General features: G+C 62.6%; 47 protein-coding genes and 1 tRNA gene (1 of these 48 running past the window's edge). 27 read left to right on the top strand and 21 right to left on the bottom strand.

Annotated features, from left to right (window positions below; genetic code table 11):
- Both AC2TC0_RS05325 and AC2TC0_RS05330 read right to left on the bottom strand, forming a co-directional pair.
- Window positions 1–4,875: MBG domain-containing protein (locus AC2TC0_RS05325; RefSeq protein ID WP_484716484.1), on the bottom strand; the 4,875-nt coding region annotated here is incomplete at its 3' end.
- A 57-nt stretch (window positions 4,876–4,932) separates the two neighbouring features.
- The gene (locus AC2TC0_RS05330) at window positions 4,933–6,633 is read right to left on the bottom strand and encodes a ShlB/FhaC/HecB family hemolysin secretion/activation protein (RefSeq protein WP_484716485.1); all 1,701 of its coding nucleotides are present in this window, start codon (window positions 6,631–6,633) and stop codon (window positions 4,933–4,935) included.
- A gap of 1,121 nt (window positions 6,634–7,754) precedes the next feature.
- Between AC2TC0_RS05330 and AC2TC0_RS05335 the strand changes: the two genes are divergently transcribed.
- Window positions 7,755–14,840 (top strand): autotransporter-associated beta strand repeat-containing protein, encoded by a 7,086-nt coding sequence (locus AC2TC0_RS05335; protein WP_484716486.1) that lies wholly within the window; start codon window positions 7,755–7,757, stop codon window positions 14,838–14,840.
- 227 nt (window positions 14,841–15,067) lie between these two features.
- Here AC2TC0_RS05335 and AC2TC0_RS05340 read toward each other — a convergent pair whose 3' ends face one another.
- Window positions 15,068–15,970, bottom strand: a complete 903-nt coding sequence (locus AC2TC0_RS05340; RefSeq protein ID WP_484716487.1) for a LysR substrate-binding domain-containing protein — start codon at window positions 15,968–15,970, stop codon at window positions 15,068–15,070.
- Between the two features lie 952 nt (window positions 15,971–16,922).
- On the opposite strand from AC2TC0_RS05340, the gene AC2TC0_RS05345 reads away from it, so the two are divergent.
- Window positions 16,923–17,762 carry a hypothetical protein gene (locus AC2TC0_RS05345; protein ID WP_484716488.1) on the top strand — a complete coding sequence of 280 codons (840 nt, stop codon included), beginning with the start codon at window positions 16,923–16,925 and terminating at the stop codon, window positions 17,760–17,762.
- A gap of 34 nt (window positions 17,763–17,796) precedes the next feature.
- Here the strand turns inward: AC2TC0_RS05345 and AC2TC0_RS05350 are convergent.
- The 4 genes from AC2TC0_RS05350 to AC2TC0_RS05365 form a co-directional block, all read right to left on the bottom strand.
- Window positions 17,797–17,872: transfer RNA gene (locus AC2TC0_RS05350), tRNA-Val, on the bottom strand.
- Window positions 17,873–17,927: 55 nt separating this feature from the next.
- The gene (acnA, locus tag AC2TC0_RS05355; RefSeq protein WP_484716489.1) at window positions 17,928–20,603 is read right to left on the bottom strand and encodes an aconitate hydratase AcnA; all 2,676 of its coding nucleotides are present in this window, start codon (window positions 20,601–20,603) and stop codon (window positions 17,928–17,930) included.
- 232 nt (window positions 20,604–20,835) lie between these two features.
- The gene (locus AC2TC0_RS05360; RefSeq protein WP_484716490.1) at window positions 20,836–23,301 is read right to left on the bottom strand and encodes an ATP-binding protein; all 2,466 of its coding nucleotides are present in this window, start codon (window positions 23,299–23,301) and stop codon (window positions 20,836–20,838) included.
- Window positions 23,298–23,549, bottom strand: a complete 252-nt coding sequence (locus AC2TC0_RS05365) for a hypothetical protein (RefSeq protein ID WP_484716491.1) — start codon at window positions 23,547–23,549, stop codon at window positions 23,298–23,300. The genes AC2TC0_RS05360 and AC2TC0_RS05365 overlap by 4 nt, the downstream gene beginning before the upstream one ends.
- A gap of 648 nt (window positions 23,550–24,197) precedes the next feature.
- Here AC2TC0_RS05365 and AC2TC0_RS05370 point away from each other — a divergent pair.
- Both AC2TC0_RS05370 and AC2TC0_RS05375 read left to right on the top strand, forming a co-directional pair.
- Complete coding sequence (locus AC2TC0_RS05370) at window positions 24,198–24,977, top strand: hypothetical protein (RefSeq protein WP_484716492.1); 780 nt, start codon at window positions 24,198–24,200, stop codon at window positions 24,975–24,977.
- 81 nt (window positions 24,978–25,058) lie between these two features.
- Complete coding sequence (locus AC2TC0_RS05375) at window positions 25,059–25,511, top strand: CHRD domain-containing protein (protein WP_484716493.1); 453 nt, start codon at window positions 25,059–25,061, stop codon at window positions 25,509–25,511.
- A gap of 176 nt (window positions 25,512–25,687) precedes the next feature.
- Here AC2TC0_RS05375 and AC2TC0_RS05380 read toward each other — a convergent pair whose 3' ends face one another.
- The gene (locus tag AC2TC0_RS05380) at window positions 25,688–27,055 is read right to left on the bottom strand and encodes an MATE family efflux transporter (RefSeq protein ID WP_484716494.1); all 1,368 of its coding nucleotides are present in this window, start codon (window positions 27,053–27,055) and stop codon (window positions 25,688–25,690) included.
- A complete protein-coding gene (locus AC2TC0_RS05385) occupies window positions 27,052–28,014 on the bottom strand; it encodes a TauD/TfdA family dioxygenase (RefSeq protein ID WP_484716495.1) in 963 nt (320 codons plus the stop codon). Before AC2TC0_RS05385 ends, AC2TC0_RS05380 begins: the two co-directional genes overlap by 4 nt.
- Before the next feature lie 43 nt (window positions 28,015–28,057).
- Between AC2TC0_RS05385 and AC2TC0_RS05390 the strand changes: the two genes are divergently transcribed.
- Entirely contained in the window at window positions 28,058–29,098 is a 1,041-nt protein-coding gene (locus AC2TC0_RS05390) for a hypothetical protein (RefSeq protein WP_484716496.1), read from the top strand.
- 59 nt (window positions 29,099–29,157) lie between these two features.
- Here the strand turns inward: AC2TC0_RS05390 and AC2TC0_RS05395 are convergent, their stop codons facing one another.
- Window positions 29,158–30,483 carry an alginate export family protein gene (locus AC2TC0_RS05395; RefSeq protein ID WP_484716497.1) on the bottom strand — a complete coding sequence of 442 codons (1,326 nt, stop codon included), beginning with the start codon at window positions 30,481–30,483 and terminating at the stop codon, window positions 29,158–29,160.
- A 211-nt stretch (window positions 30,484–30,694) separates the two neighbouring features.
- On the opposite strand from AC2TC0_RS05395, the gene AC2TC0_RS05400 reads away from it, so the two are divergent.
- The 9 genes from AC2TC0_RS05400 to gp17 all read left to right on the top strand — a co-directional run bounded on the left by AC2TC0_RS05400 (window position 30,695) and on the right by gp17 (window position 37,851).
- The gene (locus AC2TC0_RS05400) at window positions 30,695–31,189 is read left to right on the top strand and encodes a TspO/MBR family protein (protein ID WP_484716498.1); all 495 of its coding nucleotides are present in this window, start codon (window positions 30,695–30,697) and stop codon (window positions 31,187–31,189) included.
- Window positions 31,190–31,380: 191 nt separating this feature from the next.
- Complete coding sequence (locus AC2TC0_RS05405; protein WP_484716499.1) at window positions 31,381–31,761, top strand: glycine zipper 2TM domain-containing protein; 381 nt, start codon at window positions 31,381–31,383, stop codon at window positions 31,759–31,761.
- 254 nt (window positions 31,762–32,015) lie between these two features.
- Complete coding sequence (locus AC2TC0_RS05410) at window positions 32,016–33,350, top strand: DNA-packaging protein (RefSeq protein ID WP_484716500.1); 1,335 nt, start codon at window positions 32,016–32,018, stop codon at window positions 33,348–33,350.
- A gap of 107 nt (window positions 33,351–33,457) precedes the next feature.
- The gene (locus tag AC2TC0_RS05415; protein WP_484716501.1) at window positions 33,458–34,558 is read left to right on the top strand and encodes a phage portal protein; all 1,101 of its coding nucleotides are present in this window, start codon (window positions 33,458–33,460) and stop codon (window positions 34,556–34,558) included.
- A gap of 161 nt (window positions 34,559–34,719) precedes the next feature.
- Entirely contained in the window at window positions 34,720–35,022 is a 303-nt protein-coding gene (locus AC2TC0_RS05420) for a DUF6127 family protein (RefSeq protein ID WP_484716502.1), read from the top strand.
- The gene (locus tag AC2TC0_RS05425; RefSeq protein ID WP_484717456.1) at window positions 35,022–35,480 is read left to right on the top strand and encodes an HK97 family phage prohead protease; all 459 of its coding nucleotides are present in this window, start codon (window positions 35,022–35,024) and stop codon (window positions 35,478–35,480) included. Before AC2TC0_RS05420 ends, AC2TC0_RS05425 begins: the two co-directional genes overlap by 1 nt.
- A gap of 4 nt (window positions 35,481–35,484) precedes the next feature.
- Complete coding sequence (locus AC2TC0_RS05430; protein WP_484716503.1) at window positions 35,485–36,636, top strand: phage major capsid protein; 1,152 nt, start codon at window positions 35,485–35,487, stop codon at window positions 36,634–36,636.
- Between the two features lie 289 nt (window positions 36,637–36,925).
- Window positions 36,926–37,465, top strand: coding sequence for a head-tail connector protein (locus AC2TC0_RS05435; protein ID WP_484716504.1), 540 nt, complete (start codon window positions 36,926–36,928; stop codon window positions 37,463–37,465).
- Window positions 37,444–37,851 carry a tail completion protein gp17 gene (gene gp17, locus AC2TC0_RS05440; protein ID WP_484716505.1) on the top strand — a complete coding sequence of 136 codons (408 nt, stop codon included), beginning with the start codon at window positions 37,444–37,446 and terminating at the stop codon, window positions 37,849–37,851. Before AC2TC0_RS05435 ends, gp17 begins: the two co-directional genes overlap by 22 nt.
- A gap of 112 nt (window positions 37,852–37,963) precedes the next feature.
- Here gp17 and AC2TC0_RS05445 read toward each other — a convergent pair whose 3' ends face one another.
- Complete coding sequence (locus tag AC2TC0_RS05445) at window positions 37,964–38,305, bottom strand: hypothetical protein (RefSeq protein WP_484716506.1); 342 nt, start codon at window positions 38,303–38,305, stop codon at window positions 37,964–37,966.
- A 74-nt stretch (window positions 38,306–38,379) separates the two neighbouring features.
- Here AC2TC0_RS05445 and AC2TC0_RS05450 point away from each other — a divergent pair, with 74 nt between their 5' ends.
- From AC2TC0_RS05450 to AC2TC0_RS05500, 11 genes are all read left to right on the top strand, one after another.
- Window positions 38,380–38,787: a phage major tail protein, TP901-1 family gene (locus AC2TC0_RS05450; RefSeq protein WP_484716507.1), complete on the top strand. Its 408-nt coding sequence runs from the start codon at window positions 38,380–38,382 to the stop codon at window positions 38,785–38,787.
- The gene (locus AC2TC0_RS05455) at window positions 38,784–39,098 is read left to right on the top strand and encodes a GTA-gp10 family protein (protein WP_484716508.1); all 315 of its coding nucleotides are present in this window, start codon (window positions 38,784–38,786) and stop codon (window positions 39,096–39,098) included. Before AC2TC0_RS05450 ends, AC2TC0_RS05455 begins: the two co-directional genes overlap by 4 nt.
- A gap of 198 nt (window positions 39,099–39,296) precedes the next feature.
- The gene (locus tag AC2TC0_RS05460; RefSeq protein ID WP_484716509.1) at window positions 39,297–39,461 is read left to right on the top strand and encodes a phage tail assembly chaperone; all 165 of its coding nucleotides are present in this window, start codon (window positions 39,297–39,299) and stop codon (window positions 39,459–39,461) included.
- A complete protein-coding gene (locus tag AC2TC0_RS05465) occupies window positions 39,454–40,020 on the top strand; it encodes a tail tape measure protein (RefSeq protein WP_484716510.1) in 567 nt (188 codons plus the stop codon). The genes AC2TC0_RS05460 and AC2TC0_RS05465 overlap by 8 nt, the downstream gene beginning before the upstream one ends.
- Window positions 40,021–40,162: 142 nt before the next feature.
- Window positions 40,163–42,496: a DUF2460 domain-containing protein gene (locus AC2TC0_RS05470; RefSeq protein ID WP_484717457.1), complete on the top strand. Its 2,334-nt coding sequence runs from the start codon at window positions 40,163–40,165 to the stop codon at window positions 42,494–42,496.
- Window positions 42,493–43,308 carry a DUF2163 domain-containing protein gene (locus tag AC2TC0_RS05475; RefSeq protein ID WP_484716511.1) on the top strand — a complete coding sequence of 272 codons (816 nt, stop codon included), beginning with the start codon at window positions 42,493–42,495 and terminating at the stop codon, window positions 43,306–43,308. Before AC2TC0_RS05470 ends, AC2TC0_RS05475 begins: the two co-directional genes overlap by 4 nt.
- Entirely contained in the window at window positions 43,305–43,703 is a 399-nt protein-coding gene (locus AC2TC0_RS05480; protein WP_484716512.1) for a peptidoglycan endopeptidase, read from the top strand. Before AC2TC0_RS05475 ends, AC2TC0_RS05480 begins: the two co-directional genes overlap by 4 nt.
- Window positions 43,704–43,706: 3 nt before the next feature.
- Window positions 43,707–45,890: a GTA baseplate fiber-binding domain-containing protein gene (locus AC2TC0_RS05485; RefSeq protein ID WP_484716513.1), complete on the top strand. Its 2,184-nt coding sequence runs from the start codon at window positions 43,707–43,709 to the stop codon at window positions 45,888–45,890.
- Between the two features lie 21 nt (window positions 45,891–45,911).
- Window positions 45,912–46,361: a DUF2793 domain-containing protein gene (locus AC2TC0_RS05490; RefSeq protein WP_484716514.1), complete on the top strand. Its 450-nt coding sequence runs from the start codon at window positions 45,912–45,914 to the stop codon at window positions 46,359–46,361.
- Window positions 46,362–46,491: 130 nt separating this feature from the next.
- Window positions 46,492–47,607, top strand: coding sequence for an OmpA family protein (locus tag AC2TC0_RS05495; protein ID WP_484716515.1), 1,116 nt, complete (start codon window positions 46,492–46,494; stop codon window positions 47,605–47,607).
- A 275-nt stretch (window positions 47,608–47,882) separates the two neighbouring features.
- The gene (locus AC2TC0_RS05500) at window positions 47,883–48,305 is read left to right on the top strand and encodes an ExbD/TolR family protein (protein WP_484716516.1); all 423 of its coding nucleotides are present in this window, start codon (window positions 47,883–47,885) and stop codon (window positions 48,303–48,305) included.
- 1 nt (window position 48,306) lies between these two features.
- Here the strand turns inward: AC2TC0_RS05500 and AC2TC0_RS05505 are convergent, their stop codons facing one another.
- The 4 genes from AC2TC0_RS05505 to AC2TC0_RS05520 all read right to left on the bottom strand — a co-directional run bounded on the left by AC2TC0_RS05505 (window position 48,307) and on the right by AC2TC0_RS05520 (window position 51,488).
- A complete protein-coding gene (locus tag AC2TC0_RS05505; protein WP_484716517.1) occupies window positions 48,307–48,834 on the bottom strand; it encodes a DUF1993 family protein in 528 nt (175 codons plus the stop codon).
- Window positions 48,835–48,858: 24 nt separating this feature from the next.
- Window positions 48,859–50,649 (bottom strand): ABC transporter transmembrane domain-containing protein, encoded by a 1,791-nt coding sequence (locus AC2TC0_RS05510; protein WP_484716518.1) that lies wholly within the window; start codon window positions 50,647–50,649, stop codon window positions 48,859–48,861.
- 69 nt (window positions 50,650–50,718) lie between these two features.
- On the bottom strand, window positions 50,719–51,210 hold the full coding sequence (locus tag AC2TC0_RS05515) for a GNAT family N-acetyltransferase (protein WP_484716519.1): 492 nt from the start codon (window positions 51,208–51,210) through the stop codon (window positions 50,719–50,721).
- A gap of 20 nt (window positions 51,211–51,230) precedes the next feature.
- Complete coding sequence (locus tag AC2TC0_RS05520; RefSeq protein WP_484716520.1) at window positions 51,231–51,488, bottom strand: YjhX family toxin; 258 nt, start codon at window positions 51,486–51,488, stop codon at window positions 51,231–51,233.
- 279 nt (window positions 51,489–51,767) lie between these two features.
- Between AC2TC0_RS05520 and AC2TC0_RS05525 the strand changes: the two genes are divergently transcribed.
- On the top strand, window positions 51,768–52,985 hold the full coding sequence (locus AC2TC0_RS05525) for a polyhydroxyalkanoate depolymerase (protein WP_484716521.1): 1,218 nt from the start codon (window positions 51,768–51,770) through the stop codon (window positions 52,983–52,985).
- A gap of 5 nt (window positions 52,986–52,990) precedes the next feature.
- Here AC2TC0_RS05525 and AC2TC0_RS05530 read toward each other — a convergent pair whose 3' ends face one another.
- Genes AC2TC0_RS05530 through AC2TC0_RS05540 form a run of 3 tightly spaced genes read right to left on the bottom strand, consistent with a single transcriptional unit; the run spans window position 52,991 to window position 54,213 of the window.
- On the bottom strand, window positions 52,991–53,386 hold the full coding sequence (locus tag AC2TC0_RS05530) for a YkvA family protein (protein ID WP_484716522.1): 396 nt from the start codon (window positions 53,384–53,386) through the stop codon (window positions 52,991–52,993).
- 4 nt (window positions 53,387–53,390) lie between these two features.
- A complete protein-coding gene (locus AC2TC0_RS05535) occupies window positions 53,391–53,774 on the bottom strand; it encodes a nuclear transport factor 2 family protein (RefSeq protein WP_484716523.1) in 384 nt (127 codons plus the stop codon).
- A gap of 58 nt (window positions 53,775–53,832) precedes the next feature.
- Window positions 53,833–54,213, bottom strand: coding sequence for a VOC family protein (locus AC2TC0_RS05540; protein WP_484716524.1), 381 nt, complete (start codon window positions 54,211–54,213; stop codon window positions 53,833–53,835).
- A gap of 186 nt (window positions 54,214–54,399) precedes the next feature.
- Here AC2TC0_RS05540 and soxR point away from each other — a divergent pair, with 186 nt between their 5' ends.
- Window positions 54,400–54,843, top strand: a complete 444-nt coding sequence (gene soxR / locus AC2TC0_RS05545) for a redox-sensitive transcriptional activator SoxR (RefSeq protein ID WP_484716525.1) — start codon at window positions 54,400–54,402, stop codon at window positions 54,841–54,843.
- 65 nt (window positions 54,844–54,908) lie between these two features.
- On the opposite strand, the gene AC2TC0_RS05550 is transcribed toward soxR, so the two are convergent.
- From AC2TC0_RS05550 to AC2TC0_RS05560, 3 genes are all read right to left on the bottom strand, one after another.
- Window positions 54,909–56,090 (bottom strand): acetyl-CoA C-acyltransferase, encoded by a 1,182-nt coding sequence (locus AC2TC0_RS05550; RefSeq protein WP_484716526.1) that lies wholly within the window; start codon window positions 56,088–56,090, stop codon window positions 54,909–54,911.
- Between the two features lie 118 nt (window positions 56,091–56,208).
- Window positions 56,209–56,667 (bottom strand): MaoC family dehydratase, encoded by a 459-nt coding sequence (locus AC2TC0_RS05555; RefSeq protein ID WP_484716527.1) that lies wholly within the window; start codon window positions 56,665–56,667, stop codon window positions 56,209–56,211.
- A gap of 99 nt (window positions 56,668–56,766) precedes the next feature.
- Window positions 56,767–57,671, bottom strand: the 3' portion of a protein-coding gene (locus AC2TC0_RS05560) for a mechanosensitive ion channel family protein (RefSeq protein WP_484716528.1). It continues 265 nt past the right edge of the window; only the last 905 of its 1,170 coding nucleotides appear in the window; its start codon lies off the right edge, out of view; it ends in the stop codon at window positions 56,767–56,769.

The raw sequence follows: 57,671 nt of genomic DNA on the forward strand, positions 1-57,671 counted from the left end.
GACCCTGTCGCCGTTGACCAGACCAACCCCGGTCGCCGAACCGCTCAGCGGATTGGCATCACCGTAAATGCGGCTGAGCGGGTCGGCGGTGATCGTCAGGCCGCGCGGGGTGACCGCCAGCTGGCTGCCGACATAGGTTAGCGCGTAATTGCCGCCTGCGCTCAGCGAGCCTTGCGTGATAGCATAGCTGCCGACATTGCTCGTGGTGGTCGCCGTGGTTGCCAGTAGACCGGTCAGCGTGTCGCCATTGACGAGGCCGGTGCCCGCGCCCGCCGCACCGACCCGGTAGGTCAGCGCCGGATTGGCGTCGCCGTAGATGCGGCTGAGCGGGTCCGCGGTGATCGTCAGCCCGCGCGGCGTTACCGTCAGCTGCGCGCCGGTGTAGGTCAACGCATAGTTGCTGCTGGCGCTCAGCGAGCCTTGCGTGATGTCATAGCTGCCAACGTTGCTGGTGATGGTCGCCGCTGTCGCCAGCAGGCCCGTCAAGCTATCGCCATTGACCAGACCCGCGCCACCAACCTGATGCGTCAGCGCCGGATTCGCATCGCCGTAGATGCGGCTCAGCGGATCGGCGGTAATCGTCAACCCGCGTGGTGTCACCGCCAACTGCGCGCCAGTGTAGGTCAACGCATAGTTGCTGCTGGCGGTCAGCGTCCCTTGTGTGATGTCATAGCTGCCGACGTTGCTGGTGATGGTCGCCGCTGTCGCCAACAGGCCGCTGAGCGTGTCACCATTCACCAGCCCCGCACCGCCCACCCGATAGGTGAGCGCCGGATTCGCATCGCCGTAGATACGGCTCAGCGGGTCCGCCGTGATCGTGAGCGGGCGTTGCCCTACTAACAGCTGCGCGCCGGTGTAGCGCAAGGCATAGTTGCTGCCGGCAGTCAGCGTGCCTTGGGTGATCGCATAGCTGCCGACGTTGCTGGTCGTCGTGGCCGAGGTTGCCAGTAGACCGGTCAGCGTGTCGCTATTGACGAGGCCGGTACCCGAACCCGCCGCACCGACTTGAAAGGTCAATGCCGGGTTGGGATCGCCGTAGAAGCGCCGTTGTGGACGCGAGACGACCGTCAGACCGCGGGGTGTCACCGCCAGCTGGTTGCCAATATAGGTCAACGCGTAGTTACTACCAGCGGTCAGCGAGCCTTGCGTGATCGCATAGCTGCCGACATTGCTCGTGGTGGTCGCCGTGGTCGCCAATAGACCGGTCAGCGTGTCGCCATTGACGAGGCCGGTGCCCGCACCCAGCCCGCCAACCTGATACGTCAGCGCCGGGTTGGCCTCGCCATAAATCCGGCTCAGCGGGTCCGCGGTGATGGTCAGGCCGCGCGGGGTGACTACATAGGAGCTCGGAACATAGACATAACGGTAACGACTGTCATTGGCGCGCACGTCGCTGCCGGTGATCGGATAAAGGCCTACATTACTGGTCGGCGTAACCGATGCAGAGAACACACCCGGGGAAATTATGCTATCGGCCGATTGGTAAATACCATCGGCTTGCCGCAGCCCTAAAAATTGAACATTTATTGGCGCTTCAGCGCCGCCATAGACGCTGGTTCCGTCGGTTAGAATAGCGACAACCCGGGATACGCGAAACAGCTCTGGATAATATGCTGTTGTCGACAGGTTGTTTTGACCAATCTGGTTTGGCGGTGCCCAGGTGTTGGTAAAGTCAAAGCCAAGCCAGGTTGTTCTGAATGCGTTCAAATCCTGAGCCTGCCCGGTTGCTAGCCCCGTTCCGCCTCCGGCACTGATTGCTATACCGGTTGTTTGGATGTCCCAATAACTGCTGCTGATGGACGAGGCGGAGCCAACGTTGCCAACCAAGCCCCCGGTCGAGTTTGTGCCGGTAACCAAACCCGTTGCATATGCGCGAACAATAGAAGAATTTGATCCAGTATTTGCGCCAACCAATCCGCCGACACCGAATGTACCGCTTGTCGCTCCTGTCGCATAAACATCTTGCAGACGCCCCTGATTGAAACCTGCCAAGCCTCCGACAAATGACCCGCCCGTTACTTGATTGCTCGAATATGACCGGGAGACAACACCGCTGGCTTGTATCTGACCCACCAATCCGCCGGTTGCGTTCCCACCTCTGATACTCCCCCCCACAACGCCAATGTTCGTGATCGTGCCCGACAAATTTGCGACCAATCCTGCGGCCGCAGCCGTTGGCCGATTGACGAAGAGGTTCTTAATGAGATTTCCGCCCCCATCTAACAATCCGTTAAAGCCCGTGACCGCTCCGAAAATGGGGAAAAAGCCGCCACTGCCCCAGATACCTGCTGGATTGGCAGCCGCTGTAGCTGCGGCATCGATGTCGTTGACGATGCGATAACTGGCCGACGGGAGGATATTGATCAGCTGCAACTGATGAAGATTTTCAACCAATCTTACCCCGGTTACCGGATCCGGCCTAGCAGCCTCCCAGCGCCCGATAGGCCGCAACCCAGAAATTAGCCCTAAGCCGTCGCCCTGATACCATTGATTCACAAAGTCGAAGCCGACATAGCTCGACGCTTGCCGAGACTGGGCCGTTGTCAGGCCCGTGCCACCAAAGCTTGAAATTTGCCCCGATGTTCCGATATCCCAATAGGAAGCCGTAACCGCGCCGCCGGTCCGGCGCCCGACCAGCCCTCCGATCTGGGTGCTGTTTCCGGTGCCGCGCACGGCTCCACTCGACCAGGTCTGGTTAACCGATCCACCGTTGATATAGCCAACCAACCCCCCAACCGAAGTCGATCCCGTCACGTCGGCGAACGCATACGAAAAGTTCAGCGAACCGGTCGATGTCAGAAGGCCGACGACGCCGCCAACCTGGTTGCGACCTTGAACCGATGAATTCTCCACATCTACATTCGCGATGGCACCTGCCCCGGAACCGACAAGCCCGCCAACATTGTCCCGGCCAATGATCGACGCGTTGCTCAGAATAATATCCTGGACCGCACCGATAATTCCGTCCGTTCGACCACCCAAACCATAAAGGCCAATTAAGCCCTGATTATCTACGGTCGGGCGATTAATGGTTAAATTGGTAATCCGACGACCATTTCCAAGCAAATCCCATTGCCAAGAAGTGCCATTCGATCCGAGGGGCCGGAAGCCCTGACCGCCATTCCAAGTCGCGGTTACGCTGGCATCGATATCCCGCGTCAGCTCGGAGTCGGCAGGGATACGTGGGTTGAGCTCAAGCAAACCCTGAAGGCCATAGATATCTTCAATTCTGAAGCGAATGGTGTCTCCATTGCCACCCCTATTTCTAATAAAGGCCGTTCGTCTCAGATCACCCGTGACCCTGAAATCACGCGCAAAAAAAACTGGCAATCCATTCGGTCGGGACTGGTTGAAAAACCCGTTCTGTAGATTGAACCGGTTGACAATAATCGCGCCATTTGGGTCAACGCTGCGCCCAGAAAGATTCAAATTACCATTCGGCGCGATGATATCGCCGCCAAGCACTATATTGCTTGCCGCAGTTAACGTCAGGGTCGACGACGATTGCCAGCTGATATTAGTGGCGAGACCAATATTCCCTGCCTGGCTTCCCGATGTGCCCGTCGTGATCGAAACATTGGCGGTCGCGAGCGCGTTCACCAGTGACGTTGCGTTGATGACGCTGTTGTTGCCGGTGGGAGTAAAGCCCGACACGTTGCTATTCGCTGCGCTTGAAATCGTTATATTATAGGGGTCGAGCAATAGCGTCCCATAGGTCTGGCCGCGTAAATCGGCCGAGCCTACGTAGTTCAACAGCGCCTTTCCGGACACTTCGGCATCGCCGCCCGTGCCGCCCAGGCTGCGCGCACTGATGGTGCCGCGAAAATCGGTGACCCCGTCGGACCACAGCACAATAGTGCCGCCATCGCCTTCCTGCAGGGAATCGGCGTGGATGGTGCTGGCGGCGTCCACAGATAATGTGCCCGCGCGGGGCAGATCGCCCTGGCCCTGCCAGTCTCCGCCGATCCGGATGCGACCACCACCCAAAGCGCCCGATGCATCAAGGCTTGCCTGGGAAAGCATCATATCCCGGCCGGTGACGGTAATGCTGCCGCCGCTCCCCGATGCGCTGGCAACATCAACTGTACCCGACAAATAAGCGTTGCCGTCCGATCCGGCCACCGACACCGCCTGACGTGCGGCGGACAGGTTGACCACGCGCCTGGCGGCCGCCATCGCCTCCCTCGGCCTGAATGCAACCATGCCGTTATCTAGCGCACCGACACTTTCAATCCCATCCTCGGGCACCGCGACCTGCAAGAACCCGTCACCTGAAAAATCGATCGTCGCGGTCGTCCCGCCAGCCAGCGAGACATGGCCCATGGGAGCCGCGATCAGCCCGGTGTTGCGCACCGTCCCGCTGATTAGCGCGGCATAGCCGCCCGGCGCGATCCGGATTTGGCCGGCGTTGACGATGGAACCGCCAGCCGCGCCAGCAATGACCTGGCGATCGGTGCTGAACAGGGCATCGGGGCTGATATCCAGCGTGGACGCGACTAGGCCGGCGGCGCTGATCGTGCCGGTTTTGGTGATCAATATGCCATTGGGATTGATAAGATAAACGCGGCCGTTGGCGGTCAGATTGCCCGCGATCGTCGATGGGGCCGTGCCGGAAACCCGATTGAGTAGCATCGATTGGGTATTTGGCTGGGCAATGTCGACTTGAGCACCTGGACCGATTGAAAAGCTCTCCCAGTTTATCGCAGCCTTTTGGGTCGCCTGCGTGATAACGAGGCGCCCGCCGTCTACCGATCCGATCGTCGCCTGGCCGATAACAACCGTGCCGCCAGTGGGTGTTGCCGGTTGCTGTTGGGCCATGGCCGATACCGGGACCAGCGTTGTGCTTGCCAATAAAGGCAAAAGGAGGCGGCTCATGGTTCTACCCTCTTCCTCTGTATGCGTCGCACAGGATCGAGGGGGCGGGCATCGTGGTCAAAACTGCGCTTGAAAGGCAAAGGTGAAACGATCCGATAGGCCGCTCTCGCCTTCCCGGTGACCCGTGGCATATTCAAAATTCATCGCGAGATTCGCTAGCGACCTGCGTTGGGCGATGATGAACCGTGCACCGGCCCCAAAGCTGTCGGCATTGGTCACCCGCCGTTCGACCGCTGTGGGCTGTTGCAAACGCACGGCCCCCTGCGCGCCAAAAACATAAGGCACCACTACGCCCAGTAGGGTATTGCTTCTGCGTGCCAGCGGGAATTGTGCTTCGCCGCGAACAACATAGCCATCATCGCCCTGTAGCGCTCCGTTGGGAAACGCCGACAATGTGTTTGGCCCGGCAATGCCGATCTGCTCTGCATTGACCAGCGCCTGACCAAATCCCAGCTGCGCCTCGGCACGCACATTCAGCGCCAGATAACTGGCCAGTGGCTGTTGCACAGCAGCGGCGATCGAGACCAGCTGATAGGACGAGTCCGCACCTTGGCGCGACAGGGGGACTCCACTCGCGGCGGCGTCGCTCGCCGAGCGGGCGCCCAACCCATTGATGCCGAATGAGGCAGACAGGCTGGAATATGCGCGACCATCGCCAGGCAGAGCGGCATCGACATCCCCGGTCAGTCGGACGATGCGCATGCTGTCCCTTGATACGGGCTGGTCGATAGGTGGCCGTAAGCGAATTCGCTCTTCCTGGACATCGAACCCGATTTGCGTCGCCAGGGTTAGCGAACGGCGGCGCACCACCGGATAGCGCAGCCGCCACGCAAGCCGTTCAAATTTGCTGGCAAAGCCAATGTTCAGCGTCGACGGGCGCGGAGCGGCACGCGCATCGGTCGCCTCGAAATTGGCCGTCAAGCCATTGTCGCCAATCGGCACCACAATCCCCGCTGCCAGCGCCCGATTGCGCGGCGTGGGATCAAGGAAGCTGGACCCCTTGTCTAGATTGGGCAGGCCATTGACCCTCAGATAGACTTGCTCGCCAAGGCCAAGCCACCCGTTCAAATTCAGGCCCAGCGACACTGTATAGCGACCAAGCGGATCCGACAGCGTGTTATCCACCGACAGCGATCCGCTGACCGGCCGGGAGGTGGCGGTGATGATGAGCGTTGTCGTCTCTTCAACTTTGCCCTCACGCAGGGTCGACTGAAGCTGCAAACCAGGCACATCCGCGGCGATGAGCAATTTGCGTTCAATATCGCCAAGCGTAATGCCACGCTGGCCGACAAGCGGCGTCAGCAGTGACCGGACGCGTCCTACCAATCGCGAAGGGACAGCGGACAAATCAAGATCAGCGATATATCCGTCGATGATAGCGAGCGTTAGCGTTCCCCCATCGGTCAATCGCTGTTCAGGCACAATAACCCGAACGAGAACGTGCCCCGCAGCCCCGAAGGCGCCCTCTAAGTCTCGCACCTCGGCAAAAATCGTCGCGACAGAGACTTTTTTGCCTAAGAGCGCCGCGCGGAAATTGTCCCAGACCGCACTTGGAATTTGAATGTCCGCACCGGTGCCAACAATCGCAATGTCGCCAAGCGAGACCGAAACGGATTGAGCTTCGGCCGGAACATCCTGCGCCCGATCTTCCAATTGGACAGAAGGTGCCTTGACCGACGGCGGCCTGACTTCCGTTGGCGGATTGACCGGAGGCGCTATCTGACTGGCGGTTTGCGCCAGCGCGCGCGATTCAAGCACCGGTGAGCCAAGTCCAGCTGCGATGACGACGATCGCAAAATTGCGCGACACATACAAAGACCGAGCGTCACTTCGCAACGTCAACACACCTTCGATTATTGCCAACCCCAAACCGTAGCCGTGCGCCATCCGCCGAATGAAACAGCACCAATTCTAAGGGTCGCCGCCGCGCCACCCCCAAAACGCATAACTGCATTCAGATGGGATAGCCGTAGACTGTATGAAACACCGCGATAATTAAATAATCTGCAAGTGAGTTTTTCAATTGTCGAGATAATGTCTAAAAATCAAGAATGAGAAAAAATATTCTAATGTTGACATAAAGATAGATAGAAAATGTAGCGCTTATACCATCGCACTCGCGACGTTTTCTGATAATTTCATTTTTCGAAATGGACCTTTTCAATTTCCAGTGTTCCAAAATATTAGAAGTGACCGTAAGTGCTCGATCCAAGGTCCAGATTTTCCAATAAGGGCAGCCATGGCGGCTCCTCGAGCGCCTATCTGCCGCCGCAATCAGCTTCAATGCATCGCGGATGATGTATTATAGCAATATTTTGTCTTACAAGTAAAAATATGTAAAATCAATCTATAATACCAATTATTACTTTTAGTTCCATTATTGGCTGATCAATAATTCCAACTAGGGATTTTTATTTATATTTTAATCTAAATCTCAACGATGAATATTTTAATTTTTGTTCTCAAAAATTTCGCCACTGAATTTTACACCTGAATTTTCTTGCAATTGGCCAACTTCGGGGGGCGGGCCGACTGCCAGGGTTCTGGGCGGGGATTGAAGGAGGCCATTGCCAGCATGTTGAGGCTTTGGCTGGGGGAGGGGGCGTGCATTGTCGATTCCACTTTTCATGTCTGGTTCGGGCCAGGGCAAGGAGGGGTGCGGTCCTGTCGTTAGCGGCCGGGCATACAGCTTTCGGTCGCGAAAGCAGCAGCTCCGCGGCGGTTCGTGGCTTGCCTATTACGTGGTGGGGAGTGCGCTTTCGCTTGGCTGGGGCAGCCAGACCGCGCAGGCCCAGTCGGCCTGCCCTACACAGATAGCCGGTGCCCCGCTGGTCAGCCCAATTGTTGTTGACGCAGGTACAACTTCTCCGGCCCTGAATGTGGGCAACGATAGAGAAGTTCTGGTTTCTTCCGATGCCTTCGTCACCAGTTCGCTTGAGGCTCTCAACCTACCAAATCAGCCGGGGGCCTATGCGATTGACGGAGCCGGTGGCAACAAGATCATCATCTGTGGCACCATCGGCACGAGTGCAGCCCCCCCGGCGCTGCCAGGTGGGGGCGTTCGCGTCGGACCGGACAGCGCCATTCTGGTCTCCAGCGATGGCCTGATCTTTGGAAATCGCGGCGGGCCGGCGATTGCTCCGGGGGTGGAGCTTTTCGGTACCGGGTCCAGCGTAACGGTCGATGCCGGCGGGCAAATCCTAGGGGGATTTGCCCCTTCTATTCGAGGCAATGCGCCGGTAACGGTCACCAACGCCGGCTCGATTGTGGTGAGCGGCGCCGGGGGTTTTGAAACGTCGGCGATCGATCTGACTGGCGGCGTCGGATCTATCATCACCAACAGCGGCACGATCACCAGCGGATCGGCCGCGGCGATCCAGTTGCGCAATGCCCGGGGTGTGGTCGACGGCGTATCCCGGATTACCAACAGCGGAACGATTGTCGGAACCGGTGGCTTCTTTGCGCGCAGCGGCGGGATTTCGCTACGCCGTGGCCTGATTGAGATTGCCAACACCGGCCAGATCCAGAACATTCAGGTCGGCATCAACGCGGATGCGGATGGATTTGCTCCTCAGAGCGGGTTAACGTTGGCAAATCAAGCCGGCAATATCGGTATGGTCATCATTACGGCGTCAAGTCAGGATTTCCGGCCTGATCTGCCCTATGACCTTGACCTGACCAACGCCGCCGGGGCGACCATCGGCTTTATTCCCGGCATTGAACTCGGTACCGGCATCCCGTTGGGCGAAAGTCTGGTCGGCATATCCACTCTGGCGGCCGGACGAAACCGTATCAGCAACGCCGGACTGATACAGGGTACGTTCAATGGCATCCGCTTCGCGAGCGGCAATACCATCATCACCAATCTGGCAGACGCAATCATTCGGAATCCGGACCAGACGATATCCTTCCCCGCCGCGAACGAGGGTTATGCCATTTACGGTGAGGGCTCAATCACGGCTGATGTAGCAAGGCCGCTCATTGACAATAGCGGGACAATTTTTGGCGCCTTTGGCGGTGTGAATACCCGGCTTGGCGACGCGACTGTGATCAACCGGTCGATCCGCGATGCATCGGGTACAGTTATTGGCGGGGGCAGCATTGTTGGCGGTGCATCCGGCGTCACTATTGGCGGCGGATCAATCATCAACGAGGCCGGCGCAACGATCTCTGCTAGTAACGTGCGCTCGCCGGGTTCGAGCGGCTGCATCGAGTTGAGGGAATCTTTCGGTGTCACGTGCACGGACCTTCGCAGCGCGGTGTTCTTCACCAATGCCGGGCTGGTCGGATCGCTGGTCAATGGCGGCACGATCACCAGCCAATCCCGAACCACTTTGCTCTCGTTTAGTCCGCTGAGTCTGTACAATGGCCCTACCGGCCGTATCGAAAATTTCGGGGCGTCCTTTGGCGCCGTGGAGGCCCGCAACGGCTTGGCCGCCGATTTCGTTAATGAAGGCGTGATCCGCTCGTCGGGAACCGTTGTGCAGATTACCGGGACGAGCGGCCAATCGCTTGACCACGACATTATCAATCGGGGCTCTATCATCGGGGTTAACGGCGCGACAGCTTTACTGACGTTCGGCAGCTCAGCGCGGTTTGTAAATGATCTTGGCGCGCTGGTAGAAGGGGGGATCTCGCTGCAGGGGGTCCAAAATATCCCCAATGGAGCGGGAACATCGCCGACCAGCGGGTCGGTTCTGAATAGCGGAACGATCAATGGAGGCATAAATCTTAGTTCTGGCGGTGATGTCGTCAACCAAGCGACGGGATCCATTGTCTCCACCCGGCAAGGTTTTGCAGCGGTTACTGCCTTGGAGTTCTCCAATCCGCTGAATTCATTTTTCAATTTGACAAATAGCGGTACCATTTCTGGGGTCGACCGAGGCATTCACTCGGTGGCCTCGCGCGCTCAGGTAACGATCACCAATCTGACGGGCGGATCGATCATCGCGAACGACCCCAGCAACAGATCTGGGCGGGGTGACGGCATCAATGTGCGCGGCACCTTGACGCTCGTCAATCAGGTCGGGGCTTCGATCGCAGGTAGCCGAGGCGGGGTGGCAGCTCAGTCGGCCATAGATTTTAACAATGCCGGCACAATTTCGGGCGGGCTATTTGGCGTTGATATTTCGAACTTATTGGTTTCCTCTTCGGGCAAGGCTATCTTTCGCAACAGCGGCTCAATTACTACGACGCAGCTATTTGGAGTCCACGCGTTTATCGAAGACGCAAGCCGATTTGAAAACAGCGGGACAATCAGCGGCGGGTCTGCGGGACTTCAGGTTGTCGGCTCGACGACTCGGTCCGTCGAAATATCAAACAGCGGGCAGATTACCAGTTCCTCTGGCGCCGCGGTCAATCTTGTTGGTGGTTCGCTGACGGCGTTGGAGAATTCAGGTTCAATCATCGCCAGTCAGAATGGTCTGGACCTACGGAACATCGCCGACGCAACCATCATCAACCAAACAGGCGGTCTCATCGACACCACCTCTGCTGGTGGCGGCTGGGCGGGTCTTGCCGTGTTTAACGGATCCGGCCTGATCATCAACCAAGCTGGCGCGACGATCAGTGCATCGGCCGGAACGAATGAGGGCGGTGAGTCCGCCATATTCATCGGGTCAGAAGCGGGCTCCGTGCGGGTTGAAAATGATGGCGTCCTGAGCGGCGTCTTTACCTTTTCCGCTTCCAACGCGACCGACCTCGTCAATCGGGGCAGCATTTTGGCCACGCAAGTAACCGATGGCGATGCTATCAACATTCTGCTTGGCGGGGTGTTTCGCAATGAAGCTGGGGCCAACGTCACCGCGACCCGCGACGCCATCTTTGTATTCGACGATGCGGACAATGGCACCATAACCGAAATTCAAAACACCTCGGGCGCAACGATCACAGGCGATTCGGACGGCAATGGTACCGGCCACGCCATTTTTGCTGACGACGGCGGCCAAGTGGTCTCAGGCGTCGAGCGCGTTTTTAATGCGGGCTCCATTGCGGGCGACATATATCTGGGTCTGAACGATGATCGGTTGGAACTGGCATCGACGGGTACGATCACGGGTGACACATCCGGCGGCGAAGGCGTCGATGCGCTGCGGATTGATACGGCGACGGGGTCGACGCGCACGCTTGCGGAAGGGCAGTTTGCTCAGTTTGAAGACATTGTCCTCAACCCGACTACGGGCGCGGCCGGCCGCTATGTGTTGACGGCGGCAGCCGATCCCGCCGCCACGGCGACGCTGGACGCTGGATCGACCGGCTCGTCGGTCACATTGGCACGGGGCGAGCTCAATCTACGCGACACGGCGAGCTCGCTGCGCGCGTCGACAGTGTCGACGGCGGCCGGAACATTGCTGTCGGGCAATGGCACGATTTTCGGCGATACCAGCGTGGCCGGCACGATCGCGCCGGGCAACAGCGTCGGACATCTGACGATCGACGGTAATCTGTCGCTCACCGCGACGTCCTTGCTGGATTTTGAACTGGGCGAGGCCAATGTGGTAGGCGGCCCGCTTAACGATCTGATCACCGTCAATGGCAGCCTCGTGCTCGATGGCCTGTTGACGGTCAGGCAAAGCGCAGGCGGCTCCTTTACGCCCGGCGTATATCGCCTCATCAACTATCAGGGCGGGCTTGGCGCACTTACAGATAATGGCTTGGGCCTCGGCGGCCCGCTTCCCAACGGGCTTTCCGGCGTCGTCCAGACCAGCATCGTCAACCAGGTCAATCTGGTTATCGCCGGCGCGGGAGTGGACATCAGCTATTGGGACGGGATCAATTTCAGCACCAACGGGCTGGTCGATGGCGGCCCCGGCGTGTGGAACAGCAGCAATACCAACTTTACCTTGGCTGATGGCAGCGCCAACGCGCCGTGGGATAACGACATTGGCGTATTTGCGGGTCCAGCCGGGGGCGTGGTCAGTGTTGAAGGTGTGCAGGGGTTTACCGGGCTGCAATTCGTGACCGACGGGTACCGGATTGTCCGCGGGGAAACCGGAGCCGGCCTGACATTGGGCACCGGGGGGTTCATCTTTGTCGATAGCGGCATCGATGCGCGGTTTGACTTGGGAATTGCGGGCAGCGGCGCACTGAACAAGCAGGGCGATGGCCGGCTGATTCTGACCGAGGCAAACGCTTACGTGGGCGGCACGGCGGTCAATGGCGGCACGTTGGCAATTGGTCACAATATTGCGTTGGGCCTAGGCGGGTTGCAGCTAGCCAACGGCACAACGCTACAGGCGTTTACGTCCGGGATGAGCCTTGCCAATGCGGTGTCGTTGGTCGGATCGGGGGCGGTCGTTGCGACAGTCGATACCCAGACATTTGACCTGACGCTTTCGGGGCAGCTGGCCGGCGACGGGCGGCTTGTCAAGGCTGGCACCGGTGCCTTGTCGATTGCGACCAGCGGTCAGCTGGCGGGGGTCGACGTGACCGGCGGCCGCTTCAATCTGGTCGGTACCGCGTCGCTTGATCTGCAAGCATCGTTGACGCTGGCGGATGCGACCGAGCTCAATCTGGCGCAGGGCGCGGTGCTGAATGCCGGGCTACTCGGGGTTCTTGGCGATGCCGGTCGTCAGACCATTACCAGCGCGGGCACGATCAACGGCGCGGTGGCGCTGGGCGATGGTGCTGATGCGATCGACTTGGCGGGCACGATCAGTGGCAGGATCGACCTTGACGCCGGGGATGACACGCTAACGCTGCTTAACAGCGGCAGCATCGGACCGTCGGCAAGCGGCGGTGCGGGCACCGATCGGCTGGTGTTTGCCGTCAATATCGGCGCGACGCGCGCTATCGATGGCCTTACCTTTGCGGCCTTCGAAGACATTGAGAAGACCGCGGGCGGCACCTTGCGCGTTGCCACGAGCACGCTGGCCGGCCAGACCTTGCACGTTGGCGAGGGTGCGCTGGAGCTTGCCGGTAGTAGCGCGGTTACCCTGAGTGGCGGTGCCAGCCTTGTCGGAACAACGCGGCTGGATCTCGCAACGGGCGCAAGCCTTTCAGCGGCCAGCATCGGCGGGGACGCCGCCAGCCAGACCATTACCAACGCGGGCACGATTAACGGCGCGGTGGCGCTGGGTGACGGAGTTGATGCGATTGATATTGTCGGTCGCGCGAACGGAACGATCGATCTGGGCGCGGGCGATGACGGCTTGATCTTGCGCGCTAGTGGCGCCGTGACCGCGGCCGCGCAAGGTGGCTCCGGCACCGATACACTGGCCATCAATACGGCAGCGAGTGCGGATCGTACCATCGACGATGGTATTTTCATCGGTTTTGAAGATATTGCACTCAATACCGATGCCGATGCGCTTGGCCGATTTGTGCTGACGGCGGCGAGCGACCCGCAAGGTAGGGCAACGCTCGATGCAGGGACCGGATTCACCAGCACGATCCGCCTGGCGCGGGGCGAGCTTAACTTGCCCGACGCGGCGAGCTCGCTACGTGCCGCGTCGCTCGACATTGGCTCGACCGCGCTGTTGTCGGGGGTTGGCTCGGTCTATACCGGTGCCGGCAGCACGCCGTCCGGTCGACTGAACGTCGCAGGCACCATTTCTCCGGGCAATGCTATAGGATCTATAGGTACCTTGCGGATAATTGGGGGATACCAGCAGTCTGGGGCCTATGTGGTTGACTATCGTCCACCTGCCGACCTGACGAATATCGTCAATGGTGCGATATTAGGCCGGAATAGCCTGAATACCCCCGGGCTGGCGGCGGGTTCTCAGGATGCCGATCTACTGGTCGTCAACGGTGCGGGAACGCTGACTGGCGGATCGGTCTTGCTAAGGCCGCAGGGTAGTGCCGCGCAGTTCGCGGCAGTGCTGACTGCGCCAGGCAATGATCGCGCCGAAATTCGCTATCAGGTCCTTCATGCCGATGGTGGGCTGGGGAACACCCGATTGGTCGCGCTTTCGGCTGGCGACGCGACGCTGGAATATCCCAGCGCAAACGACGTCGATCTGGTTATTCGTGGCGAGGTGGGGCCCGTGCTCGTTTTGGACGGACCTCCTCCGGAGGTTGTCATCGACCGCGTCATTGGGGATGCGCTTGGCCAACAACTGGCAACCAATTTGCCGCGCACGAGCTATGATTGCGACGTTCCGACCGGCAGTGCAACGTTACCACCTCGGAACACGTGCCTATTTGGCCAGGTTACGCGGAGCCTTGGCTCGTTGCCGACCGCCGCTGTTAGCGACGCGCGCGCGGCAAGCTTCACGCCTGATTCGCTCTACACCGGCTTTTTGCATCGTATTTCAAACAACTGGCGGCTTGGCCTTGGCTTTGGTTACAGCACCACAGATCAACAGCTTCATAGCGTCGATGACTCGGAATCGGAGGGGGCCGCCTTCGCTTTGTTGGTTCGGCGTAACGCAGGCCCAATGCGGTATAGAGCTTCAGCAGGTGGCGGCCTTTACCGAGCAAGATATAGCCGATCTTCGCTGTTCGGGGATGGCCGCTCGCTTACCGGCGCTTTTGACGCCCGCTTTTTTAACGGTACGGTCGAGGCGGAAAGGTGGTACAATGCCAACGAGCAATTGTCATTTGCTCCCCGGGCAAGTGTTGATTGGCGCGTTGAATGGCGCGACGCCTTTGTCGAGACGGGCGATGCACTAGATCGTTTTTCCGCGCGGACCGAGAAAGTAGTAAGGGCACGCACATCGTTTGGCGGCGTTGCACGGATAAAATTCCAGCTTGGGTCGGCCCCAGCTTTTGTTGAACCCGCAATCGCTTGGGATCATGAGCTTGGTGATGTCGTCACATCGGTTACGGGCCAATATGTTGGTCAGCCCGACATTGCCATACAGTCTGCTGTGCGCAGCCTGCCGCGCGACTCGTTTCAGTTCAGCCTGGGCGGAGCAGTCGAGGTATCTGAGCAGGTGATCGTCAGGTTCCAGTATAACAGGATCGACAATGCTGGTCGGTCAGCGCAAAGTGTCGCTCTTAGGTTGTCGGCATCGTTCTGAGAAAATCAGTTGGGTGCTTTTCTGATTGACCGTCCCGACCAATGGTAAACAGCAGCTGACCGCGGCCCCGCGGCTCGCTAAAAACCGTTCCACCTATCTTTAATGTTCAAGGCGGGGCGCAGGCATGCGATACACAGATAGCGAGTATACGCGATATAGATGTGGCGGCCCTAGCCTGATGCCTCTCGTGTATTAACAGCACTTATAAATGAAAATCTATGGCGTTATTATTTCATAGATAGAGCCGGATTTGACCGAAGGCGATCCACAAGAAAATCATAGAACAAGCGAGTTCTTTTCGTAATTTTATTGCCTTCCGAATGCAATATACTAATTGGCACGATGTCTGTTGCGACATCAGGAAAAATGATTTTTAGTTGATTTAATTTTACATGATCATAAGCGTTGTGATGCATCATAATTGCAATGCCATATCCCGAAATTGCTGCATCTAAAACAACTCTTTCTGTATTAAATGAAAGAGATGGCTTAATTTTTAATGATGTATTATACAATGGAAAATCAAGCATTATTCCGCTGTCATTAAATTCAGATACAGATATAATTTTTCTAGAACTCAATTCGGAAGGATGTTCAGGGACTCCGTTCAGTTTGAAATATTCAGGCGATGCACATAAAACGTTCTTTGAAATACCAACTCGTGTCATTACGAAAAATGAATCCTCTAATTCACCAATTCTCACTGCGACGTTAATCTTTTCATTAACCAGATTAAGGTTTTTATCTGTAAATATCGTGTTTATCTGAACATCGGGGTACATTTGAGAAAATTCGGCGATCAATTGCACGAGAAATTTCTGACCAAAGTTCTCAGGTGCAGTTATCTTCAGTTTACCAGAAATATCGTTTTTATCTGATTTTACCTTTTGTTCTGCTTCGTAAATCGCATCTATGATAGCTTTACAATCGTTATAATACTGCTCTGCTGCTTCTGTCGCTTGGACGTTTCGAGTTGATCGTAGCAACAGACGGGATCCTAATTTGGTCTCCAGATTATTTATGGCGCGGGTGATCGTAGGCGGGCTTACTCCAAGAATATCAGCTGCCTTGGAGAAACTGCCGTGTTCAATCACTTTCATGAAAATGCTCATTTCCTCAAGCTTGCTCATATTGGCTCTTGATCTCCTGCATAGTTTTCTGGCGAATGCTCCGCTTTGGATTCGTTTGTTATTGCGGGTAGGTAACAGTTTGAATTTTTATTTCGGGCAATGGTGTTTTCCGAATATTGAAATAATGCCAACCAGACGGCACACGCGAGACGAAGCGGAGGTGTATCAGGTTGGTCAGTAAGGGTTGCAAGGGGCGCAATGTATCGATGGCGCGCATTGGCAATTGAAATCGTGAACTGTGATTGATGACGATGCAAGCGCGTTAGAGGCGTCCAGATAGATCATTAAAAAATAACGATATTAAGCTGGATTATGGTGTGTCTGCCTTTGCGATGCCGCAAACATCTGCCTAGCAAATAGTGGCTAAAATTGAGCCGGGCAGGACTCCAGTTGCGTCGATTGTTCGCCCGGCAGCTACCCGCAGTTTCCGAAGGAGCGCGCGGTTTCCTTCTAGGTCGCTCTGGCTGAATTTCGGAAACGGAGGCCGAGAGCCAAAAGAAACACATCCAAAACCGAGATAAATGCTTTTAATGAGCCAAAAGCCCAATCGCTCGAAGGAAATGCAGACTATTTTCTGTCTTCTACGGGTGATCCTTCAGTCCGTTACCTATCAGGAAATCAGTCTCTCTGCTGCTGCGCCCTTCCGCAGTGGCCGTTTCTCGTTTGAAATCGATGACTGTCCGCTCCTCTAACAGGATGGGTCAACAGCTTGCGAAGCAATATGGTTTGCAAGCGGCTGCCACCTTCTTGGGGGCGGCTCAATGCGATCTTCCGTCAGACAACAGACTAGGGCTCGTTCTCCCAAGGTCACATGGTGATGCTTTGGTTGCGGTTGGTGGGGGTCCGCATGCTTGATGGTCAGCGGCCTGAATTTCGGCACACCAGTAGTCGGCGTCCGATTGCGCCGTCTGCAGTTTCCAATTTGGGCAAAAGCCTGGAGGGAATATGCGTAATGCCGCGCATCGAGGTTGCAGATCGTGTCTGCCAGTCCCTGGCGCATCGCTTGCCGACGGCCAATCCGTCGAGACATGCTAGCCTGATCGCCGAGGCCATACGGCAACTGTTGGATGAGGCCGATTTCCATGACGAAGCTTCAAAGCGGTCCGCTGCTATCGGAAAGGTGCAACCCCAGTGTGCCAAAGCCGCCAAGCGGCTGGCGGCAAGGATCGTGGCATTGCTGGATTTCCTTCGCTGTCCGCACCGGCTGGTCAGGGTCGAAGGCCGGGCGCTTCTCCACATCATAAACGACCCAATATCCCTCGATATCTTCGAGTGGCTAGCTGGCGAGAATTGCGAGCACGAGGGCGCGCTTGAGGCAAAGCTCGAAGAATTGTCATCGTTCCTGTCGAGTTCTACGCGGTCCCAAAACGCTGATTGGCCATCTTGTATCTGGTCTGCCGTGCCGGATGGCCCAGTCGGGTCCGAATTGCTGTCGCGCCTTGGATCCCTTGATCACGGTCAGACAGGAACAAACCCCGGTTCGGGAGGACTCTTGAACCTAGCAAGGGCATTACGGAATTTGGGGATCCTGCAATCTCAGACCCTCAAGGTGGTCAGCGCAATCTGGGGTCAGGCGTCCTATTGGAGTACTGTATCGCGCTCACGTAATCAGGACTTGGTGCTTGAAGTCCTGTCTTTATCGGGGACTATGCAAATCGGATCACCCGAGTGGCAAGCCAACGCGGCATATGTCTTCGAGCGTTGGCATTTTCCGTTGCATTCCGTTTTCAGCAGGATCGTTCAGCTGGCGACGGCCGTGGGAGACGATCAGGTCTGGCACGATCGTCTGTGAAGCGCCCCTCGGAAAATAGGAATAGGCGGCTGTGTGGTGGGCGCTGACGGGCTCGAACCGCCGACCCTCTCGGTGTAAACGAGATGCTCTACCAACTGAGCTAAGCGCCCCCGTGCGGGGAGGCGGGCCATTGCCACAAGCCCGCCATTTTCGCAACCCTGCCTCCTAAGCTGCCAATTTTCTCAGCACATAGTGCAGAATGCCGCCGTTCATGAAATATTCGACTTCGTTCGCGGTGTCGATGCGGCAGAGGGTGTTGAAGGTAAAGGTGGAACCGTCTGGGCGAGTGACTTCGACCGTCACCGTCTGGCGCGGCTGCAGGTTGGCGACGCCGGTGATGGTGAAGCTGTCGTCACCGGTCAGGCCCAGCGTCTGGCGGGTCGTGCCTTCTTCGAACTGCAAGGGCAGCACGCCCATGCCGACGAGGTTCGAGCGGTGGATGCGTTCGAAGCTTTCGACGATCACCGCGCGGACGCCGAGCAAATTGGTGCCTTTGGCCGCCCAGTCGCGCGAAGAGCCGGTGCCATATTCTTTGCCCGCGATGACGACCAGCGGCGTGCCGTCGGCCTTGTGCGCCATGGCGGCGTCGTAGATGGGCATGACTTCGCCGTCGTAGCGGCTCATGCCGCCTTCGACGCCGGGGACCATTTCATTCTTGATGCGGATATTGGCGAAGGTGCCGCGCATCATCACGTCGTGGTGGCCGCGGCGCGCGCCGTAGCTGTTGAAGTCGGCCTTGCTAACCTGATGTTCCATAAGCCATTTTCCGGCCGGGCTGTCCGCCTTGATGCTGCCCGCGGGGGAGATATGGTCGGTGGTGATCGAATCGCCCAATATTGCCAAAGGCTTAGCGCCCACAATGTCGCTGACCGGGGCGGGGGTCATCGACATGCCGTCGAAATAGGGCGGGTTGGCGACATAGGTGGAGCCCGCGCGCCACTGATAGGTTTCGGAGCCTTCGACCTTTATCGCCTGCCAATGTTCGTCGCCGTCATAGACGCGGGCGTAGCGCGCCTCGAACATTTCGCGGCTGATGTTCGCGGTCATCAGATCGTGGATTTCGGCGTTGGTCGGCCAGATATCCTTAAGATAAACCGCGCTGCCATCGGTCGCGGTGCCAATCGGCGTCGTCGTGAAATCTTCGGTCACCGTGCCCTTCAACGCATAGGCCACCACCAGCGGCGGCGAGGCGAGGAAGTTCGCGCGCACGTCGGGCGACACGCGGCCTTCGAAGTTGCGATTGCCCGAAATGACCGAGGCGGCGACGATATCATTGTTGTTGATCGCCTTCGAAATCGGCTCGGCCAGCGGGCCCGAATTGCCGATGCAGGTGGTGCAGCCATAGCCGACGAGGTTGAAGCCCACCGCGTCCAGATCGGCCGAAAGGCCCGCGCGGTCGAGATAGTCGGTCACCACCTGGCTGCCCGGCGCGAGCGACGTTTTCACCCACGGCTTGGGCTTCAGCCCAAAGGCATTGGCCTTGCGCGCGACCAGCCCCGCGGCGACGAGGACGCTGGGGTTCGACGTGTTGGTGCAGCTGGTGATCGCGGCGATAACAACGTCGCCGTCGCCGATGTCATGATCCTTGCCCTCCACCGCGACGCGCTTGGCGCCGTCATGCTTGTACACGCTGGCGAGGTCGTCATTGAAGACATCGTCGACCTGCGTCAGGATGACCTTGTCCTGCGGGCGTTTCGGCCCGGCGAGCGACGGCACGACGCTGCCCATGTCGAGTTCCAGCGTGTCGGTGAAAACGGGGTCGGGCATGTCGGCCGACAGCCACAGCCCCTGCGCCTTGGCATAAGCCTCGACCAGCGCGATCGTGTCGGCGCTGCGCCCGGTGAGCTGCATATAATCGAGCGTTTTTTCATCGATGCCGAAAAAGCCGCAGGTCGCGCCATATTCGGGCGCCATATTGGCGAGCGTCGCGCGGTCCGCCAGCGTGAGCGAGGCGAGGCCGGGGCCATAATATTCGACAAAGCGCCCGACGACGCCCTTCGCGCGCAGCATTTGCGTGGCGGTGAGCACCAGGTCGGTCGCGGTGACCCCCTCGGCCAGCGCGCCCGTCAGCTTGAAGCCGACGACTTCGGGGATCAGCATGGACACCGGCTGGCCCAGCATCGCGGCTTCGGCCTCGATCCCGCCGACGCCCCAGCCCAATACGCCCAGGCCGTTGATCATCGTGGTGTGGCTGTCGGTGCCGACGCAGGTGTCGGGATAGGCCACCACCGCGCCCGAGGCATCTTCGCTGGTCCACACCGCCTGCGCGATATGTTCCAGGTTCACCTGGTGGCAGATGCCGGTGCCGGGGGGGACCGCCTTGAAATTCGACAGCGACTTTGACCCCCATTTCAGGAAGTCATAGCGTTCGCCGTTGCGGTAATATTCAATTTCGACATTTTGCTCAAAAGCTTTGGGGTGACCGAATTCGTCGACCATGACGCTGTGGTCGATCACCAGATGGACGGGGACCAGCGGGTTGATTTTCGACGTGTCGCCGCCCAGCCGTGCGATGGCATCGCGCATCGCGGCGAGATCGACGACGCACGGCACGCCGGTGAAATCCTGGAGCAGCACGCGCGCGGGGCGATATTGGATTTCGGTGTTGCTGGTGGGGTTTTTCTGCCAATCGACCAGCGCCTGAATGTCGGCGGTGGACACGGTAAAGCCGCCATCTTCAAAGCGCAGCAGGTTTTCCAGCAGCACTTTCATGCTGAACGGCAGGCGCGACACATCGCCCAGCTTTGCCGCGGCGCGCGTCAGCGAATAATAGGCGTAATCCTTGCCGCCAACGGTCAGCGTGTCGCGGGTTCCGAGCGTGTCTTTGCCGGTGGCGGTCATGTGGAAGTGCCCCTGTTATGCGCAGCGGCGGGAGAGTCGCGCGCGAATGAAAACCGGGCTTTCGCTTAGGCCGGAGGGCAGGGGGATGGCAAGGGGGGTGGGGGGGTGATGTTGGGTAGATGGCGCGGATCGTACGCGTTTGACGAGTGTGTAGTGATTTGGGTCGTTAGGCGTAATTCAATATCCAACGATAGCACTAACGCATTCAGGCAACCGATGCCCTCACAATCACCTACTGCTTCTGGCTAAGTGATTTGTAGAATTTTCTTGCCTGACCTTGAGCAGGCAGGAATTTGAAGCAGTCGGCATAGTTGTCGATAGCTTGCATTACGCCGAGTAATGCGCCGGGCGCAAAAGCTTGAGTCTGCCCAGTGCTCCAATGCGCCAGGAAATTCGCGCTGATCGTCGCGACCGCGATGTTCAGACCCTGAACTTGCGCAGCGTCAAGAACAAGCGAATTCGCATTTGCGTGCAATTTGACCTGGGCATCGATGGCACCAATGAGATGCCCTAGCATGCGCCTATCGTCGCTCAGTGCGATGTCCATTGGAACAGGGATGCGGCACCTTATGATGATCTCTTCCAGCACATATTCTAAATACTGACGGATGCGAGGTGCTGCATCCTGCGTGTTTCCGGCGTTGAGGAGGGCCATTGTCGCGTGGCGTACGAGATTTACTGCGTTAGATTGCGGCAACACCGCCGTTCGCGGTGTTCCCTCGATACGCTGATGTGACCAACCCGCAGTTCCCCCGTTGGTATTGAAGTATTTTTCGAGAAGCGTGTCGTGGCTCAGCAAGATGACCTGTAGCCCGTTCTGCACGATCGGCCGGCTGAAGCGGGTTCTAATCACCTCCATTAAATGGAATTGATGGCCAGCATCTAAGCTAGACGTCACATCGTCAAACAGAACGAACTTCGCGCTACCGCCGTAAAGTGACGCCGCAGCCAGATACACCGAAATTGCAAAGGCATTCCGATAGCTCTCGGACAGTACGGACTGTGCCGACACGTTTGCCAATTCATGAAAGTTCGCAAGAGAGATTTGTAGGTCTTCGGTCCCTGCTCGCTTGGAAATTGCAGGAACCACCCGATCGAAAATTATGTTCTCGAATATCTGCCGGCAGACAGGCTCGACGGCCTCAAGCCGACGCGATGCTGCGTCGGATTCTGCCTGAGAGAACGCGCCCGAAGCGTCGGTGAGAAAATTTCGCACTCTCTCAATCCTGTCGAGTTCGGAGGAGACCTCCGAAAGAGTAGCTAGAGATGTCTGAAAGCTCAGCAAGGCCGCCTGTAATCGACGCGCTGCTTCCACTTTTTCTGTAACGGCGACAAGCGACGGTGGTAGCTTCTGCTCCAACGCGAACTTCTCGGCAGTGACGGCGGCTAACGCATCGGCTATCCGCTGCCGAATAACCTCCAAACGGGCCTGCAAGCTGATGGCGGTCGCCTCGGTGAACTCACCGGACAAGATTTGTGCTTTCGCGCTGGCGATCAGTAGTTCTTCACCGGCTAGCTTCGTGGATCTCTCAACTTCCGCGAGGCGATCCCAATCGTCCGCCGCCCAAGTTTGGGAAAGCTTGGCGGACGCGGTGGTCACCGCATCATAGAGATCGATTTTTCCCTTTGCATATTCTAACACCGACGTGTCACCCTGACGATCACATGCGGGGCAGACTGTCTTGTCCATCCAATCTTCACGCCCGGTGATTTCTCGGGTCAAACGATAGAGGCGCAGAAATATGTCGCCCTGAGTTTGTTCGAGCGCGAAATCGCGCTCACGCGCGATTTCGACAAGCTGTGCAACGATCTCGGCTGTTGGGAGTGCTGCATTCGCCTCGGTCCAGCGGGTCTCCGCTTGTAGCAACACGGCCAACCGTTCCCTATCCGGCCCGCCTTCTGCTTCGCGCACAGAGATCAAACATTCCTCGGGCGATATCTCATCGAACGATTTCCCTTCGCATTTCTTTTGAATAAGCGGAATGTTGTGAAGGATCGCATGCGCTTTCGTCCGAAGCTCTTCGTTCGCCAGGCCCGGCGCTGGCTCTTCTCCCACAAGTGCGAAATAAGATTCGCGTATATTGGCTTGCGCTTGCCTAGTCTGCCGCTGGGCCAGCGTTTTTCGGCCGATCTTAGAGTTAAAGTCAAAATGGTTGTTGAAGGCTCGCGTGTTATTCAAAGTCTGTAATGACTGACGCAATGCAGAATAGCTTCCGAGTCCTAGGAGGCCGGAGAATGATCTACCACGATTGAGCGGAGTTTCATCGATGAAGCGCTGAAACGTCTTTGCATCGAGGAGAACGAACTCGCGATTCAATTCTTGCAATAGGGCTTCGCCGTCACGGCCGTCGCTTGTCGTGACCGACCGTGCACCGGCGGAATCCCGAGTAACCGTGACACTGATACTTGCTCCGCCTTGGTCGGGTCGGAGAGTAAGAACGATTGTCCCCGTGTTTCCCGGATGGAAGCGATTGAGATAGTAACTACTGCCACGCTCGGAAGCTGGCAGTGCTTCGAGCTTGGGAATTTCGGATGTTAGGGCATAAGTCACAGCCTCAAAAATTGAACTTTTGCCAACGCCGTTTGGTGCAAACACCGAGTTGACTTTTTCAGTGTGGAATTTGAGCTCTAACGGAGCGCCCGCGTTGTTGATACCGCGGAATCCTTCGATGGAAATCTGTTCGAGGAGCCAACTCATACTGAAGCCTCCCTGTCGTCGCCTGATTCCGGCGTTTCCTGATGTGCCGTTACTGCAGTGGCTGCATGCAGCGCATTCCAGATGACTGCGTTATCTATGACGCTTCCAGCTGCGAGCTGCGCAAGATAAGGCGAAAGCGCTGCGGCAAGCGGTGCATCCATCTGCCCGAGAAGCTGTGCGAAGTTGACTAGGTTCTCCCTTGTTCCCAAGCCATCGTCGATTCCAAATTCATATGTTTTTTTCGCCATATCGCCCCCTGCGGCCAGCACAATACATAACTAAATCTGCGTAACCAACGAATTAGTCAGAATCGATATGATCGCGCCGCGGTGATTCAGTGACTCGACAACCTTGACATTGTTCCCGATTTGTTCTAACGCGCTCGCCTCTTGGGTTGAGGGAAAAAGCCACCATGTTTACGCAAAAATCAGATGACCGAGGGTGGCAGGCTGAACGTTCGTCGAAGCAGCAGCCAGACACGATCGACTCGTCTGTCAATGAATTGCCGGATCGGTGGTGCTTCGGGCTTTCCAGTCCATACATTCAACGGTTGATTTTTCGCGCCGGTGAGCTCGATAACTTATGTATGCTTTGACGATGGCGCCACTTGTCCCAAACCCTCAAGCTCAGCTCTTTCTCTCACCACTGGAACGAGCAACCGTAGTCCTTCAGTCCAGCAGCGGTCGGCCAAGCTAGCGCAGCGCCCTTCGGCTCAACAAAAGCCAAACCCCGCGACAAGAGCTGCGGGTTGGACAGCTCCCGGCGATCCAAGATCATTCCGGGGGAATGATCGACCCGGCAACTGGGCGATGGAGAAAAAACTTCTTTCCTACACGAACCAAATAGGTTCATCATGCTCCCTCAATCTCACCAACTGATTCGGGAAAGGGCGGGGTATGGCGGGGAAGCGGGAGGCGGGGAAGCGGGAGGAGGCTAAGCGCGATGGGGGCAAGCTGGCGGCTTCGCCGTTGATGCCGGGGGCGCGGGTGCGCGAGGATGGGTGGACGAACGCGCGGACCAAGATGTTTCTGGGCAAGCTGGCGCAGACCGGCTGCGTCACCGATGCCGCGCGGGTGGCGGGGATTTCGCGCAATTCGGTGCGGCGGGCGCGGGCGCGCTATGCCCCGTTTGACAAGGCGTGCCGCGCGGCGCTGGCGCAGGCCCTGCGCGGGCTGGAGGCGGTGGCCTGGCAGCGTGCGGTCGAGGGGCGCGAGACCATCATCATCCGCAAGGGCGAAGAGGTCGAGCGGCGCATTTCGCCGTCCGACGCGATCCTGAAAATGCTGATCCAGCGCGGCGACCTGTCCGGCGTGGGGGTGTTGGCCGACGAGAGCGGCGCGGTGTTGCTGGACGAACGCGGGCTGCCGCTGGGGCCCGACGATTTTATCACGCGCGACGAGGATGCCGCGGGGTGGGGCTGGATCGACGGGCGCAAGACGCGGCAAGCGGCGGGCGCGCGCGCGCGGTTGATGGCCAAGCTGGATGCCATGGCGGCGCGCATCGGCGTGGAGGAACGCACCACGGCGCGCTGCCGCCGCTGTCACCAGCCGCTGGACGATGCGGTGTGGGCCGAAATTGTGCGGCGCGGCGGCGGGCGCGACCCCTATGCCGTGGGTGGCGGGGCGGAGAGCCAGGGCGCCGCCGCCGCCCCGGCCTGCGAAAATCACGCGCGGTGATCGCGGACCTTAATCCGATGACGGTGGTTAAGGCCCTGCAGGTGCGACGCGCATTTCGCGCGCATAGTGAAAGGAACCGTCATGAAAATGAACCCAATCCCCCTGCTGGCGAGCGTTGCCGGCTTTGCCGCGCTGGCCGGCTGTGCCACGATTGAAGAAACTGTCGCCGAGGAAACGGCCAGCACCTATTACGCCACGCTGACCGGCGCGCAGGAAGTGGGCGGGGGCGATCGGAACGGGTCGGGCAAGGCCGAAATATCGATCTCTGACAATTTCGGCCAAGTGTGCTGGGACCTGAACGATATCAGGGGCATCGGCCCGATCACCGCCGCGCATATCCATGTCGGCGCGCCCGGAACGAACGGTCCGCCGGTGTTTACCCTGCGGCCCGCCAACGAGGGCGGCTATAAAGGTTGCACCGATGGCGCGGAATGGACCCAGGACCGGATCGAGAGAAATCCGCAGCGATATTATGTCAATGTCCACACCGCGGAATATCCCAACGGGGCAATCCGCGGCCAGCTGCGCCCCTGAGCGCGAACCGCGACCCCGCGAAGCCCGGACTGCCGCTTGCAGGCCGGGCGGCGCGGGGTCGCCCCCCCCCCTTTCCAAATAGCGATCCCATCGCCAACATCGACCTGATCGGTGACCCGGCCAAGAATTTTGCGGTGATCATGAAGGGCGGGGCGGTGGTCAAGGGGGAGTGACCCCTACCAGCGCGCCAGTTTGATGAAGAGCGCGGTGCCGAGGCCCATGGGGACCATTGCCAGCGCCGAGAGCAGGAAGACGGTCCACAGCGGGGCGCCGGTGCTGACGAGATACCAGCCGCCGGTCAGCACGACCGTCAGGCGCAGCGCCTGCGCCGCGATGGCGCCGCCGACGCGGCCCGCGCCTTGCGAGGCGAAATAAAGGCAAAGCCCAAGCCCGAAGAAGCCATAGCTGAACCCCGCGATGCCGAGATAGTCATAGGCGGCGCTGCGCACCGCGGCGGCGTCGGTGAAAAGATCGACCCACAACCCCGGCGCGAACGCGGCGACGATGCCAAGCAATGCGAGCGCGGCGAAGGCGAGCCCGCCTGCGGTCCAGGCGATGCGCCGTGCGCGCGCGACATTGCCTGCGCCGATGGCGGTGCCGACCATCGGCACGCAGGCGACGCCGACCGAAAAGGCGATGGGGATGAGCAGAAATTCGAGCCGGACGCCGATGCCATAGCCCGCCAGCGCCTCTGCCCCAAAACGGGCGACGAGCGCGGTGAGGATGAGGATGGTCGAAACCGACAGGAGCGGCGAGAGCATCGCCACCGCGCCAACGCGCAGCAGATCGGCGATATAGCGCAGCTGCAGTGCGCCCGGGCTCCACACAAGGCGCAGCGGCGCGCGCGCGCTGCGCAGATGGATGAACAGCACGACTGCCGCCGCGGTGAAGGCGGCGACCTGGCCGAGCGCGACACCGGCCATGCCGAGCGGAGGGACAGGGCCGAGGCCCAGCCCGAAAGCGCCGCCGACCGCGACCTGCACCAGTCCCGCCGCCAGCAAGGTGGCAGCGGGGACGGCCATATTGCCCGCGCCGCGCGCCACCGATGCCAGCATATTGGTGACCCAGATGGCGGTGATCGCGAGAGCGGCGACATTGGCATATTGGATCGCCGACGCCAGCACGGCGCCGCGCCCGCCCATGGCGGCAAAGGCAAGCGGACCAAAGGCGCGCACCGCGAGGCTGAGCAGCAGCCCGAGCCCGAGCCCGATGGCGAGCGCGGCGAAGGCAAGGCCGCGCGCACGCGCCTGATCACCGCTGCCCAGCGCGCGGCTGATCGCGCCCGACACAGTGCCGCCCATCGCGCCGGCCGAAAGCATCTGCATCAGCATGAAGACCGGAAAGACCAGCGCGACGCCGCCCAAGGCCGCGACCCCCAGCGTGCCGACATAAGCCGTCTCGGCAATCGAGACGACCGTCGCCGAGCAGAGCGCGATGAGATTGGGCAGGCTGAGCCGCACCAAAGTCGACAGGATCGGCCCATCGCGCAGCAAGGCGGCGCGCGCTTGCGCGGCAGTCGGGGGAATGACGGTGGCTTCGGTCATGCCGCCACTTGCTGTGGGCCGGGCGGCGCAAAGCCGGGTTTGCGCCAGGGCGGATCGGCGATTTCGTGCGCGCCGCGCTCGACGCCGTCGAGATAGCCAAAATAGGAGGCAATCAGCCGCTCGCCGGGTTCTTCGATAGCTGTGCGGCCGTGCATGAAGCGGCTGTTGTCGAGGATCAAGATATCGCCGCTCTGCCAGCCGACGGGATAGGTAATCGGGTCCGCCGCTTGCTGGATGGCGTCAACAATCCAGTCGGGGATGATGCTGCCGTCGTCGAACAACGGCACATGATCATTGTTGAGATACAGCCGCGCGAAGAGGAGGAAATTGCCGAACGCCAGCTCGCCGCCAAAGAGCGTGCGGTGCAGCGCGGGGGCGGTGAAATAGCGCACGATGCCGCCCGGCAGGCGGCGAAAGCCATAGGGGCAGTGCGCGGGCGGGTTGGCGAGCAGGCCGTCGTCGGGTTGGGGTGTGCCGAGCCAAAAGGCGAGGATGGCGGGCGGCGCGGGCTGAATGTACAGCAGCGCGCGGTGCTCGAGCGCGGCGCGCACGGGCGCGGGCAAGCGGCGGACGAGTTCGACGCCGTCGCACCAGGTCGTCTGCCCGCCTGCGCGCGGCGCATCGAGGCAGTGGAAAAAGCACAGATCGGGCTTCCATGGTTCGCGCGACAATTCGGGGTGCAGCGGAAAGGCGTCGGTCCCAAGGTTGACCGACTGGATATTGTTCTGTTGGTCGAGCATCGCGCGATTGGGGCTTTGGTTGAAAACCGACACCGCGCAATATTGTTTGGCAAAGGCATTGAAGCTGGCCAGCCCGGCGGGATAGCCGCGCACAAGCACGGCAGAGGTGCGCAGTTGTTCGCCGATGGTCGCTGCGGGCACGGCGTCGAGGGTTTCGCCAGCGGCGGCCTGAACCAAGGTGAGAGGTCGGTCGGGATAGGGCCGCGAGACGTTGGGCATCGCCCATCTATGCGAGCAGGTACGACATTGCTACATCCGAGGCATGTCCGGCACAGAAATGTTGGCGCTGCAGCGCGATCCGCATTTCTACCTCTATGGTTTTGACGCGGGCGACGCGCTGTTCCTGCGGATGAACCGCGAATGTTATGCGCGGTCGATTTTCTTTGATGACCGGATTGTCACGCTGGACGACCAGCTGATCCGCGTGCCGTGGGCCGATGTGGCGGCGGCGCGGCCCAGCGCCGCTGCCGCGCCGGAGCTGGGCTGGATTTTCCACATGGCCCACACGGGATCGACGCTGCTGGCGCGCGCGCTGGAACAAGCAGGCCGCACGCTGGTGATCCGCGAGCCGGTGACGCTGCGCGCGCTGGGCGTCGAGGCCGGGGCGGCGGGGAGCGATGCGGCGGCGAGCGAAAGCTGGCAACGGCGGCTGGACGTCGCCGCCGCTATGCTGGCGCGCCGCTTTGCCGATGATGACCGGGTGGTGGTGAAGGCCAATGTGCCCGTCAACGCCATCATCCCCGCGCTGCTGGCGGTATCGGCGCAGCCGCGCGGCATTTTGCTGCATTTCGGCCTTGACGATTATCTGACCGCCATTTTGCGCAGCCCCAATCATCGCAATTGGGTGGAACGCATTTTTGCCGAAATGCGCATCGCGGCGTTGCCGGAGGTGGGTGCGGCGGCGCTGGACCCCGCCGAAAAGGCCGCCGCGCTGTGGCTGTTCCAGATTCGCGCCTATGCCGCCGCGCTCGCCGCCAATCCCGCGCTGTGCAGTCTGGACGCCAATATATTGTTCGACGCGCCGCAGGTCAGCCTGTCGGCCGCCGCGCGCTATTTCGGCTGTCCGCTGTCTGACGCCGCCGCCGGGGCGATTGTGTCAGGGCCGCTGTTTTCAACCTATTCGAAAAATCCCAACGCCGCCTTTGACAATCGCCAGCGCAAGGCACGGATTGCCGCGACACGCGCGGAATTGGGCGCTGAACTGGAACGCGCGCGGCGCTGGATCGCGCCGCGGGTGGCCGCTTTGCCATTGCCCGACCGGCTGGCGCAGCCGCTGTGCGGCGAGAATGCGGTGCTGCTGTAAATCCGGGTGCAGGCTGGGTAGCCTGCGGCGATTGCGGCGGCAGCGGCGCGAGATCCGTGTTAGAAGCTGACCACCGCGTTGAATGACATATAGCGGGTGTCGCGCGGATCGGGCGCATTTGGTGCGCGCCGCAGAAATTCGCCTTTGGCGAGCAGCAGCCCGTTCCATTCCAGCCGCAGCCGCTTGGGGACCAGCCAATAGCGTAAGCGCGCTTCGATCTGATGCCCGGCAAAGCGGCCCGATTGGCCCGTTGGATCGCGCACGCCGGTCGTGGAGAAGCTGTCGAACCGCGAGGCGAGCCATAGCGGTTTCCACGCCGCAAAAATGTCGAGGCGCTTGTTCGGAGTGGCCTCAACCCGGATGCCCGGCCCAAGCACATTGGCGCGGCCGACCGAGTTGTAGAGACCGGCGGGGGCGAGTTCGGCGCGCCGCATGCCAAACAACGTGTCGAAGCGGCCAAAGCGCCGCCCGCGTCCATCGCCGCTGGCATAATCGAATTCGAGCGCGATGCGCGGCGACCAGGGACGGCGCAATGTATAGCCCAGTTCGGCATGGGCCGCCCATGCTGACACGTCGAGTGTCGGTGCAGTGGCGGCAAGCCCGCTGCTGATCGTGCCGAACTGGTAAATGGTTTCGCTGTCGAAATCGATTTTGCCCACGGACGGTTCGCGGACCATCCGCAAGGCCACGGTCTCTAGCGAGCGGTCACGGGACTGGCCGTCCGGTCGGTCGCGCTCGCCAAGATGGAAAAAGGAGAGCTCGGCGGCGGCGCCGCTGCGCCCGAGCTTTTTGGAAATGATGCCGCCCCACAGCACCAGATCAAAACTCTCGCGGTCGAAACGGACGCGGTTGTTGGCCAGCGCGGCGCGGTCGCCGGGCAGGCGAACCTGCGGCAAAGTGTAAATCAGCGTTGCCGATGTTCCGCGGCCCAAACCCAGATCGGCACGCACGCCGGTATAGCCATTGGTGGTGTTGCGGTAATCGTCGGCGGCGACCAGACGGCGCGAGCCGAGGTTGAGGGTGAAGCGGCCAGCCTGCACGGCCATAGAGGTACCGGAGCCGAACGCGCCCGGCTGTTCGTAGGCGACATAGGCCTGAACCAGTTCGGCGGTATTGACTTCATTGGAGGTGACGGGCGTGCCAGGGTTGTCGCCATAGACACGGCTGTCAAAAAGCTCGGCGCCGATGCGCAGATCGCCGGTCCGATATTCGCCACCGACGATGGTGCGCAGATTGAGAAGCTGGTCGCTGGTGTTAAACCCGGAACGCGCCTGGCCGGTGATCGTTTCGTAGCGCAAACGGACGCTGCCGGTGACGGTCAGGCCGTCTTGCGCATGGGCAGGCGCAGACAGCAACAGGAACATAATCAGGGCGGTCGGTTTCAAGCAAGCCTCCATCGCTCTGCAAGCAGAGTCCGTCAGGCAACGCTTGGGCGCCGTAGCGCTTGACCGGGAGGTCGCTTAACCCCGGAGCGCTTGACCTAAGGTGATTTGCGGCGGCCAACAAGGCCGAATTGTCAGGACGGCGCGAATTGACCAATCGCCGCCCGTCAATCACCGGTTGTGCGGCGCAGCATGTGCTGTCATGCTCCACACTATGCCCGAAACCCATGTCATTGCCGCCATCGTCTGGGCCATCATTTTGGGCGGGGCAGGCGGGCTGCTGACCACCATCGGGCCGTGGTATCGCGCGCTGAAGAAACCGCCGTGGCAGCCGCCGGACTGGCTGTTTGGCCCGGCATGGACGCTGATATTGGGGCTGGCGGCGTGGGCGGCAGTGCTGGCGTGGGACGGCGCGGTCGATGATGCCGGGCGGACCGCGATTATCGTCCTCTATGGCGTGAACTTCGTGTTCCACTTTTTATGGTCGCCGTTGTTTTTCAATTTCCGGCGGCCCGACTGGGCGCTGGTCGAGGTGGTGTTTCTGTGGGGGTCGGTGCTGGCGCTGTGCGTGGGGCTGCGCCAGTTTTCGGTGCTCGCGAGCTGGTTGATCGTGCCCTATTTTGTCTGGGTCAGCTTTGCCGCGATCCTGAACCTGTACATTGTGCGGTTGAATGCGCCGTTCGGGCGCGCGGCCGAGGCGGTTGAGTGAACCGTCGCTAAATTTCGGATAAACGAAGGGTTCATCTGGGCGCGTCGATAAGCGTTGCGGTCCGCAGCATTGATGCCGTGCGGACGACGAGCAGACGTCTGGCGGCGGCGGAGCGAGGAACATCGCGTGACGCTGGCCGTTTTGCCTTTGCTCGCAGACGAATTTCACTCGGATAATACGAGGAGGATAAAATGAAAAAGACCCTTGGACTGATTTTGGCCGCCGCTGTGATGGCGCCCGTTGCGGCGCCGACCGTGGCCTTTGCCGATCCGCCCGCCTGGGCCCCCGCGCATGGCAAGCGTGCCAAGGACCGCGTTTATGATAGCCGTGGCCGCTATTACGAGCCGCGCCGCATTGGCCGTGACGACCGCATCTGGCGCGGGCGCGATGGCAAATATTATTGCCGCCGCGAAAATGGCACCACCGGCCTGATCATCGGGGCGGGGGTCGGCGCGCTGATCGGCCGCGAGATCGACAGCCGCGGCGACCGCACCGTCGGCACCATCCTGGGCGCGGTGGGCGGCGGCCTGCTGGGCCGCGAGATTGATCGCGGCTCGCTGCAGTGCCGGTGAGGCCTTAGCGACATGCGAAAAGGGGATACCCAATAGCGTGTCCCCGGACAACATATAACCATATAGGTTATTTTCGCTTGACAGCGTGACGCTGTTATGGCACAAAACAGGACTATCGAGAATTGCGAGTCGGGCCGGTCGGTCGGGGTGAAAGCCCTGATCGGGCGGCCCGATTGCGTTGGGGGAGTTCGGGTTGTGGGCGGGAGTTCCTTTGGAAGGGCGGACGTGGCGGCTGCAGACCGTGCAGGGACCGAATGAAGGCGCCCGAGCTGGCGGCGCTTCCTGAAGCGCAGCGCGCGGCCTGGATCAACCGGCAGACCGACAAAAGCGCCGCTGACTATGAATGTGACTGGAGCAATTGGGCGCGCCCCGACCAATTGCCGCCGCCGGCCGACTGGGCGGTGTGGCTGCTGCTCGCCGGGCGCGGCTTTGGCAAGACGCGCGCCGGGGCCGAATGGGTGCGCGCCGTGGCACTGGGGCGTCCAGGCGCGCGGATCGCGCTGGTTGCCGAAACGCCGGCCGAGGCGCGCAGCGTGATGGTGGAGGGCGTTAGCGGCCTGCTCAACATCGGCGTGCCGGGTGAGCGACCCGAGTTTGAGAGCAGCCTTAAGCGGCTGTTATGGCCGAATGGCAGCGTGGCGACGCTGTACGGCGCGAGCGACGCCGACAGCCTGCGCGGGCCCGAGCATGATTTCGCCTGGTGCGATGAGGTGGGCAAATGGCCCGATGCGGTGACGGCGTGGGACAATTTGATGCTGACCTTGCGGCGCGGCAGGGGGCCGCAGGCGATCGCAACCACGACGCCGCGCGGCGGGCCGCTGTTGCGGCGGCTGGTGGCCGAGACCGGCGTCGTGGTGACGCGGGGGCGGACGCAGGCCAACCGGCTCAACATGGATAGCGGCTGGGTAGAGGCGATGGAGCGGATCTATGGCGGGACGCGGCTGGGGCGGCAGGAGCTGGACGGCGAGCTGCTGGAGGATGCCGAGGGCGCGCTGTGGACGCGCGATTTGATCGAGCGGTGCCGGGTGGCGGCGGACAGCGTGGGTGTGCCGGGGCGCGTGGTGATCGGGGTTGACCCGCCTGCGGGCGGCAGTGCTGGCGGCGGCGGTGATGCGTGCGGGATTGTCGTGTGCGGGGCCTTACGCGACGGGCAGCTGGCGGTGCTGGAAGATGCGAGCGTTGCGGGCCTGGGACCGGCGGGCTGGGCTAAGGCGGTGAGCGCGGCCGCGGCGCGCTGGCGGGCGGACCGGGTGGTTGCCGAACGCAATCAGGGTGGGGCGATGGTGGCCGAAGTGCTGTGGCAGGCCGACCCGGCATTGCCGGTGAAGCTGGTGTGGGCGGCGCACGGCAAAGGCGCGCGCGCCGAGCCGGTGGCGCTGCGCTACGAACGCGGCGAGGTGGTGCATGCCGGGGTGTTTCCCGCGCTGGAGGACGAGCTGTGCGGGCTGGTGATGGGGGGCGGTTATGCCGGTCCTTCGACAGGCTCAGGAGGGCGCTCACCGGACCGCGCCGATGCATGCGTGTGGGCGCTGACCGCGCTGGGCGAGGGGCAGCGCGTGGGGGATGGGGTGCGGGTGAGGGTGGTTTAGGGACGTTGGCTAAAGGCGAAGCTTAGCCCCTCCGTCACGCCCTGCGGGCGCGCCGACACCCCATGTCTGCTTTGCAGCCACAGGGAGGATTTAAGCAGGAGACGATCATGAAATTCTGGAGCCGTAAGGCCGCGCAGGGTGCTGCGCGGCCATTTTTGTCGCGTTTTTCGGGGGCCGCGCCGGTGGCTGCGCCTTCGTATGAGGTGCAGTTTCGCGAGGCTTATCTGGGCAATGCCATTGCTTCGCGGGCGGTGCGGATGGTGGCGGAGGCTGTTGGCGAGGCGCCGCTTGTGGCGTCGGATCCGGCGCTGGTGGCTTTGGTGCGGCGCGCGAGCGCGGGGCAAGCTTTGCTCGAGACTTTGGCGGCGCAGTTGATGCTGCATGGCAATGCCTATGTGCAAATCATTGGCAGCGTTGATGGCGTGCCGAGCGAGCTGTTTGCGCTGCGGCCCGAGCGGGTGAGCGTCGAGGCCGATGGGCGGGGGTGGCCGGTGGCCTATCGCTATCGCGTGGGCGGACAGGTGATTTTGCTTGATGCGCTGGACGAGTTGGGACGGCCAGCGATCGTGCATTTGCAGGGGCTGCACCCCGGCGATGACCATTATGGCGTGGGGTGCTTGTCGGCGGTGGCGGCGGCGGTGGCGGCGCATAATGCGGCCAATCGCTGGAACCGCGCGCTGCTCGACAATGCGGCGCGGCCATCGGGGGCGCTGGTGCATGAGGGCGAGAAGGGATTGCCGCTGTCGCCCGAACAGTTTGACCGGCTGCGCGCCGAGCTGAACGAGAGTTTCGCGGGAGGGGCCAATGCGGGGCGGCCGATGTTGCTGGAAGGCGGGCTGAAATGGCAATCGCTGTCGCTGTCGCCCGCGGACATGGATTTCCTGGCGCTGAAGGATTCAGCCGCGCGCGAAATCGCGACCGGCTTTGGCGTGCCGCCGATGCTGCTGGGGCTGCCGGGGGATGCGACTTATGCGAATTACCGCGAGGCCAGCCGCGCGCTGTGGCGGCAGGCGGTGTTGCCGCTGGCGGGCAAGATTTTGGGCGGGATCGCGGGCGCGTTGACGCCGTGGTTCGCCGATGCGAGCTTGCGCGTCGATGTCGATAAGGTGCCGGCGATGGCCGAGGACCGCGAGCGGCTGTGGGCAATGGTGGCGAGCGCCGACTGGCTGACGCGCGAGGAAAAGCGGGCGTTGGTGGGGGTGGAGTGAGGCCTGCACCGTAGCCCTGAGCTTGTCGAAGGGCGTGGCACGGATTTGCGCCGTCAGTTTGTTGCTGCGCGACGGGCTTCGACAAGCTCAGCCCTACGGTGAGTTAGCGGGCATCGCAGCCCCTACCCAACGGGAGGGGGTTTCAGTTTTGGAGAAAAATCATGAACGAGGAAGCGGCGTTGGCGCGCCTGCTGAGCGATGCGGCTGCGCCTGATGATGTGTTGTGGCGCGCGGCGGTGGAAGAGGCGGCGGAGCTGGGAGCGCGGCGGGCGCTGGCGCGGCTTGGCCTGGCCGACGAGGCGGCGCGCGATGATGTGAGCGAGCTGCGCGAACTGCTGAAAGCCTGGCGCGATGCCAAATCGAGCGCATGGAAGGCGGCGGTCGATTGGGCGGTGCGCGGGGCGCTGGCGCTGCTGTTGATCGGACTTGCCGTCAAACTGGGGTTTGGCGCGTGGGTGCGGTGATGGGGGCGGTGGTGGCCGCGCCAGCACAGGCCCACCCCCGGCCCCTCCCGCAAGCGGGAGGGGAGATCCGGTTCGCGGGCTATGCCGCCATTTTTGACCGGGTGGACCGCGGCGGGGATGTGGTGCGGCGGGGGGCTTTTGCCGGGTCGTTGGCGGCAGGGGTGCGGGTTCCTTTGTTGTGGCAGCATGATCCCGCGCGGGTGATCGGCACAGTCGAGGGGCTGGCGGAGGATGCGCGGGGATTGCGCGTGGTGGCGCGGGTTGGCCCGCGCGTCGGCGCGCTGGTCGCGGCGCGGCGCATGACCGGGCTGTCGTTCGGATATCGGGTGAAGCGCGCGGCGGGGGTGGGTCCGCGCGTGCTGCACGATGTCGAACTGATCGAGGTGAGTTTGGTGAAGCAGCCGATGCAGCCGCTGGCGCGGGTGATTGCGGTGGAAGTTGGTCAAGTGAAGGAGTGAGTTTATGGATATCGAGGTAAAGGCCGAGGCGCTGGAAGGCGCGTTCGAGGCGGTGTTGGCGGCGGAGGAAATTGCCGCGGTGCGCGGCGAGGTGGCGGCGTTGCGCGCGCAGGTCGAGCGGGCGGCAGTAAGCGCGGCGCGCCTGCCGCTCGACGGGGTGAAGTCGGCGGATGGCGGCGTGCGCGATCCGGCGCGCGTGGCCTTTGCCGAGCGTTATCTGCGGCGCGGGCTGGATGTGGGCGTGGAATTGAAGGCGCTTAGCGGGGCCACCAATGCCGAGGGCGGTTTTGCGGTGCCGCGCGAGATTGATGAAATGATCGGCGCGACGCTGAAATCGCTGTCGCCAATTCGCGCCATCGCCAACGTCGTGCAGACGGGCACCGCTGGCTATCGCAAGCTGATCGCAACCGGTGCGACGGCAGCGGGCTGGGTTGGCGAGACCGCGGCGCGGCCCGAAACCGCAACGCGCAGCTTTACCGAAATTGTGCCGCCGACGGGGTCGCTCTATGCCAATCCGGCGGCGAGCCAGGCGATGCTCGACGATGCGATGTTCGATGTTGAAGGCTGGCTGGCCGACCAGATTGCGCGCGAATTTGCCGTTGCCGAAGGCGCGGCGTTTCTGACCGGCAACGGGGTGAATCGGCCCAAAGGGCTGCTGACCTATGCCACGACCAACCAGAATGACACGGCGCGGCCATTCGGCACGATCCAGCATGTGGCGTCGGGCGTAGCGGGGGCATTTCCGGCGGCAAACCCGCAGGACAAGCTGGTCGATCTGGTCCACGCGCTGCGCGCGCCCTATCGCCAGGGTGCGACCTGGGTGATGAACAGCGATACGTTGGGGCGCATCCGCAAGCTGAAAACGAGCGACGGCGCGTTCATCTGGCAGCCGGGGCTGATCGAGGGGCAAGCCGCGACGCTGCTGGGCTATCCGGTGGTCGAGGCTGAAGATATGCCCGACATCGCCGCCGACAGCCTGTCGATCGCGTTTGGCAATTTCCGCGAGGCTTATGTCATTGCCGACCGCGGCGAGACAGCGATCTTGCGCGATCCGTTCAGCAACAAGCCGTTTGTGCATTTTTACGCGACCAAGCGCGTGGGCGGCGCGCTGGCGAACAGCGAGGCGGTGAAACTGATGAAATTTGCCGTGAGCTGATGCGCTTCCCCTTCCCTTCGGGGGAGGGGCTTTTTGGGTTCACGCAGAGGGCGCAGAGGGAACAGAGACCGCAGAGGGCTTTTTGAGCGAAGCTTTTTCTTTCCCTTGCACTTTGGTGAGGGCTGCGAGGTTTTGGACAAGAGGGCTTGGCAAACGTTTTCTTTGCGGACTCTTTGGAACTCGGCGCTCTCTGCGTGAAACATTTTCGGACGCGAGGGGGCGGCCCCTCCGACCCCTTCGGGGCCACCTCCCCATGCCCTGCGGGCACAGAGGGGATTGGGAGAGTGATATGCACAGTTTGACAATCGAGGCCGGCCCTCTGCCGGTATCGCTGGCCGAGGCGCGGGAGTGGCTGCGGCTGGGGCCGAACACCGAAGATGGCGTCGTGACGGCACTTATCCGCAGCGCGGCCAATTTGTGCGAGCTGGCGACGGGGCAGATGCTGGTCGTGCGCGAGGTTGCCGAGGAGCGGCCGGTGGCGGACGGGTGGATACGGCTGCGCCGGCAGCCGGTGCGCAGCGTGATCGATGTGACGCTGCAACCCGAAACGGGCTTGCCAGTGGTGCTGGCGCGCGAGGCCTGGGAAATGCGCGCCGAGAATGATGGCGCGGTGGCGGTGCGGGTGCTGCAGCCGGGCGCGGCGGAAAGCGTGATCGTGCGCTATCAGGCGGGGCTGGCGTTGGAAGCGGGCGCCGTGCCCGACGCGCTGAAGCAAGGGATGCTGCGGATGATCCAGCACCTTTACGCGGCGCGGGACGGCGGCGGCGAACCTGCTGTTCCCAACATTGTGACGGCGCTGTGGACGCCGTGGCGGCGGGTGTCGCTGTGAGCGCGGAGGCGGCGGTCGCGGCGCGGCTGGCGGCTTTGCTGCGCGGCGACGCGGCGCTGATGGGCGCGGTCAATGCCGTGCACGAAGGGCCGGCGGCGCGCGCGACCTTGCCCTTTGTGGCGATCGGGCCGCTGGGGGTGAGCGACTGGGGGACCAAGGATCGTCCCGGGGCCGAGGTGCTGGTGCGGGTGACCTGGGCCGCGCCGGATGGCCCGGGGGACGGGTTGGTGGGTGCGCGCGTGGCGGCGGTGGTAACTGCTCTGCGCGGGGTTCAGGACGGCTGGGAGCTGGTGAGCGCGCGGCTGCTGCGCGCGCGCGGCGAGCATGACAAGACCGGGCGCTGGGTACAGGCGTTTGAGGTGCGGGTGCGGTGTTTGGTGAACTAGAGCACCGTAGCCCTGAGCCTGTCGAAGGGCGCGGCGCGTTTAAAAGCTTGGGCGCATTCCTGCGCCACGTGCTTCGACAGGCTCAGCACTACGGTGTTTCGGGCAGCGGTGCCTAGTCTTTTGGCGGCATCGTGTTTGTGGCCATATAATCGGCGAATTTTTCGGTGAAGCTGTCGATATAGTCCTGCACCTGGAAATCGGCATTTTCCTTGGCGTCAGCGGGCTTGACCCCGTCGGCGCGGTCGAGCGCGATGACCGCGGCGTGGAAGGCGGCCTGTTCGGTCGAACAAGCGCTTTTCACCGCGACGCCAAATTCGGCCTCGGGCATTTTGGCCTCGACCGATTTGTACAAAAAGCCGCGCATGCATTTGAGATAGTCGGCGCGCGCCTTGTCCATCGAGGCGGCGGATTGCGCGGCGAGCGCCGCGGTGAGCAGCAAAGTGATTTTCAGCATCTTCGTTCCCCGGTTTCGGGGGTTTGCCCCCCGTAGTTGGCCTTGTGACATTTTTATGATGAGGAGATTAGCCGATGGCAATCGAGAATGGCAGCGCCTTTTTGCTCAAAATTTCGAATGGCGCGCCGACCCCGGCCTATGTGACGGTGGCGGGGCTGCGCACGACGCAAATGTCGGTGAACGGCGAGGCCGTGAACGTGACCACCAAGGACAGCGGCGGGTGGCGCGAGCTGTTGTCGGGCGCCGGGGTGCGGTCGGTGTCGGTGTCGGCCGCGGGGATCTTCACCGGGTCGGCAGCGGAAACGTCGGTGCGCGCGAAGGCGCTGAACGGCGGACTTGCCGATTATGAGCTGAGTTTCGAAAGCGGCGAGCGGATGCGGGGGAAGTTCCTGGTGACGCGGCTCGATTATGCCGGCGATTATAATGGCGAGCGCAGTTATGCGCTGAACCTGGAATCCTCCGGCGCGGTGGCGAGCCTGTGAGCGGCGCGGCCAATGCCTTGCGCGGCGAGGCCGAGCTGCGCGTGGCGGGCGAGGTGTATCGCTTGCGCCCAACCTTTACGGCGCTGGTGGCGGCGGAGGATGAGTTGGGGCCGCTGTTTGCGCTGGCCGAGCGTGCGGCGGCGGGCGGGCTGGGGCTCGCGGAGACGGCGGCGCTGCTGTGGCACTGTATCGACGCACGGCCCGAGGCGCTGACGCGCGCGGCGGTGGGCGAGGCGGTGGCGGGCGCGGGGCTGGTGGCGGTAACGCCCGTGCTGCGCAGCGTGCTGATGCAGATTTTGCAGGGGCGGTGAAAAAGCCCCTCCCGCTTGCGGGAGGGGTTGGGGTGGGTCTGTAGGCATGGCGCTTGGCCGCGTGCCCACCCCGCTGCGACTAAGCCCCGGATCAAGTCCGGGGCAAGTCTCACTGCCCCTCCCGTAAACGGGAGGGGACGTTTGGCTATGTATGGAACTGATGAGTTTGCGCCCACCGCACTCCGCCTTTGCGGGCACATGGCGCGCATCGCGGGATGGACGCCCGAGATATTCTGGAATGCGACGCCCGCCGAGGCCGCGATGGTGCTGGGCGGGTGGCGTGAGGGGGGCGGCGATTGGGGTGCGCCGCCCCCCGATGCGGCGCTGCGCGCGCAGTTGATGGAGCAATTTCCCGATGGCTGATCAGGTGGACGAGCTGGTGGTGCAATTGCGCGCCGATGGCAGCGATCTGCGGCGCGAAGTAGCCGCGCTGAAGGGCGAGCTGGAGGGGCCGTTGAGCGCGGGCGCAGCGCGCGCGGGCAATGCGATTGAAAGCGCGCTGAGCCGCGCGGTGCAGACGGGCAAGCTGGGGTTCGACGATCTGCGGCGCGTCGCGGTGACGGCGCTGGCCGAGATTGCGCGTTCGGCGATTGCGAGCGGGATTGGCGCAATTGGTGGGGGCGGCTCGGGCGGCATTGGCGGGTTGTTGACGAGCGTGCTTACGGGACTGGCGGGCGCGCCGGGACGGGCGACGGGCGGACCGGTGAGCGCAGGGCGCGCCTATCTGGTCGGCGAGCGCGGGCCCGAACTGTTCGTGCCAACGGCGAGCGGGCGGGTTGAGGCGAGCGGTGCGGGAGCGCGGGCGCCGGTGACAATCAATGTCAATGTGCGGGGCGGAACGGAGAACCCGGAGCGGCTGGCGCGGTCCGGCCGCCAGGTGGCGCGCGCGGTACGGCGGGCAATCAGCGAGCTGGAGGATTGAGTGATGCCAAAATGTTTCCCCCACCGACATGTTGCCAACCGTTCCCCGGCGAAAGCCGGGGTCCAGCAGGCGTGGTGCGTCGTAGCATGGACCCCGGCTTTCGCCGGGGAGCATGTCCGGCCGCAAAGAGCGAGGCACTGAGATGCTGTGGTCGCTCACCGAAGCGCGCGCGCCTGAACAGGCCGCTGATTTCATCCATCGGTTCGACCCCCGTTTCTGGACGGTCAATTTTCCGCGGCCGATGCTGGGCTGTGTTGTCGCGACCGGACCCGACGCGCTGCGCTGTGAGGTGCAGTTTCAGCGGCACGAGGATTTGTGCGGGCTGGAGTGGACGAGCGAGGACAAGTGGGACCACCCGCTGCTGGGCTATGAAACGGCGCGCGATTATCGGCGGTGTCAGCTGCGGTTCCGGTGGCGGTCGGGCGGGATCAAACCGCTGAATGCAGTATATGGGCCGACGCTGACCATCGAAGGGCGCGATGCCGCAGGGAATCCAAGGACCTGGTATGTGCGGCTGTGGAACTATGCCAGCGGTACCGCAGAGGATGCGGAAATTGCACTGGATTTCGGTGCGCTCGATGCCGGGTTCCTGCTGCCGAGCGAGGCCGACCCGGTTTTTGCGGGCGATATCGACCGCATGTTCCTTTCGCTCGTCGCGCCTGACTATGGCCTGACCAGCGGCGTGCGTGCGGCGGCGGCGAGCGGGTGGGTGGAACTGACCGACATCCGTGTGACCGGGTCGGGTGCGGTGTTGGCGATCGGCGATACGCGGCTGGGTGATCCGGGGGTGGGAATCGCGACCGGATATGACGATGTGTACAATCTGACGCCGCAGCGGGTGGTGCGCATGATCGATGCCTTGGGCTATCGCGGCGACATTATCCATTATGTCGGGATGAGCCATTATCCGCAGCTGGAGCGCGATGGCACGTTGTTGGTGGCAGGGACGAGCGGCGGGGCGCTGGCGGCGCCGTGCAGGACTTGGCATGCGGGCTTTGCGGCGGAAGCGAAGGCGGCGGGACTGGGGATTATCTGGTCGCTGTCGTTCGAATTGTTCGACGCCTATTGCCGCGCGGGGTGGAAGCAACGCAGCGCGGATGGGGCGCCCGCGCTGACGGGGTGGGTGCCGCCGTCGACGTTGCTTTCGCCCGCCGTGCCCGAAGCGATGGCATATCTGCAGAGTGTGGCGCAGGCCTTTGTATCCATTGGGGTGGCGGCGGGATTGCCCGCGAAATTCCAGGTGGGTGAGCCGTGGTGGTGGACCAACAGCGGCGGGCGATTGTGCTGCTATGACGCGGCGACGGTGGCGGCGTTGGGGCCGCTGAGCGTGCCAATGGCCAACATCGCCGGGCCGAAGACCGCAGCGCAGATCGCCATGCTGGATGCGCTGGGGGCGTTGCTGGCGCAAGCGACGGCGGCGCTGGTCGCGGCGGCGGAAGCCGCGGCAGGGCCGGGCGGGCTGGTGAGCCATATCCTGATCTTTTTGCCCACGGTGCTGGATGCGGCGGCGGCCGAAGTGCGGCGCGCGAATGTGCCGATCGGCTGGGCAAAGCCCGCGTTCGATGTGGTGCAGCTGGAGGATTATGACTGGGTGACGGGTGAGCGCGGGGCCGAGACGGGGCCGGGGACGACGGCGATCGTCGCGCGGCTGGGGTATCCGGTGGCCGAGCAGCAGTATCTGGCGGGCTTTGTGCTCAATGCTGCGGACAAGGCGCAGTGGCGGGCGATTGTCGATGCGGCGACGGCTGCGCGGCGGCGCGGGGTAGCGCGCGTGTTCATCTGGGCGCTGCCGCAGGTAGCGCGCGACGGGCTGGTGCTGGGCGCCAGTGAAATTGGGGGCGGGGAGGATGATGTGCAGGATTTTGATGATGTGGACTTCCCCATCGTGATCGGACGCGCGGCGCAGGTGGTGACCGAATTTGCGACGCAAGTGATCGCCGCGCCGTCGGGGCATGAGCAGCGCGTCAGCGAATGGGCCGACGCGCGCATGGCCTATGACGTCGGGCCGGGGGTGCGGAGCGAAGGCGAGCTGCGCGAGCTGGCGGCGTTTTTCCGGGCACGGCGCGGGGCGGCGCGGGGGTTTCGCTTTCGCGATCCGCTGGATGCGAGCTCGGCGGTGGATGGCGGCGCCCCGGAGGCGGGTAACCAGTTGCTGGGGACCGGCGACGGGGTGCGGCGCGATTTTGCATTGGTGAAACGCTATGGCAGCGACGCAGACGCGCAGGTGCGGCGGATCACGCTGCCGGTGGCGGGCAGCGTTGTGGCGGCGGTTGGCGGGGCAGCGACGGTGGACTTTGCGCTGCTGGATGACGGGCTATTGTTGTTCGATGTGGCGCCTGCCGCGGGGGCCGAAGTGCGCGCGGGATTTTTGTTCGATGTGCCGGTACGCTTTGCCGAGGACCGGCTGACGATCGACCGCGCAACCTTTTTGGCAGGCGAGGCCGGCGAAGTGCCGCTGATCGAGGTGCGGCGATGAGCGCGGCGTGGTTGGCGCAGCCGCTGGTCACCGCGGCATGGTGCTGGCGGCTGGCGCGGCGCGACGGGGTGGTTGTCGGGCTGACGAGCCACGACCGCGACTTGTGGCGCGGCGGGCTGTTATATCGCGCCGCGCCGGGAATGCGGCCGGCGCAGATCGAGCAGCATGACCGGCTGGAGGGACAGAGCATCGACCTGTCGGGTGCGATCAGCAGTACAGCGATCCGCGCCGAGGATATTGCTGCGGGACGCTGGGACGGCGCGGCTTTGACGCTTTTGCTGGTGGATTGGGAGGATGGCGATGCTGTTCCCGTGGTCGTGGCGCAAGGGACGCTGGGGAGCATCGCGCAGCGCGGGCGCGAATTTGCCGCCGAATTGCTGGGGCCGCTGACATTTTTGGATGCACCAGTGGCGCGGCTAACGTCGCCAACCTGCCGCGCCCAGCTGGGTGACAGGGATTGCCGCGTGGCGCTGGCACCGCTGACGATGCGCATGGGCGCGGTGGCGGTGAGCGGACGGGAAGTCATGCTGAACGCGCCGGTGGCGGCGGACATTTTTGTGCTTGGTCGGTTGCGCTGGCTGGATGGCGGGGCGGCAGGGCTGAGTAGTCCGATCATCGCGCAAGGGGCGGACCGCGTGACGCTGGCCGAGCTGCCGCCCTTGCTGCCTGCGTTTCCTGCGCGAGTCGAGCTGCGGCAAGGGTGCGACAAAAGGCTTGCCACCTGCGCCGCGCGCTTTGGCAACGCCGTGAATTTTCGCGGGGAGGCGCAGCTGCCTGGGTTTGACCTGCTGACGCGCTACCCAGGCGGATGAGCGCAGTTTGGGCAGCGGCCGAGGCGCTGGTGGGCGTAAGGTTCCGCCTGCAGGGGCGCGCGGCGACGACGGGGCTGGACTGTGTCGGCGTGATTGTCGCGGCATATGCGGCGGCGGGAACCAGGTTGGCGGCAATCGATGATTATCCGCTGCGCGGGTGGGCGCTGTGCCGGGCGGAGGCCTTGGTAGCGGAGGCGGGCCTGGTGCCGGTGCGCGGAGCGACACGGCCTGGGGACGTCGGACTGTTCGCCTTGTCTGGGCGGCAATTGCATCTGGCGCTGCTGGCACCGGGACGCATCATCCACGCCGATGCGGGGTTGCGGCGCGTGGTGGAGGCGCCTGCAAGCCGGTTGCCCGAGGCAGCATCGCGGTGGCGATTGAACGCGGAAAGGTAGGACATGGCAACGCTGGTTTTAACGGCGGTTGGTACCGCGCTGGGCGGGCCGATTGGCGGGGCGCTGGGCGCGATACTGGGGCAGCAGGTCGATGCCGCGCTGTTTGCGCCCAAGGCGAGGGTCGGCGCGCGGCTATCCGACCTGAAGGTCCAGACGTCGAGCTATGGCGATGCGATCCCGCAAATTTTCGGTACTTTGCGCGTGGCCGGGACGGTGATTTGGGCCACCGACCTGATCGAGCGGCGGGCCAAGCGAACGCAGGGCAAGGGGCGGCCCAAGGTCGTCGAATATAGCTATTCGGCGTCGCTGGCGGTGGCGCTGTCAGCGCGGCCAATCCGTGCGGTCGGGCGCATCTGGGCCGACGGGTCGTTGCTGCGCGATCGCGCGGGGAAGCTCGCCGAAACGGTGACGGTGCGGGTGCATGATGGCAGCGCCGACCAGCCGGTTGATCCGCTGATCGCGAGCGTGCTGGGAATGGAGGAGGCCAGCGCGTTTCGCGGCATTGCCTATATCCTGCTCGAAGATCTGGACCTGACCGCATTCGGCAACCGGATTCCGCAAATGAGTTTCGAAGTCGTCGCCGATGCCGGTCCCGTTGATATTGCGGTAGTGGCGAGCGCGCTGACCAATCAGATGGTGGCAGCGCCGCCAGGAGCAGCGCTGGATGGCTATGCCGCCAACGGCGCGCGGGTGCGCGATGCCATCGCGCCGCTGGCCGAACTGGCGCAGTTGGGGCTGCGACAGGGAAGCGATGGCTGGCAGCTTGCCGCACCCGAGGTAGCATGGCCCGCGCCGGTCGATGCGGGGTTGGCGCAGGTGCACCGTGCAGCGCCATTGCAGGCCGCAAGCGAGCAGCGTAGCGCGCTGGCCAAGGTCGCCGAATCCGTCAGCTTGCGCTACTTCGACCCCGCGCGCGATTTTCAGACCAGCGTGCAGACAGCGGCGGTTGCGGGCGGTGGTGCGCGGGCAACGGTGCTGGAACTTCCCGCGGCATTGAGCGCCGCGGCTGCGCGCGGCGAGGCGGCGCGGTTGGCGCTGGTGGCGGGCGATATGCGCCGGACCGTGACACTGCGCGCCGGTCTGGGCGCGCTGGCCCTGCCGCTGGGTGCGGTGTTGCCGTTGGTCGTGGACGGAACGGCCAGCGCGCGCTGGCGGATTGCGGAGCGAACGGTTGCCGGCGATGGGGTGCAACTAACGCTGGTTCAGCACGCGCCGACCGTTGGCACCAGCTATTCCGCTGGAGATGGCGGCGCGGCCATTGTGCCGGGCGATTTGCCCGGCGGCGCAACGACCGTCGCGATTTTTGATGCGCCGGGCGACGGTGAAAGCGCGCGCACCGCGCCGCTGCGGTTGGTGGCGGCTGCCGGAAGCGATGCACGCTGGCGCGGTGCCGACCTGTGGTGGTTGAACGACGCCGCAGCCGAACCCGAGCCGCTCACGCGGATTGGCGGGGCGTTGGCGCTGGGTGCGCTGGCAGCCCCGCTGGCCGCGATGCAGACCGTGCTGATCGACCGTGCCACGGCAATCGAGGTGCGGCTGGTCAATGATAGCATGGCCCTCTTGAATATCAGCGAGGCGCAGCTGCTGGCGGGCGGCAATCGGGCGATGGTTGGCGGCGAGGTGATCCAGTTTGCGCGGGCGACCCCGCTGGGGGGCGGGCGCTGGCGGTTGGAGCAACTGCTGCGCGGGCGCGGCGGGACCGAAGATGTGGCCGGGCCGCACCCAGCGGGAACCGGCTTCGTGCTGATCGATGACAATGCCGTGCTGGCATTGCCCGATGCCATGGCGACGCGCGCAGCGAGCGATGGGGCCGCGATCGAGTTGCAGGAGCGCGGCGGCACAGCGATGGCGGCGCACCTGGTCGCGGCGGGTGCGCGCGCCGTGCTCCCCCTATCGCCGGTACACGGGCGCGTCGATCGCCTGGCCGATGGTGGGCGGCGGGTTAGTTGGGTGGCCCGGAGCCGCCTGGGTGCGCGCTGGCGCGATGGCATTGATGCGCCGGCGGGTGAAGCCGCGAGCCGGTGGCGGGTTGAGTATAGCAACGCTGTCAATTCGCCAGTGACGCTGGAGATTGAGCAGCCGGTGCTGACGCTGGGCGCGGGCAGCTTTAGCCAGAACACGGCGGTGCGGGTGTCGCAAGTGGGCGATTTTGGTTTGTCGCCGCCGCTGGAACTGGTGCTGGGCTGACGTCAACGGAGGGATTGGGCGATGAGCGAATTGTTGCAGAGTGCGCGTTGGAAGCTGCCGCTGTTGGCGGTGGGCCAGCTGCAAAAGGAAGTGACCCACAATGAGGCGCTGGCGCTGGTCGATGCGCTGATTGCGCCGGTGGTTGAGGCGCTGGACGCGAACGAGCCGCCCGCTGCCGCGCAAATCGGCCAGTGCTGGCTGGTCGGCGCGGCGCCGACGGGCGTGTGGACCGGGGCAGCGCAGCATCTGGCGTGCTGGACCAGCGGCGGGTGGAGGTTGATCGCGCCGCGCACGGGAATGACCGCACGGCTGGCCGGTGGAACAATGTTGCGCTTTGATGGTGACACATGGGCCATGCCGGGAAGCGTGACTGCACCGAGCGGGGGCGCGGTGGTGGATAATGAAGCGCGGGCAGCCATCGCGGCACTTATCACGCAATTACAAGCGCAAGGCTGGCTGGAACAAAACTGAATATCGTTTGTTTTTGACCCTGTGGTGCTGCTTTTGCGCAACAGTTGGGCGATTTGTGCGCTTGCATGCGTCGTCTAGCGCGGTTAGAGGCATCACAGAGATTTGTCTCGCAAACGAAAGGGGAATTCCTATGAGGAAGCTTGTCGCCGCAGTGGCACTGGCCTCCACCGCCCTCGCCACGCCGGCCTTCGCGAAGAAGGACAGCTGGTATGTCGGCGTTGGCGCGGGCGTGATGCTGGTCGAGGACATGGTCATCGACATCAACAACGTCAACGATGCCGGCACACTCAACTATGACACCGGCTATGATCTTGAAGGCGTCATCGGTTACGATTTCGGCGGGTTCCGCGCGGAAGTTGAAGTGGCCTACAAGCTGGCTGCAGGCGAATCGATTGCGGTTCAGGCGCCGGGGATTCCTGGCAATGTGAACGGCACCGGCCCTGTGACTGGTCAGCGCGACACCAATGGCGACGTCAATGTTCTGTCTTTCATGTTGAACGGCATGTTCGATTTCGGCGACGATGACGGCCTGCAGGGCTTTGTCGGCGGCGGCGTGGGCGTGGCCCGCACCGACGTTTCGAGCGTGTTTGCTGCTCGGTGGCTCGACGATTCGGACACCGGCTTTGCCTGGCAGGCGATTGCTGGCGTGCGCGCCCCGATTTCGGACAATTGGGACGTTGGCCTGAAGTATCGCTTCTTTAACGCTGACAGCGTCGGTCTGGTTGACCAGCGCGGTTTCAACGTTGACGGCCGCTACCGTTCGCACTCGCTGCTCGGCACGCTGACCTACAACTTCTGGTCGGCACCGGTTGCGGCACCGCCGCCGCCGCCGCCGCCGGCTCCGCCGCCGCCCCCGCCGCCGCCGCCGGCTCCGCCGCCGCCGCCGCCGCCGGTTGTCTGCGCGCCTGGCCCGTATATCGTGTATTTCGACTGGGATCAGTCGGCCATCACGCCGGAAGCCGCCGCGACGCTCGACAACGCCATCAGCGCCTATAACGCTGGTTGCACGGGCACCAAGGTGATGCTGGCAGGTCACGCCGACCGTTCGGGTCGTCCGGCCTATAACGTCGGCCTGTCGCAGCGCCGCAACGAAGCGGTGCAGGGCTATATGTCCTCGCGCGGCGTCAGCAACTTCGCGGCTGAAGCCTTCGGTGAAAGCCGTCCGGCTGTTGCCACCGCCGATGGCGTGCGCAACGACCAGAACCGCCGCGTGGAAATCACTTACGGTCCGGGTTCGGGCATGTAAGCCAAGATTTCCGCCCGCGAGGGTTTGGAAACAAGAAATGGGGCGGTACCGAAAGGTGCCGCCCTTTTTCGTTGGTTAGATTGCAGGATGGCTGGCCTCGGTTGGCCTCTTGTCGTGTCCAAAATATGATATATTATAGCACAGCCTAGACTGGGCCGTGCGGGCTGTATCGGCGCGTGCGTAGCGGGTGAGGGTTAGTGCGGCGATCCAGCCGGGCCATTGTGCGGCACGGGCGGGTTGTCCGCTACCGCTCGCCCACAACGGGGAGAGCAGCCATGCGCCGCCGCAGCATTTTCCGGACCGATCCCGATGCCAGCCCGATCATCAACACCACACCGCTGATCGACGTGATGCTGGTGATGCTGATCATGTTTGTCATTACCATTCCGCCGCCAACGCACAGCGTGGATGTCGATTTGCCGGTGGACGCGCCGACCGCGGCCAAAATACTCGACAGCAATCTGGTGACCATCGACACGCGTGATGTGATCCGATGGAATGGTGCTCCGGTCGATCTGGCCGAGCTGGGCCTGCTGGTGAAGCAGGCGCAGGGGCAGGCAGAGCCCGCCGCGGTCCTGCTGCAGCCCGACGCGCAGGCGCGCTATTTGCGGGTTGATGAAGCCATTGGCGCGATCCGGCGCAACGGCGCGACGCGGATCGGCTTTCCAGGGATTGCCGAATATGCCTCGCTGATCTGAGTCAGGCGGCCGTGGGCCGCAGATGCTGCATCATATAGGGCACATGATCGGCCTTGCCGATCGGAACTCCGCGCATGCGCAGCAGGGCATAAGCGGCCATGATGTGGAACCAGAATTGCGGCAGCGCCCAGTCGCGGACATAGGCGGTGGCGGGCAGGTCGAACGCCATGCCGTTCGGCAAATCCATGCTGATGATGCGATCGGGATTGGCGTCAAGTTGCGCTGCGTCCACGTCGGCGATGAGAGTCAGCGCGGCTTTGAGCCGGTCACGGTGTGCGGCAATGGTCGCGGTAGCTTCGGGCGGGTCGGCAATGTCGCGCGCAGCGAGGAGGCGGATCGGTCGGAGCAGCTGGTTGACGACAAAGTCGAGCTGCTTGGCCAGCGGAAACATGTCCGGGGCGAGACGGGTATCGAGCAGGTCGGCTTCGGCCACACCGTTTTCGGCGCACCATTCGGCGGCCTTGCCCAGCTGACCAAGCAATGCGCGCGTCTGTTGCGTGAAGACGGGGATAGTCTGAGCGTGGATCATCGCGGTATCCTTAAAGCTTGGGGGCTAGGCGGCTTCCTGAAATTGCAGGCGAGCGAGGCGGGCGTAGAGGCCGTCGGAGGCGACGAGCGCGTCGTGGCGGCCGGCTTCGACGATGCGGCCTTCGTCCAATACGATGATGCGGTCGGCGGCGCGCACGGTGGCGAGGCGGTGCGCGATAACCACGGTGGTGCGGTCGACCATCAGCCGGTCGAGCGCGTCCTGTACCAGCCGCTCGCTTTCGGCATCGAGCGCCGATGTGGCTTCGTCGAGCAGCAGGATCGGTGCCTGGCGCAAGAGCGCGCGGGCGATCGCGATGCGCTGGCGCTGGCCGCCGGACAAGCGCGCGCCACCCTCTCCCATGAAGGTATCGAGCCCGTCGGGCAGCTTGCGCAGAAACTCGGCAGCATTGGCAGCCTCGGCGGCCGCCCAGATGGCGGCATCATCCGCCAGCCAATTGCCGTAACGCAGATTGTCGCGCGCGCTGGATGCGAAAATCACCGTTTCCTGCGGCACCATCGCGATACGCGCGCGAATGTCGGCGGGGTCGGCTTCGGTGAGCGGCACGCCGTCGATGGCGATATGGCCGCTTTGCGGGTCGTAGAAGCGCTGAGCGAGCTGGAACAGCGTCGATTTGCCCGCGCCCGAGGGGCCGACGATGGCGACCGTTTCGCGCGGGACGATGTCGAGCGAAAAATCGTGCAGCGCGGGCATGTCGGGGCGCGTCGGATAGCGGAACTCGACATGGTGGAATGACAGTGTGCCCTGCGGCGGTTCGGGTAGCGTACGCGGGCGCGCCGGGGCGCGAATATCGGGCTCGGCATTCAGGAGTTCGCCGAGACGTTCGGACGCGCCCGCCGCGCGCAGCAGATCGCCCCACACTTCGGTCAGCGCACCGAAGGCGCCTGCGACCAGCCCGCCATAAAGCACGAACGCGCCGATCGTGCCGCCGCTGATGCGGCCTGCCGCGACCTCTTTGGCGCCGTAGAAAAGCAGCGTCGTGATTGCGCCAAACAGCAGCCCGATGACGATCGCTGTCATAATGGCGCGCAAGGCGACACGGCGGCGCGCGGTCAGGAAGCTGGCTTCGACCGCGGTGCTGAAGCGCTCAGCTTCGCGGCTTTCCTGCCCGAAAGCCTGGACAATCTTCATCGCGCCAAATTGTTCGGCGGTCATCGCGCCGATATCGGCGACGCGGTCCTGGCTGGAACGCGAGATATTCTGGAGGCGGCGACCCAGCAGCACAATCGGCATGATGATGATTGGGATCCCCAGCAGCATCGCGCCGGTCAGCTGCGGTGACAGGGTGAAGAGCAGCCCGATGCCGCCCAGCCCCATCACGATATTGCGCAGTGCGACGGACACGGTGGTGCCGACAACCTGTTCGATCACGGCGGTATCGGCAGTCATCCGGCTGGCGATTTCCGACGGGCGGTTTTCCTCAAAATAGGCGGGCGCGAGGCGGAGCAGGTTGCGCTGCACCGCGCTGCGAATGTCGGCGACGACGCGTTCACCGAGCCAGCTGACAAAATAGAAGCGTGTCGCGGTCGCCAGCGCGAGCACCACAACGATCATGTAGAAATAGCGGAAATGCGGCGTGATGTCGCCGCCGCCCGCGACGAAGCCATTGTCGATCATCGCCCGGAACTGCCAAGGGATGGCGAGCGTGGCGGCGGCGGCTACGGACAGCGCAAGCGCGGCCATGGCTATCTTGCCCGGATAAGCGAGCGCGAACCGCCAGATCATGCGGAGGCTGGAGAGCTTGCGCGCCTTGGGAGGTTCAGGGGCAGTGGGGGCAGTCGTTTCGGGCGAACTCATGGGCTTGCCCTAGTGCGCCGACCGCGCCGCCGCAATGGGCGAGCGCGGTCGGCGTCGCGGGTCAGGCCATCATTGGCTGACCGCGATGGGCAGCAGGCCTTTGGTGAAGATGACCTTGTCATCGCCGCTGTCATAGAAATCGGCAATCCGTGCCTCGGCAGCAAAGCCACAGGCGGCGTAGAACCCCCGCGCTTGTGCATAGGCCGAAGTGCCCGAGGTTTCGACAATCAGCAGCCGGACCGCCAATTGGGCGAGCCGCGCCTCAAGGTCGGCCATCATCTGCCGCCCCACGCTTTTGCCCTGACAATCGGGGTCAATGGCCATCATCAACAAGTTCCAGCAGCCGTTGGTGACGGGCTCGGCCCGGGCATAGATTACGCCGATAGCCTGGTCGCCCGCGCGCGCGGTCAGCCACACCGCTTCGGCTTCATCCCCGTCCAGCCATGGGGCCATCATCGGGGGAATCATCGCTGGATCCAGCAGCGCCGTTCGTTCGATGATGCGTTGAATTGCCGAAAGGTCGGCGGCGGCGGCGAGGGTGGTCGAGATTTGGTCGTTCATTATCATGTCCTTGAATGGGTTTAACGATTGTCGAGTTGCGCGCGCACGGCGCCGAGACCCGTTCGCGTGATGCGATAAGGCTTGCCCCCGTGCGATGCGATGAAGCCGCGGCGGCGCAGGCGCTGAAAGATGGCAAGCGTGCCGTCGGTCAGGACATAGCCTTCGCGGGTGAAGCAGGGCGCGGCGATAACGCGCCCGGCAGTGTCGCGCCGGTGGCGAATTTCGCCGCCCTGCGCCAGCGCGTGGAGCACGCGCTGTTCAGCCTTGGAAATATTCATGGGATAACGTCCGGATATGCGTTGCGGGCGCGCGCCGACGCATAGGGCCGGCGGCGTTCAGCCAGTCATCCCCTTAACGCTGGGATGCTTAGCGTTGGCCCGCATTCTCGGACATAAACACTCCGGTGGCGCTGGTTTGCGCCGCTGGTGTCGATAGCCGCAAAGGTCAGTTTGGCGCAAGCAGCGAAAAATGATGCATTGCACAAAAGCGCTGATGGCCTAGACTGCGGCCTTCGCGACGCCTGCGGCAGACGGGCGCGCCGTTAGCAGGACGATGACATGCTTTATCACGCTTTTGAGATGCAGAAGGCCTGGCTTGCGGGGGCGAGCGCCTTTGCCACGGCGGGGGCGCAGGTGCTGAGCCATCCGGCCAATCCCTTTGGCTATATCGGCGGCAGCCCGATGTTTGCTTCGGCCTTGGAGGTGTTCGCGCATGCCTCTGCCCCGCGCGGCAAGCCCAAATTCGGGCTGGACACGACCGAGCTCAATGGCCGGACGGTGCCGGTGCTGGAGCGTATCGAAGAACGCAAGCCGTTCGGGCAGCTGAAGCATTTCATCCACGAGGGCAGCGCGACGGCGCCCAAGCTGTTGATCGTTGCGCCAATGTCGGGCCATTATGCGACGCTGCTGCGCGGCACGGTCGAGCGCATGCTGCCCGGCCATAATGTGTGGATCACCGACTGGCGCGATGCGCGCAATGCGCCGCTGACCGCCGGGGGGTTCGATCTGGAATCCTATATCGATTATGTCATCGAATGGCTGGAGTTCATCGGGCCCGACACGCATGTGCTGGCGGTGTGCCAGCCGTCGGTGCCGGTCTATGCCGCGACCGCGATCATGGGCGCGACCAAGCACCCGTGCCGTCCCAAGACGCTGACGATGATGGGCGGCCCCATCGATACGCGCGAGGCGCCGACCGAGGTCAATAACCACGCCACGACGCGCCCGCACGAATGGTTTGTCAGCAATGTCATCGCCACCGTGCCCGCTTATTACAAGGGCGCGGGGCGGCGGGTGTATCCCGGGTTTCTGCAGCTTGCCGGGTTCATGTCGATGAACCTGGGCAATCATATGATCAGCCATTGGACGATGTTCCGCAATCTGGTCGACGGCGATGGCGAGAGCGCGGACAAGCAGAAGGATTTCTATGACGAATATCGCGCGGTGTGCGACATGACGGCGGAATTTTACCTGCAGACCGTCGATGTCGTGTTCCAGCGCCATTTGCTGCCCAAGGGCGAGTTCAACTATCGCGGCAAGCTGGTTGATCCGGCGGCAATCACCGACACCGCGCTGCTGGCGATCGAAGGCGAGCGCGACGATATTTCAGGGCTGGGCCAGACCAAGGCGGCGTTGACGCTGGCGAAGAAGCTGCCCGCGGCGAAGAAGAAATATCATATGGCCCCGACCGTGGGTCATTATGGCATTTTCAACGGCCGCAAATGGCGCGAGGAAATTGCCCCGGTGCTGGAAGAATGGATCCGCCAGCACGCCTGAACCGTTCAATGCAGCGGTGACGTGCGCACCGCCCAATAGATCAGCCAAAGGGCGAGCGCCCAGAGGATGAGGATGAGCAGCAGGCCAAGGCGGCTGCGCGGGCGTTCGCTCGCGCTTTGGGCCGTGGCAAGATGTTCGGCGTAAAGCGCGTCGGGGATGAGGCGGCGGACCAGCCACACGCCCGCCGGGACCAGCAGCAGATCGTCGAGCCAGCCGAGCACCGGAATGAAATCGGGGATGAGGTCGATGGGCGAGAGCGCATAGGCCGCCACGAGCAAAGCGAGCAGGCGCGCGGCCCAAGGCGTGCGGCTGTCGCGCGCGGCGAGCCACAGCGCATGCGCCGCGACGCCCAGATCGCGCGCCGCATCCGCCGCGCGCTCGGCCAGCGAGGGGCCAGTCATCGCGTCACAGCAGTCCGGTTTGCTGGCGGTAAAGGTGCGTGTCGGCATATTGCTGGAACTTGACGAGCTTGCCCCCGCCATGGGTCCAGACATGGCAGAAGGGGGCGGCAAGCCCGCCATCGCGCCCGCGATAGGTGCCGAAGGCGACCGCGCGGCTTTCACCGAGTGGCTGGACTTCGTCCGGGATGGCGCTGAAGTCCGGGACGTCGGCGGCGATGGGGCCAAAGACATGGCCCGCAACCTCGGCAAAGCCCTTCCACACGCCGCCATAGGGCATGCCGACATTTTCATGCCATTCGATATCGGCAAGCAGCGCCGCCAGCGCAGCCATATCGGCAGCGGCAAACGCATCATAGACGGCGCGTGCGGCGGTTTCGGCTTCAGTCATAGTCCATCCCCTCCAAATTGGTTGGTGGAAGGGTAGGGCGGCAATGGGACAGGGGCAATCATTGATAGCTGACCACTTCCCATTCGATGCCGTCGGGGTCGAAGAAATAGAAACGGCGACCGGGTGCATAGCCGCCGTGCGCAAAGGGCGTGAGGCCCGCCGCGATAACGCGCGCTTCGGTGGCATCGAGATCGTCCACTTCGACGCCGACATGGTTGAGCGGCACGCCCTTGGTCCAGTGGACATCGGCGTGCTCGCCGTCGGGGCCGGTGTAGAAGACGATATAGTCATCCGCGCTGCCGAGGTGAATGGAGAAGCCGCCGCCGAGGGCCGGGCCGCGCCAGCGTTCGTGCCAGCCAAAAATATCGGCGAACATCGCGGCGCTGCGTTCGGGGTTGCTGACGGTCAGATTGACATGTTCGAGGCGGAGAGCGGGCATGGCTTCAGTCCTTCATTGCAGGTGGTGCGAATCGCATTGGGACTTGATGCAAGCTGAAGTCAGGTTTAGGTCAAGGGCGAATTCATCATCCTCGTCATTACGAGGAGCCGAAGGCGACGCGGCAATCCAGCGCTGTGCAAGGCCGCCCTGGATTGCTTCGCTCTGCTCGCAATGACGGAGGAAGATATGCACCGCCGCGACCTTATCACCATTGGCGATCTCGCCGCGCGCACCGGCGTCGCGGTGTCGGCGATCCGCTTTTACGAAGCCAAGGGGCTGGTCGCGGCGCTGCGCACCAGCGGCAACCAGCGGCGCTTTTTGCGCGCCGATATTCGCCGCGTTTCGTTTATTCTGATCGCGCAAGGAATGGGGCTGAGCCTGGAGGAAATCGCCGCCGAACTGGGACGCCTGCCGGGCGAGCGCACGCCTAATGCGGCCGATTGGGCGCGGATCAGCAAATCTTTGCGCGACCGCATAGACGCGCGCATCGCGGCGCTGGAGCGCACGCGGGCGAACCTTGAAGGCTGCATCGGGTGCGGCTGTCTGAGCCTGAAACGCTGTGCGCTGTATAACCCCGGTGACAAGGCGGCGCGCGAGGGGACAGGGCCGAGATTTGCGCCGGTGGGATAGGCCTTCCCTATCGTCACCCTGAAACACGTTTAGGGTGACGAGTTGGGTGAACCATTGTCTAAGCTTTAGAAAACCTCGAACAGCCCCGCCGCGCCCTGGCCGCCGCCGATGCACATGGTGACGACGGCATATTTGACGCCGCGGCGTTTGCCTTCGATGAGCGCGTGGCCGGTGCAGCGGGCGCCGGTCATGCCGAAGGGGTGACCGATCGAGATCGAGCCGCCGTTGACGTTCAAAAGCTCATTGGGGATGCCCAGCCGGTCGCGGCAATAGATGACCTGCACGGCGAAGGCTTCGTTGAGTTCCCACAGGCCGATATCGTCCATCTTAAGATTGAAGCGTTCGAGCAGCTTGGGGATGGCGAACACGGGGCCGATGCCCATTTCGTCGGGCTCGGTGCCGGCGACTGCCATGCCGACATAGCGGCCAAGCGGGGTGAGGCCGCGTTGTTCGGCAACCTTGGCTTCCATGACGACGCAGGAGGAGGATCCGTCGCTTAGCTGGCTGGCGTTGCCGGCGGTGATGCAGTTGCCTTCGCCCATCACAGGTTTCAGACTGGCGAGACCTTCGAGCGTGGTGTCGGGGCGGTTGCAGTCGTCCTTGGTCGCGGTGACTTCGTGATAGGAAACTTCCTTCGTTTCCTTGTCCATCACCGCCATGGTCGCGGTGCAGGCGATGATCTCGTCGTCGAATTTGCCAGCGGCCTGCGCGGCGGCGGTGCGTTGCTGCGATTGCAGGCTATATTCGTCCTGCGCTTCGCGGCTGATATTGTAGCGTTTGGCGACGACTTCGGCGGTGCCGATCATCGGCATATAGATGTGCGGGTGCATTTCGAGCAGCGCGCGGTCGGGTTCGACGAACAATTTGCCGCTGCCGACGCCTTTGGAAATCGTCTCGACACCACCCGCGACGACGATGTCCATATGGTCGGTGATGACCTGCTTGGCGGCGGTGGCGATGGTCATCAGACCCGACGAACATTGGCGGTCGATGGTCATGCCCGGTACGGTGACGGGCAGCCCGGCGCGCAGCGCGGCGAGGCGCGCGACGTTGGTGCCGGTCGAGCCCTGCTGCACCGCGCAGCCCATGATGACATCGTCAACCTCGCCGCCTTCAAGGCCCGCGCGCTCGACGGCGGCCTTGATCGACCAGGCACCGAGCGTGGCGCCGGTGGTGTTGTTGAATGCGCCGCGCGCGGCTTTGACCAGCGGGGTGCGGGCGGTGGAAACGATAACGGCGTCACGCATGGGGAGTCTCCTATATGCTCCCCTCCCGCCTGCGGGAGGGGCTGGGGGTGGGCAATTGAGGTCGGCTCCTTTACTGGCCCACCCCAACCCCTCCCGCAAGCGGGAGGGGCTTAATCAATCAAACGAAAAACTGGCTGATCCATTCGCAGATCAGCGCGGGCTTGTCCTCGCCCTCAATCTCCACACTCACTTCCTGCACCTGTTGCCACTGGCCGGGGCGCTTTTCCTCGAGCTCGAGCAGCTTGAAATGCGCGCGCACGCGCTTCCCCGCGCGGACGGGAGTGAGGAAGCGCAGCTTGTTGCTGCCATAATTGACGCCCATCTTCACGCCGTCAACGCGCGGATTGTCGGATTTTGCGGCAAGGAGCGGCATCAGCGACAGCGTGAGGAAGCCATGCGCGATGGTGCCGCCAAAGGGCGTGGCCTTGGCGCGCTCGACGTCGACATGGATGAACTGGTGATCGCCGGTGGCGTCGGCGAATTTGTTGATCATGTCCTGATCGACCAGCACCCATTCGGACGTGCCAATCTGGATCCCGACCCGAGCGGCCAGTTCCTGCGGCGTGATGCCTGCCATGGTGATTCTTCCCTCCCGAAAATGCTCGTGCGGCGCGGTTCTTGGTCTTTTTCGCGGGGCAGTGCAAGCGCCGGGCGGCGGCTTAGCCGGGCCGTAACGTCACCCGGCCTTACCCCCGTCATCGCCCGCGAGCGACGGGTCGAAGTAGGGCAATATCATCGTCCCGTCGGGTGCGGCGGTGAAGGTCGTTTGGGTGGGATAGGCGAAATCATAACCCTTGTCCTGCATCGCTTCAAACAGCGCAATGCCGATGCGCGTGCGTGCGGCGGCGACGACATTGATATCCTCACTCATCACATCGAACACCAGATCGAAATCCAGGCTGGACGGCGCAAAGGTGACGAAGCTCGCGCGGATGAATTCATGCCCGCTATCGCGCACAATGCCCTCCATCAGCGCGGGCAGCGCGCGCAGCATGGCAGGGCTGGTCTGATAGATAACGCTGATCAGAAATTGTACGCGGCGCCGCTCTTGCCGGGCGAAATTGCCGATTTCCTTGTTCAGCAAATTGGTGTTGCTGATGATCAGCATTTCGCCGTTGATCGAGCGCAGCCGCGTGCTTTTCAGGCCGACGCGCTCAACCGTGGCGACGGTGGTGTCATAGCGGATCGTCTCGCCATTGCTGAACGGGCGGTCGAAGATGATCGACAGCGCGGCAAACAGGTCGGCGAAGATTCCCTGCGCGGCCAAGCCGATGGCAATGCCGCCAATGCCCAGACCCGCGAGCAGGCCGGACACATTCACGCCGATGTTGCTGAGGATGATGATCGCGGCGATTGCGAACAGGGTCACGCTGATCAGCAGGCGGATGATGACCATCGCGTTGGCCAGCGTTTCGTTGCTGCCCTCTGCCGCGCGCCGCTGGATCACGCCGATCAATATGTCGCGCAGCCACGCTGCGCCCTGCAGCGCGAGCGTGGCGGTAAGCAGCACACTGACCAGCCCGCGCACGCTGGCAGGCGGGCTGGTATAGGGGATGGCGACGCACAGGCTGACAATAAGCA

Source organism: Sphingopyxis sp. sgz302558, from assembly GCF_057220455.1.

Excerpts from the sequence above, each read along its gene's own strand:
- AC2TC0_RS05340 (WP_484716487.1), bottom strand. The coding sequence starts at position 15,970 with ATGAGCAAGCTTGAGGAAATGAGCATTTTCATGAAAGTGATTGAACAC.
- AC2TC0_RS05345 (WP_484716488.1), top strand. The coding sequence starts at position 16,923 with ATGCCGCGCATCGAGGTTGCAGATCGTGTCTGCCAGTCCCTGGCGCAT.
- acnA (WP_484716489.1), bottom strand. The coding sequence starts at position 20,603 with ATGACCGCCACCGGCAAAGACACGCTCGGAACCCGCGACACGCTGACC.
- AC2TC0_RS05360 (WP_484716490.1), bottom strand. The coding sequence starts at position 23,301 with ATGAGTTGGCTCCTCGAACAGATTTCCATCGAAGGATTCCGCGGTATC.
- AC2TC0_RS05365 (WP_484716491.1), bottom strand. The coding sequence starts at position 23,549 with ATGGCGAAAAAAACATATGAATTTGGAATCGACGATGGCTTGGGAACA.
- AC2TC0_RS05370 (WP_484716492.1), top strand. The coding sequence starts at position 24,198 with ATGGCGGGGAAGCGGGAGGCGGGGAAGCGGGAGGAGGCTAAGCGCGAT.
- AC2TC0_RS05375 (WP_484716493.1), top strand. The coding sequence starts at position 25,059 with ATGAAAATGAACCCAATCCCCCTGCTGGCGAGCGTTGCCGGCTTTGCC.
- AC2TC0_RS05380 (WP_484716494.1), bottom strand. The coding sequence starts at position 27,055 with ATGACCGAAGCCACCGTCATTCCCCCGACTGCCGCGCAAGCGCGCGCC.
- AC2TC0_RS05385 (WP_484716495.1), bottom strand. The coding sequence starts at position 28,014 with ATGCCCAACGTCTCGCGGCCCTATCCCGACCGACCTCTCACCTTGGTT.
- AC2TC0_RS05390 (WP_484716496.1), top strand. The coding sequence starts at position 28,058 with ATGTCCGGCACAGAAATGTTGGCGCTGCAGCGCGATCCGCATTTCTAC.
- AC2TC0_RS05400 (WP_484716498.1), top strand. The coding sequence starts at position 30,695 with ATGCCCGAAACCCATGTCATTGCCGCCATCGTCTGGGCCATCATTTTG.
- AC2TC0_RS05405 (WP_484716499.1), top strand. The coding sequence starts at position 31,381 with ATGAAAAAGACCCTTGGACTGATTTTGGCCGCCGCTGTGATGGCGCCC.
- AC2TC0_RS05410 (WP_484716500.1), top strand. The coding sequence starts at position 32,016 with ATGAAGGCGCCCGAGCTGGCGGCGCTTCCTGAAGCGCAGCGCGCGGCC.
- AC2TC0_RS05415 (WP_484716501.1), top strand. The coding sequence starts at position 33,458 with ATGAAATTCTGGAGCCGTAAGGCCGCGCAGGGTGCTGCGCGGCCATTT.
- AC2TC0_RS05420 (WP_484716502.1), top strand. The coding sequence starts at position 34,720 with ATGAACGAGGAAGCGGCGTTGGCGCGCCTGCTGAGCGATGCGGCTGCG.
- AC2TC0_RS05425 (WP_484717456.1), top strand. The coding sequence starts at position 35,022 with ATGGGGGCGGTGGTGGCCGCGCCAGCACAGGCCCACCCCCGGCCCCTC.
- AC2TC0_RS05430 (WP_484716503.1), top strand. The coding sequence starts at position 35,485 with ATGGATATCGAGGTAAAGGCCGAGGCGCTGGAAGGCGCGTTCGAGGCG.
- AC2TC0_RS05435 (WP_484716504.1), top strand. The coding sequence starts at position 36,926 with ATGCACAGTTTGACAATCGAGGCCGGCCCTCTGCCGGTATCGCTGGCC.
- AC2TC0_RS05445 (WP_484716506.1), bottom strand. The coding sequence starts at position 38,305 with ATGCTGAAAATCACTTTGCTGCTCACCGCGGCGCTCGCCGCGCAATCC.
- AC2TC0_RS05450 (WP_484716507.1), top strand. The coding sequence starts at position 38,380 with ATGGCAATCGAGAATGGCAGCGCCTTTTTGCTCAAAATTTCGAATGGC.
- AC2TC0_RS05460 (WP_484716509.1), top strand. The coding sequence starts at position 39,297 with ATGGCGCGCATCGCGGGATGGACGCCCGAGATATTCTGGAATGCGACG.
- AC2TC0_RS05465 (WP_484716510.1), top strand. The coding sequence starts at position 39,454 with ATGGCTGATCAGGTGGACGAGCTGGTGGTGCAATTGCGCGCCGATGGC.
- AC2TC0_RS05470 (WP_484717457.1), top strand. The coding sequence starts at position 40,163 with ATGCTGTGGTCGCTCACCGAAGCGCGCGCGCCTGAACAGGCCGCTGAT.
- AC2TC0_RS05475 (WP_484716511.1), top strand. The coding sequence starts at position 42,493 with ATGAGCGCGGCGTGGTTGGCGCAGCCGCTGGTCACCGCGGCATGGTGC.
- AC2TC0_RS05480 (WP_484716512.1), top strand. The coding sequence starts at position 43,305 with ATGAGCGCAGTTTGGGCAGCGGCCGAGGCGCTGGTGGGCGTAAGGTTC.
- AC2TC0_RS05485 (WP_484716513.1), top strand. The coding sequence starts at position 43,707 with ATGGCAACGCTGGTTTTAACGGCGGTTGGTACCGCGCTGGGCGGGCCG.
- AC2TC0_RS05490 (WP_484716514.1), top strand. The coding sequence starts at position 45,912 with ATGAGCGAATTGTTGCAGAGTGCGCGTTGGAAGCTGCCGCTGTTGGCG.
- AC2TC0_RS05495 (WP_484716515.1), top strand. The coding sequence starts at position 46,492 with ATGAGGAAGCTTGTCGCCGCAGTGGCACTGGCCTCCACCGCCCTCGCC.
- AC2TC0_RS05500 (WP_484716516.1), top strand. The coding sequence starts at position 47,883 with ATGCGCCGCCGCAGCATTTTCCGGACCGATCCCGATGCCAGCCCGATC.
- AC2TC0_RS05505 (WP_484716517.1), bottom strand. The coding sequence starts at position 48,834 with ATGATCCACGCTCAGACTATCCCCGTCTTCACGCAACAGACGCGCGCA.
- AC2TC0_RS05510 (WP_484716518.1), bottom strand. The coding sequence starts at position 50,649 with ATGAGTTCGCCCGAAACGACTGCCCCCACTGCCCCTGAACCTCCCAAG.
- AC2TC0_RS05515 (WP_484716519.1), bottom strand. The coding sequence starts at position 51,210 with ATGAACGACCAAATCTCGACCACCCTCGCCGCCGCCGCCGACCTTTCG.
- AC2TC0_RS05520 (WP_484716520.1), bottom strand. The coding sequence starts at position 51,488 with ATGAATATTTCCAAGGCTGAACAGCGCGTGCTCCACGCGCTGGCGCAG.
- AC2TC0_RS05525 (WP_484716521.1), top strand. The coding sequence starts at position 51,768 with ATGCTTTATCACGCTTTTGAGATGCAGAAGGCCTGGCTTGCGGGGGCG.
- AC2TC0_RS05530 (WP_484716522.1), bottom strand. The coding sequence starts at position 53,386 with ATGACTGGCCCCTCGCTGGCCGAGCGCGCGGCGGATGCGGCGCGCGAT.
- AC2TC0_RS05535 (WP_484716523.1), bottom strand. The coding sequence starts at position 53,774 with ATGACTGAAGCCGAAACCGCCGCACGCGCCGTCTATGATGCGTTTGCC.
- AC2TC0_RS05540 (WP_484716524.1), bottom strand. The coding sequence starts at position 54,213 with ATGCCCGCTCTCCGCCTCGAACATGTCAATCTGACCGTCAGCAACCCC.
- soxR (WP_484716525.1), top strand. The coding sequence starts at position 54,400 with ATGCACCGCCGCGACCTTATCACCATTGGCGATCTCGCCGCGCGCACC.
- AC2TC0_RS05550 (WP_484716526.1), bottom strand. The coding sequence starts at position 56,090 with ATGCGTGACGCCGTTATCGTTTCCACCGCCCGCACCCCGCTGGTCAAA.
- AC2TC0_RS05555 (WP_484716527.1), bottom strand. The coding sequence starts at position 56,667 with ATGGCAGGCATCACGCCGCAGGAACTGGCCGCTCGGGTCGGGATCCAG.